This is a genomic window from Streptomyces yangpuensis, assembly GCF_001005295.1.
Classification (GTDB): domain Bacteria; phylum Actinomycetota; class Actinomycetes; order Streptomycetales; family Streptomycetaceae; genus Streptomyces; species Streptomyces yangpuensis.
Genome location: NZ_LBMK01000008.1, coordinates 56,068 through 113,189 on the forward strand (window position 1 = coordinate 56,068; position 57,122 = coordinate 113,189).

The 57,122-nt window shown below is 74.9% G+C and carries 46 protein-coding genes and 3 pseudogenes (1 of these 49 running past the window's edge); 30 read left to right on the plus strand and 19 right to left on the minus strand.

Going from position 1 to position 57,122, the window contains the following annotated elements; all coding sequences use genetic code 11:
* A protein-coding gene (locus AAT21_RS29440) for an MFS transporter (RefSeq protein WP_052758042.1) crosses the window boundary here: on the plus strand, positions 1–53 show its 3' portion. The gene continues 727 nt to the left of window position 1, outside the view; 53 of the gene's 780 nt are visible here — the last part of the coding sequence; the start codon falls outside the window, past its left edge; the stop codon is at positions 51–53.
* Here AAT21_RS29440 and AAT21_RS29445 read toward each other — a convergent pair.
* Positions 16–1,392 (minus strand): helix-turn-helix domain-containing protein, encoded by a 1,377-nt coding sequence (locus tag AAT21_RS29445; protein WP_046780017.1) that lies wholly within the window; start codon positions 1,390–1,392, stop codon positions 16–18. The two genes, AAT21_RS29440 and AAT21_RS29445, sit on opposite strands and share 38 nt — an antisense overlap.
* Positions 1,393–1,633: 241 nt before the next feature.
* Here AAT21_RS29445 and AAT21_RS29450 point away from each other — a divergent pair, with 241 nt between their 5' ends.
* Both AAT21_RS29450 and AAT21_RS29455 read left to right on the plus strand, forming a co-directional pair.
* Positions 1,634–2,935, plus strand: coding sequence for a M64 family metallopeptidase (locus AAT21_RS29450; RefSeq protein WP_046780212.1), 1,302 nt, complete (start codon positions 1,634–1,636; stop codon positions 2,933–2,935).
* A gap of 31 nt (positions 2,936–2,966) precedes the next feature.
* A complete protein-coding gene (locus tag AAT21_RS29455; protein WP_046780018.1) occupies positions 2,967–3,506 on the plus strand; it encodes a hypothetical protein in 540 nt (179 codons plus the stop codon).
* 298 nt (positions 3,507–3,804) lie between these two features.
* Here AAT21_RS29455 and AAT21_RS29460 read toward each other — a convergent pair whose 3' ends face one another.
* Positions 3,805–4,485, minus strand: a complete 681-nt coding sequence (locus tag AAT21_RS29460) for an NAD(P)H oxidoreductase (RefSeq protein ID WP_046780019.1) — start codon at positions 4,483–4,485, stop codon at positions 3,805–3,807.
* Positions 4,486–4,595: 110 nt separating this feature from the next.
* Between AAT21_RS29460 and AAT21_RS29465 the strand changes: the two genes are divergently transcribed.
* Entirely contained in the window at positions 4,596–5,525 is a 930-nt protein-coding gene (locus tag AAT21_RS29465; RefSeq protein ID WP_046780020.1) for an AraC family transcriptional regulator, read from the plus strand.
* A 350-nt stretch (positions 5,526–5,875) separates the two neighbouring features.
* Here AAT21_RS29465 and AAT21_RS29470 read toward each other — a convergent pair whose 3' ends face one another.
* Complete coding sequence (locus tag AAT21_RS29470) at positions 5,876–8,374, minus strand: DUF6185 family protein (RefSeq protein WP_046780021.1); 2,499 nt, start codon at positions 8,372–8,374, stop codon at positions 5,876–5,878.
* Between the two features lie 319 nt (positions 8,375–8,693).
* On the opposite strand from AAT21_RS29470, the gene AAT21_RS34760 reads away from it, so the two are divergent.
* Both AAT21_RS34760 and AAT21_RS29480 read left to right on the plus strand, forming a co-directional pair.
* Entirely contained in the window at positions 8,694–9,365 is a 672-nt protein-coding gene (locus tag AAT21_RS34760) for a hypothetical protein (protein WP_052758043.1), read from the plus strand.
* Positions 9,366–9,374: 9 nt separating this feature from the next.
* Entirely contained in the window at positions 9,375–9,809 is a 435-nt protein-coding gene (locus tag AAT21_RS29480) for an SMI1/KNR4 family protein (protein ID WP_046780022.1), read from the plus strand.
* Between the two features lie 93 nt (positions 9,810–9,902).
* Here the strand turns inward: AAT21_RS29480 and AAT21_RS29485 are convergent, their stop codons facing one another.
* The gene (locus tag AAT21_RS29485; protein ID WP_046780023.1) at positions 9,903–10,091 is read right to left on the minus strand and encodes a DUF6381 family protein; all 189 of its coding nucleotides are present in this window, start codon (positions 10,089–10,091) and stop codon (positions 9,903–9,905) included.
* A 233-nt stretch (positions 10,092–10,324) separates the two neighbouring features.
* On the opposite strand from AAT21_RS29485, the gene AAT21_RS29490 reads away from it, so the two are divergent.
* The 3 genes from AAT21_RS29490 (at position 10,325) to AAT21_RS29500 (ending at position 14,202) form a co-directional block, all read left to right on the plus strand.
* On the plus strand, positions 10,325–10,933 hold the full coding sequence (locus tag AAT21_RS29490; RefSeq protein WP_235439284.1) for a (2Fe-2S)-binding protein: 609 nt from the start codon (positions 10,325–10,327) through the stop codon (positions 10,931–10,933).
* A complete protein-coding gene (locus AAT21_RS29495) occupies positions 10,930–11,985 on the plus strand; it encodes an FAD binding domain-containing protein (protein WP_046780024.1) in 1,056 nt (351 codons plus the stop codon). The genes AAT21_RS29490 and AAT21_RS29495 overlap by 4 nt, the downstream gene beginning before the upstream one ends.
* 129 nt (positions 11,986–12,114) lie before the next feature.
* The gene (locus tag AAT21_RS29500; RefSeq protein WP_046780025.1) at positions 12,115–14,202 is read left to right on the plus strand and encodes a xanthine dehydrogenase family protein molybdopterin-binding subunit; all 2,088 of its coding nucleotides are present in this window, start codon (positions 12,115–12,117) and stop codon (positions 14,200–14,202) included.
* 123 nt (positions 14,203–14,325) lie between these two features.
* Here AAT21_RS29500 and AAT21_RS29505 read toward each other — a convergent pair whose 3' ends face one another.
* Positions 14,326–15,099, minus strand: a complete 774-nt coding sequence (locus tag AAT21_RS29505) for a VOC family protein (RefSeq protein ID WP_046780215.1) — start codon at positions 15,097–15,099, stop codon at positions 14,326–14,328.
* Positions 15,100–15,520: 421 nt separating this feature from the next.
* Here AAT21_RS29505 and AAT21_RS29510 point away from each other — a divergent pair, with 421 nt between their 5' ends.
* Together AAT21_RS29510 and AAT21_RS29515 are read left to right on the plus strand one after the other, a co-directional pair.
* Positions 15,521–16,507 carry an isopenicillin N synthase family dioxygenase gene (locus AAT21_RS29510; protein ID WP_046780026.1) on the plus strand — a complete coding sequence of 329 codons (987 nt, stop codon included), beginning with the start codon at positions 15,521–15,523 and terminating at the stop codon, positions 16,505–16,507.
* 89 nt (positions 16,508–16,596) lie between these two features.
* Entirely contained in the window at positions 16,597–17,757 is a 1,161-nt protein-coding gene (locus AAT21_RS29515; protein ID WP_046780216.1) for an alpha/beta hydrolase family protein, read from the plus strand.
* 52 nt (positions 17,758–17,809) lie between these two features.
* Here the strand turns inward: AAT21_RS29515 and AAT21_RS37145 are convergent.
* Positions 17,810–17,997: pseudogene (locus AAT21_RS37145) on the minus strand (sulfite oxidase); the annotation flags it as partial.
* 296 nt (positions 17,998–18,293) lie between these two features.
* Between AAT21_RS37145 and AAT21_RS29525 the strand changes: the two are divergent.
* Complete coding sequence (locus AAT21_RS29525) at positions 18,294–18,827, plus strand: GNAT family N-acetyltransferase (protein ID WP_046780028.1); 534 nt, start codon at positions 18,294–18,296, stop codon at positions 18,825–18,827.
* Between the two features lie 131 nt (positions 18,828–18,958).
* Positions 18,959–19,269: pseudogene (locus AAT21_RS39430) on the plus strand (hypothetical protein); the annotation flags it as partial.
* A gap of 6 nt (positions 19,270–19,275) precedes the next feature.
* Here AAT21_RS39430 and AAT21_RS29530 read toward each other — a convergent pair.
* From AAT21_RS29530 to AAT21_RS29540, 3 genes are read right to left on the minus strand one after another with little or no spacing between them, the layout of a single operon-like run.
* Positions 19,276–19,932: a hypothetical protein gene (locus AAT21_RS29530; protein WP_046780029.1), complete on the minus strand. Its 657-nt coding sequence runs from the start codon at positions 19,930–19,932 to the stop codon at positions 19,276–19,278.
* 34 nt (positions 19,933–19,966) lie between these two features.
* Positions 19,967–20,284: a hypothetical protein gene (locus AAT21_RS29535; protein WP_046780030.1), complete on the minus strand. Its 318-nt coding sequence runs from the start codon at positions 20,282–20,284 to the stop codon at positions 19,967–19,969.
* Positions 20,281–21,021, minus strand: a complete 741-nt coding sequence (locus AAT21_RS29540; protein WP_046780031.1) for an HNH endonuclease family protein — start codon at positions 21,019–21,021, stop codon at positions 20,281–20,283. The genes AAT21_RS29535 and AAT21_RS29540 overlap by 4 nt, the downstream gene beginning before the upstream one ends.
* A 202-nt stretch (positions 21,022–21,223) precedes the next feature.
* Here AAT21_RS29540 and AAT21_RS29545 point away from each other — a divergent pair, with 202 nt between their 5' ends.
* The 5 genes from AAT21_RS29545 to AAT21_RS29565 all read left to right on the plus strand — a co-directional run bounded on the left by AAT21_RS29545 (position 21,224) and on the right by AAT21_RS29565 (position 34,473).
* Positions 21,224–22,096, plus strand: a complete 873-nt coding sequence (locus tag AAT21_RS29545) for a DUF4132 domain-containing protein (RefSeq protein WP_046780032.1) — start codon at positions 21,224–21,226, stop codon at positions 22,094–22,096.
* Positions 22,093–27,009: a hypothetical protein gene (locus AAT21_RS29550; protein WP_046780033.1), complete on the plus strand. Its 4,917-nt coding sequence runs from the start codon at positions 22,093–22,095 to the stop codon at positions 27,007–27,009. The genes AAT21_RS29545 and AAT21_RS29550 overlap by 4 nt, the downstream gene beginning before the upstream one ends.
* Positions 27,010–27,113: 104 nt before the next feature.
* Positions 27,114–28,271 carry an ATP-binding protein gene (locus AAT21_RS29555; protein WP_046780034.1) on the plus strand — a complete coding sequence of 386 codons (1,158 nt, stop codon included), beginning with the start codon at positions 27,114–27,116 and terminating at the stop codon, positions 28,269–28,271.
* Positions 28,268–32,596 (plus strand): DUF5682 family protein, encoded by a 4,329-nt coding sequence (locus AAT21_RS39435; RefSeq protein WP_235439268.1) that lies wholly within the window; start codon positions 28,268–28,270, stop codon positions 32,594–32,596. Before AAT21_RS29555 ends, AAT21_RS39435 begins: the two co-directional genes overlap by 4 nt.
* The gene (locus AAT21_RS29565) at positions 32,593–34,473 is read left to right on the plus strand and encodes an SWIM zinc finger family protein (protein WP_046780036.1); all 1,881 of its coding nucleotides are present in this window, start codon (positions 32,593–32,595) and stop codon (positions 34,471–34,473) included. Before AAT21_RS39435 ends, AAT21_RS29565 begins: the two co-directional genes overlap by 4 nt.
* Here AAT21_RS29565 and AAT21_RS29570 read toward each other — a convergent pair.
* The gene (locus AAT21_RS29570; RefSeq protein ID WP_046780037.1) at positions 34,460–34,939 is read right to left on the minus strand and encodes an HAD domain-containing protein; all 480 of its coding nucleotides are present in this window, start codon (positions 34,937–34,939) and stop codon (positions 34,460–34,462) included. The genes AAT21_RS29565 and AAT21_RS29570 overlap by 14 nt on opposite strands.
* 445 nt (positions 34,940–35,384) lie before the next feature.
* On the opposite strand from AAT21_RS29570, the gene AAT21_RS34770 reads away from it, so the two are divergent.
* On the plus strand, positions 35,385–36,398 hold the full coding sequence (locus AAT21_RS34770) for a hypothetical protein (protein WP_052758044.1): 1,014 nt from the start codon (positions 35,385–35,387) through the stop codon (positions 36,396–36,398).
* Between the two features lie 103 nt (positions 36,399–36,501).
* On the opposite strand, the gene AAT21_RS29580 is transcribed toward AAT21_RS34770, so the two are convergent.
* From AAT21_RS29580 to AAT21_RS29590, 3 genes are read right to left on the minus strand one after another with little or no spacing between them, the layout of a single operon-like run.
* Entirely contained in the window at positions 36,502–37,527 is a 1,026-nt protein-coding gene (locus tag AAT21_RS29580) for an NAD(P)/FAD-dependent oxidoreductase (RefSeq protein ID WP_046780038.1), read from the minus strand.
* Positions 37,524–38,120 carry an isoprenylcysteine carboxyl methyltransferase family protein gene (locus tag AAT21_RS29585; protein WP_046780039.1) on the minus strand — a complete coding sequence of 199 codons (597 nt, stop codon included), beginning with the start codon at positions 38,118–38,120 and terminating at the stop codon, positions 37,524–37,526. Before AAT21_RS29585 ends, AAT21_RS29580 begins: the two co-directional genes overlap by 4 nt.
* Positions 38,121–38,124: 4 nt before the next feature.
* Positions 38,125–39,183 carry a type III polyketide synthase gene (locus AAT21_RS29590; RefSeq protein WP_046780040.1) on the minus strand — a complete coding sequence of 353 codons (1,059 nt, stop codon included), beginning with the start codon at positions 39,181–39,183 and terminating at the stop codon, positions 38,125–38,127.
* A gap of 76 nt (positions 39,184–39,259) precedes the next feature.
* On the opposite strand from AAT21_RS29590, the gene AAT21_RS29595 reads away from it, so the two are divergent.
* Positions 39,260–40,192, plus strand: coding sequence for a UbiA family prenyltransferase (locus tag AAT21_RS29595; RefSeq protein WP_235439269.1), 933 nt, complete (start codon positions 39,260–39,262; stop codon positions 40,190–40,192).
* Positions 40,193–40,818: 626 nt separating this feature from the next.
* Here AAT21_RS29595 and AAT21_RS29600 read toward each other — a convergent pair.
* Positions 40,819–41,853 carry a PHP domain-containing protein gene (locus tag AAT21_RS29600; protein WP_046780041.1) on the minus strand — a complete coding sequence of 345 codons (1,035 nt, stop codon included), beginning with the start codon at positions 41,851–41,853 and terminating at the stop codon, positions 40,819–40,821.
* A 52-nt stretch (positions 41,854–41,905) separates the two neighbouring features.
* Entirely contained in the window at positions 41,906–42,394 is a 489-nt protein-coding gene (locus AAT21_RS29605) for a MarR family winged helix-turn-helix transcriptional regulator (protein ID WP_046780042.1), read from the minus strand.
* 128 nt (positions 42,395–42,522) lie between these two features.
* On the opposite strand from AAT21_RS29605, the gene AAT21_RS29610 reads away from it, so the two are divergent.
* The 5 genes from AAT21_RS29610 (at position 42,523) to AAT21_RS29630 (ending at position 48,483) form a co-directional block, all read left to right on the plus strand.
* Entirely contained in the window at positions 42,523–42,933 is a 411-nt protein-coding gene (locus tag AAT21_RS29610) for an organic hydroperoxide resistance protein (RefSeq protein ID WP_046780043.1), read from the plus strand.
* A gap of 123 nt (positions 42,934–43,056) precedes the next feature.
* Entirely contained in the window at positions 43,057–44,697 is a 1,641-nt protein-coding gene (locus AAT21_RS29615) for an FAD-dependent monooxygenase (RefSeq protein WP_046780044.1), read from the plus strand.
* Positions 44,698–44,867: 170 nt separating this feature from the next.
* Positions 44,868–46,151, plus strand: a complete 1,284-nt coding sequence (locus AAT21_RS29620; protein ID WP_046780045.1) for a VWA domain-containing protein — start codon at positions 44,868–44,870, stop codon at positions 46,149–46,151.
* Entirely contained in the window at positions 46,151–46,960 is an 810-nt protein-coding gene (locus AAT21_RS29625) for a hypothetical protein (protein WP_046780046.1), read from the plus strand. The genes AAT21_RS29620 and AAT21_RS29625 overlap by 1 nt, the downstream gene beginning before the upstream one ends.
* Before the next feature lie 332 nt (positions 46,961–47,292).
* Complete coding sequence (locus AAT21_RS29630; RefSeq protein ID WP_046780047.1) at positions 47,293–48,483, plus strand: S8 family peptidase; 1,191 nt, start codon at positions 47,293–47,295, stop codon at positions 48,481–48,483.
* Positions 48,484–48,579: 96 nt separating this feature from the next.
* Here the strand turns inward: AAT21_RS29630 and AAT21_RS39440 are convergent, their stop codons facing one another.
* On the minus strand, positions 48,580–51,150 hold the full coding sequence (locus AAT21_RS39440) for a D-alanyl-D-alanine carboxypeptidase family protein (RefSeq protein WP_235439270.1): 2,571 nt from the start codon (positions 51,148–51,150) through the stop codon (positions 48,580–48,582).
* Positions 51,151–51,373: 223 nt separating this feature from the next.
* Here AAT21_RS39440 and AAT21_RS29640 point away from each other — a divergent pair, with 223 nt between their 5' ends.
* On the plus strand, positions 51,374–52,039 hold the full coding sequence (locus AAT21_RS29640; RefSeq protein ID WP_046780048.1) for a lysophospholipid acyltransferase family protein: 666 nt from the start codon (positions 51,374–51,376) through the stop codon (positions 52,037–52,039).
* A 28-nt stretch (positions 52,040–52,067) separates the two neighbouring features.
* On the opposite strand, the gene AAT21_RS29645 is transcribed toward AAT21_RS29640, so the two are convergent.
* Positions 52,068–52,499, minus strand: coding sequence for a GNAT family N-acetyltransferase (locus AAT21_RS29645; RefSeq protein WP_046780049.1), 432 nt, complete (start codon positions 52,497–52,499; stop codon positions 52,068–52,070).
* A gap of 195 nt (positions 52,500–52,694) precedes the next feature.
* On the opposite strand from AAT21_RS29645, the gene AAT21_RS29650 reads away from it, so the two are divergent.
* From AAT21_RS29650 to AAT21_RS29665, 4 genes are all read left to right on the plus strand, one after another.
* Positions 52,695–53,111, plus strand: a complete 417-nt coding sequence (locus AAT21_RS29650; RefSeq protein WP_046780050.1) for a YciI family protein — start codon at positions 52,695–52,697, stop codon at positions 53,109–53,111.
* A complete protein-coding gene (locus AAT21_RS29655; protein ID WP_046780051.1) occupies positions 53,111–54,418 on the plus strand; it encodes an RNA polymerase sigma factor in 1,308 nt (435 codons plus the stop codon). Before AAT21_RS29650 ends, AAT21_RS29655 begins: the two co-directional genes overlap by 1 nt.
* Before the next feature lie 78 nt (positions 54,419–54,496).
* Complete coding sequence (locus AAT21_RS29660; protein ID WP_046780052.1) at positions 54,497–54,676, plus strand: hypothetical protein; 180 nt, start codon at positions 54,497–54,499, stop codon at positions 54,674–54,676.
* Positions 54,677–54,735: 59 nt separating this feature from the next.
* Positions 54,736–55,266: an SMI1/KNR4 family protein gene (locus tag AAT21_RS29665; RefSeq protein ID WP_046780053.1), complete on the plus strand. Its 531-nt coding sequence runs from the start codon at positions 54,736–54,738 to the stop codon at positions 55,264–55,266.
* 33 nt (positions 55,267–55,299) lie between these two features.
* On the opposite strand, the pseudogene AAT21_RS29670 reads toward AAT21_RS29665, so the two are convergent.
* Both AAT21_RS29670 and AAT21_RS29675 read right to left on the minus strand, forming a co-directional pair.
* Positions 55,300–55,575 (minus strand): annotated as a pseudogene (locus AAT21_RS29670) (alpha/beta hydrolase); the annotation flags it as partial.
* Positions 55,576–55,628: 53 nt separating this feature from the next.
* On the minus strand, positions 55,629–57,116 hold the full coding sequence (locus tag AAT21_RS29675; protein WP_052758046.1) for an AMP-binding protein: 1,488 nt from the start codon (positions 57,114–57,116) through the stop codon (positions 55,629–55,631).
* Positions 57,117–57,122 lie beyond the last annotated feature (6 nt).

A 57,122-nucleotide genomic window follows, 5' to 3' on the forward strand; every position in this document is an offset into this window, starting at 1 on the left:
CCACGACCTGGACGCTCATTCCTCGCGATCTGCGGCCCACCGAGAACCACTGACGCGGGCGGGCCGGAAGGCGGCCGCGGGCGCCGGTCCCAGCGTGGTGGTGCCCGGCGCCGCCCGGTGCCCCAGCCCCGTGCGGTACGCGTCCATGGCCGCCTCCACCCGGCCCGTACGCCGCAACAGATCGCCCAGCAGCCGGCACAGGTCGGCGAGGTCGCCCCGCGCCCCGCTGCGCTCCAGCAGGGCCAGCGCCTGGACGTAGTGCTCCTCGGCGGAGTCCGTCTCACCGCGCTCCTCGGCCATCAGGCCGAGGAGCCGGTGCGCGCCGCCCGCATGCACCGCGCCGTGGCTGGTGCCCAGCTCCAGCAGCGCCGCGAGCAGCCCCGCGGCCTCCTCCTGCCGGCCCAGCCGGCGCAGCACGTCCGCCAGCTCGACCTCCACCTGGGCCGTGTAGAGACCGGCCCGCCGGGCCGACAGCATGTCCCGGGCCGTACGCAGCTCCCGTTCGGCCGAGCCGAGTTCACCGTTCTGCGCCAGTACGTAGCCGCGCATCCAGTGGCAGTGCGCCAGGTCCGTGCTCAGCTGCAAGTGGGCGTAGATGGCCTGCGCCTTGGCCAGGGAGGCGTCGGCGTCGGCCATCCGCCCCTCGGCGAGGAAGGTCCGGGCCACCTGCCGGTGCATCCCCGCCACCAGTGCCGGATCGCTGACCTGCGGCGCCAGGGCGAGCGCGAGCTCGGCCGAATGGGCGGCGCGCGCGTGGGCGCCCATGTCCATGTACGGGCCGATCACCGCGGCGTGCAGCAGGACCAGCGCGTCGGGGTCGGCCAGCCCGCTCGCCCCCAGCTCGTCGATGGCGGACTCCAGCAGGTAACAGGCGTAGCGCAGCTCACCCGCGAGCAGGTGCGCCACCGCCCGGCCGCGCACGGGCCGGGCCCGCCGCGTCAGCGGCTCGTCGGCGAGCAGCCGCTCCGCCTCCTCGAAGTGGCCGATCGCGTCCGGTAGTTCACCGGCCTCCAGCGCGCACTCGCCGAGCCCGAGGCGGGCCTGTGCCTGCTCGGGGACGAGCCCGAGCTCCTCCGCCTCGGCGAGCAGCCGGCGGTAGTGCGAGGCGGCTTCCTCGGCGGCGCCTGTGGCAAGCGTGCGCTGCGCGTCGGTGAGGGCGAGCCGCAGCTCGGTGGCCAGATGGGCGGGGCGGCCGGTGGCCAGCTCCTCGTACGACGTGCCCAGGCGGGCGGCGAGGAAGCGCAGCGCGGTCTCGGAGGGGCGCACCTTGCCCGACTCCAGGGTGGAGACATAGGCCGAGGTGTAGGAGGGGTGTGCCAACTGCTTCTGGGTCAGTCCGCGTTCGACCCGCATGCGCTGGACCCGGCGGCCGATCTCGCCCGGTTCGTCCATTGAATCCCCCTGGTTGCTCGAACTCCCCAGTATTCAACCGGAGTACGCCATTGCGCACCTCTCGCGCGCCCCCTAGTTTAAGCAGCCGATTCAATGCGTTTATCGAACCACTTAACTTCCTTTCCCGGGGGAGGACTTCATGGATCCGGTCAGAGGCACGGCCAGACGTTCGGCGCTGCGGCCCACGCGGCGTCACAGGCGGCGTCAGGGGGCACGTCCGGCGTTGCGCGCGGCGCTCGCGATGGTCTGCGCGACCGCTGCGCTGGTCGCCGCGGGTCCGGCCGACGCGGCGGACACCCCCGCCACGACCCGGGTGGAGGTCGAGATCCCCGGGCCCGAACACGGTGTCGAGGCCGGATCCGGGCACGCCCTGGTGCCGACGGCCGGCAGTCCGGCGAAGCACGCGGGCCGGCTCACCGAGGCCGAGCGGTCGGCCGACGGCGAGGTCACCAAGATGATCGACAACGGCTCCACCGCGGACCGCCTCGACGTCGTCGTCATCGGCGACGGCTACACCGCGGCCGAACTGCCCCGGTTCCGCGCGGACGCCGAACAGAAGTGGGCCGAGGTAGCGGCCGTCGAGCCGTACACCACCTACCGCGGCCTCTTCAACGTGTGGACGGTCGACGCGGTCTCCCGCGAATCGGGCGTCTCCGGCGACCCGGACCCGGCGACCGTGCGGGACACCGCCCTCGGCTCGTACTTCTGGTGCGGGGACATCGAGCGGCTGCTCTGCATCGACCAGCCCAAGGTCGACGCCTACGTGGCGAAGGCGCCGGAGGCCGACCTGGTCATCGTCCTGGCCAACAGCGCCAAGTACGGGGGAGCGGGATACAACGAGCCCAGCGCCACCCTCGGCTACGAGGGGATATCGACCGCCTCGGCCGGCCACCCGAAGTCCGGGCAGGTCGCCATCCACGAGACCGGCCACTCGCTGGGCAAACTCGCCGACGAGTACTTCTACCCGGGCGTGCCGGACTACGAGAAGTACACCGGGCCCGAACCCGCCGAGTCCAACAGCTCCGGCCTGACCGCTGAGCGGATGGCCGCGCAGCGGGCCAAGTGGTACCGCTGGCTCGGCGAGGAGTCGCCCGACGGTGGCACGGTCGGGGCGTACGAGGGCGGCAACTACTACGTGACGGGGCTGTACCGGCCCACCGACAACTCCCTCATGCGCGTCCTGGGCAAGCCTTTCAACCTGCCCGGCGTGGAATCGATGATCGCGGGCTTCTACCAGCACGCGCGGATCGCCACCGCGCTCACTCCGGCGGACCGGACCCTGCGGATGCGCGACACCGCGAAGGTGGCCGTCCCCCGGCTGTCCGGGGCGGACGGCCGGCAGCTCGTGGTCCGCTGGTACCTGGACGGCCGTGAGCTCAGGCGCTTCGAGGGGCGCACCGAGGTGTCGGTGGCGGAGCTGTGGCTGTTCGACCTGCGCACGCACCGCCTGTCGGTGACGGCCGAGGACCGCACCCCGTCGGTCCGCGACCCGAAGACCGCCCGCACCCTCCGTTCCACGGTGGAATGGAAGGTACGGCTCTGAGCCGTCGCGGGACTCCCCCTACCCTGGGCGGGTGAACGTGTTCCACGGCCGTGACGGCCGGCACCTGGAGATGACCAACGGCGGCACGGCTGTGTTCGTGGACGTCCTGGTGCTCGCGGTGTCGGCGCTGGCCCGGGACGCGTGGGACTTCCGCTTCGCCGCCCTGCTGACGCTCCAGGACCAGAACGTGATGGGGCGTGGGGTGGTCGGCTTCGGCCTCGCGGACCTCGACTGGGGGGACACCCCGCAGGAGCGGGCCGCGGTCAGGGACTTCCTGCTGCGCGTCCTGGACCTGGCGCTGTCCCGCCACCGGTGGGAGGAGCTGCCGTACGAACCGGCCCGGGCCGAGGGGTACTTGCGCACGTACCGGGCGATGGTGGAGGAGTTCGACCCCGCGACCGCCGCGGAGACGAAGGCCCGCGGACGCGGTCTGCCAGGGCCGCACGAGGCCGCGACGGCCTCGTGCGTACCTCACCGGGTGCTGGACGCCCTGCCGTTCTGGGAGGGGTGCGTCTTCTGCACGGCGGGGGTCGGCGCGATGCCCGGGACCAGCGGGGGTCCCGCCCGGTGAAGGCGAGGAGTTTCTCCGCGCGGCCCGCGCCCTCCGCAGGGACCAGCGCCGGCGCGTACTTGCCGAAGGAGTCACGGACGAAGTCGACGAGCCGCGCCGCGATGTCCTCCAGCCGCTCGGCCGTCTCCTCGGTCAATGGCAGATCCTGACCGGTGGCCCGGGCGATGTCCCAGGCGTGGATCGCGGCGTCGAGCGCCGCGGCGGCGGCGCCGGTGCCGGCCGGCACCGGCCCCCGTCGGGGTGGGCGCTCTCCTCGTCCCTCCGCGACGCAGGGCCGGTTCGCGGGATCCGGAGGCCGTCAGACCGCGACGAGTCCGTCCGCGAGGAATTCCGCCACGAACTTCCGTGCCCGACGGTCGAAATCGGCGTACTGCGCCTCCCGCTCGGCGCCGGCGACTGCTTCGCCGACCAGGAGACTGCCCTCGGCGTCGATGCGCTGCGGTCGCTCCTCCGCGTCCAGGAGCAGGCCCACGGTGGAGCGGGAGAACCCGCAGTAGTAGGCGATGCCATCGCTCAGGGTGGCCTCCAGGACGGACCGCATCGACTCCGCGACGGGGTCGTCGGCGGTGGCTCCGGCCAGGGCCAGCCACAGCATGCGCTTGCCCGCCAGGCGGGGCTTGCTGCGGCCGTAGGCGAACCCGTAGTTCCATACCCGGTCGATCCATCCCTTGAGGACGGCGGGCACGCTCTGCCAGTACACCGGGAAGACCGCGACGACGACATCGGCGTCGAGGATCCGCCGCATGTGGGCGTGCGTCTCACCGGAGTACGGCTTCTCCCGGTCGCCCCAGTCCGGCTGGTCCTCCACGTTCATCCGCGGGTCGAACCCCTCGGCGTGCAGGTCGAGCAGGTCGATGCGGTATCCCGCGGCCTCCAACTGGGCGGCCGCGCGACGGGCGGTGTGGGCGGTGAGGGAATCGCTGCGGTGGTGCGCGACGACCACGAGGGCTGTCCTGGTGTCACTGCTGTGCTGCGGCACGGTGTCTCCCGAGGGCTCGATCGGTGCGGTGAGTCCAGTACAACCGCGGCACCGTGGATGATCCATGGGAGAAAGTCTCCAGAACATAGGAGATCGTCTACGATCGGGCTGTGGATCCTCTGAGTTCACTGCTGAGCGGCATCCGGGCCGAGGGCTCGGTCGTCAGCCACGCCGTCCTGGCGGCGCCCTGGAGCATCACCTTCGCCGACGCCGCTCCGCTCACCATGGTCAGCGTGCTGCGCGGGGGCGGCACGCTGCTGCTGTCCGACGGCACCGAGCGGGCGATCGGCGCGGGCGACACGGCCGTCGTCCGGGGCCCCGCACGGTTCCGCCTCGCGGACGAGCCGGCCACCGTCCACCGCCCGCATACCGCGTACGAGATCAACTGCTTCACCGCGGACGCCGCGTGCACCGGCCAGGAACTCGACGGCATCCACTGGGGCACCGGCCCGGAGGGAGCGACCGCGCTGATCGTGGGCGCCTACCGCGCCTCGGGGCACCGCCACGAACGGCTCCTGCGCGCCCTGCCGCCGGTCCTGGTCATCGCCGAGGACGCCGAGGTCTGCGCCTGGCTGGAGAACGCCGCCGCCGATGCCGCCCGGCTCTCCGCCGGTTCGCAGGCGCTGATGGACCGGCTCCTCGACTGGGCTCTGGTCTGCACACTGCGCACCTGGTTCGACCGGGCGGGCGCGGACGCGCCCAGCTGGTACCGCGGCCTCGCCGACCCGGTCCTCGCCCCCGCCCTGCACGCCTTCCACGGGCGGCCCGCCGAGAGCTGGACGGTCGCGTCGCTGGCCGCCCAGGCCGGTGTCTCCCGGGCACTGTTCGCCCGGCGCTTCACCGAGCTGATGGGCCGTCCGCCCCTCACCTACCTCACCGAGTGCCGCATGGACGATGCAGCGGCGCTCCTGGCCGACACCGACCTCAGCATCGCCCGGATCGCCAAGGCCGTCGGCTACTCCGACGCCTTCGGCTTCAGCGCCGCCTTCAAACGCCACAAGGGCCTCAGCCCCAGCACGTTCCGCACCACGGCGGCGTGAGTCAGGGGACCGCGGCCGCAAAGGCGCGGACCACCCCCCTCCGGACGGCAGCCCGACACCGGGACCTCGCGCCGGAGCCCGGGCGTCGACGGACCGGTGCAAGGAGGCTGGTGAGCTCGGTGATCGCCGGCCGTGGGGGACATCCGTACGGTCACTGCGCTGAGAATGAACATGCTCGGCCGGCACGCCGGGTGTACCGATGTTCCCCGAGGTCGTCATCCCGGCTACGGAGCGGAGATTTCAGCGGCTGATGGAAGTTCCGGCTGCCGGTGCCCACCCCGGCCCACGCCGCTGACGATGCCGATGGCGGGCGGGTGGTGATCGAGGGCGCGTGCCGAAGGGGGACGAAGCTACCGCCCGGGCGACGTCGGCCCCATTTCCGCGAGGGTGTTCCAGAGCGTGGCGAGGGCGAGTAGTTGTGCCAGGAAGAACGCCACGGAGGCGAAGCGCATGCGGTAGACGTAGCTCACGAGGCTGGCATTGGTCGGCCAGTAGCGGCGCTCGCCCTGAAAGGTCTGCAGGTCCATCACGAGACCCGTACACGTCATCACCGAACCGAACGCAGCGATCTGGCCGATCGTGAGCGGTACGTACCCCCCGAGGGCCTGGGTGATGAGGAGGTCGACTGCCGCCGGGATCGCGAACGCGAGCGTGACGAAGATCGCCTTCATCGGTCCGTGCCGACCCGGCAGATCACGCCACAGCGCCCCGAGGAAGAACCCCCCGACAACCCAGGCGACCTGCCAGGAGAGGATCTCGACCGCGATCCAGAGGAACCCCGCCATATCCTGCGTGGTCACCACCCAGGTGTCGTCTCGTACCGTGGCGGTCCAGTACAGCGCGCCGGTCACGGGCAGCCCGACGAGGCAGGCGTTGACGGCACCCCTGCGGGCGTTGCCCCACCACGTGGACATGGGGCCACAGGCAAAGGGGAGATCGGCCGGCCTGATGCCTCCGGGCAATAACTGGTCCAGCCGGTCGATCTCGGCCTCGATCGACTCCCGCTCCGCGGGACCCTCCGCCGAGTTGGCAGCATTCACATGGTGCAGACGTTCCTGCAGTTCTCGGAACCGGCGTGCCAAGCGCAGTACATCGGCCCTGTCCGTCCGGGAGATCACATCTCCCAGCGGCGCTTCGTCGGCAAAGGGCTTCTCCAGCACGGAGGTGGAAAGACCCATGGCCAGCACGCCCCAGGCTGCGCACAGGGTGAGCAGCAGGGAGAGAGCATCGGCGGAGAGGCCGTAGTAGAGCGTGAGAGGTGCGAAGGTGACCGCGAAGAGGACCACGAGGAGAAACCTCTCCGCCGCGTGCGGTGTGTACGCCCCTTTCTCGTGCTGTTCGACTCGACAGGCCCGCAACACTCCGAGCACGGCCAGCGGCGCGAAGACGGAAACGAGGGTCAGCAACGGATCCGTGACGGTCTCCGGAAAGGCCAGCCACCAGAAGTCGAGCTCTGTCGCCCAAGAGAGCGCGTACTCAGGCCGACGAGGGTCGGCGAGCCAGCTGATCCGCTCCCAGTAGCGTTCGAAGGCGAGATGGCTCCACAGGACGGTCGTCAGGGCTGCCGCAACGGCGGCACAAGCCATGACCCATGGGGGGAGCCGCGCCTCTCCGATCAGCAGAACCCGCTGTCCCGCCGCGATCACACCGAGCAGGCAGACGGCCATCAGTGCGGCGGAGGCCATGACCACGGTCCAGCCCGGAGGGGACATTTGACGGTCGGCCGTGGGCAGCAACGTGAGGTCGTAGACCTCTGAAAGCCAATACCACCCGGTCAGGCCCAGGACGAGTACGCACGCGGATACCCGAAGACGCATCGGCAGACCGCCGAGCAGACACAGTGCAAGTCCGAGGAACGCCAGGCTGAACACGGCCACCGTTGGCGAGTAGTAGTAGGAGTCCCAGCCCCCCAACCGGTGGAGGAGTCCGTAGAGGTCGTCACCCAGGTATACGAGCAGACCCAGGAACACCAGGAGGAGCGCCCACCACCGCAGGAACTTCAGCGCTTTCGACTGATCCGGTGTCGGTTTGCCGGTGAGACTGCGCCTCAGTCGTCGGCCTGCGACCAGGAGCAGCGCGCCCATGGCGACGTACCAGAACGCCCGCGAGGCGCCGTAGTACCCCCAGGTCTCCCATGCCCGCCAGGTTTCGTCCAACGACGTCGTGATGAAGTGCCAGTGCTGTACCGCGGGCGGGCGGAAGGTGACCGTGGGATGCTGTTCCGGCCGCGCGAGCCGCCAGCTCAGCTTCGTGCCGCCTTCGCCGAAGGCCGCTGGGGGGTCGGCCGTCAGGGCTCCCGGTCCGCCCAGGTTGACGTGCACCTGCTTCCAGCGCGCTTTCTGCAGGCCGGGGGGCGGCCGCAGCTCGATGCGCCAGTCCTCCTTCGTCACTTTCAGCATCCAGGGACCGACATCGAAGGCGGAAACGGACTGTACCCACTGGGTAGCCTCGTAGTGAAGCTTCACCCACTGGTCATCGGCCTTCACCGTAACGGGCTTGAACCGCCACTCAGGGACATGGTAGGGGCTCGGTTCCACCGGAGCCCTTTCCACGAGGCATGCCAGTGCTGTGCGGTAGTCCGGCGAGCGGGCGTCCAGGAGGAGCTCGGAGGCATGGCTCCACCCGGCGGGCACGCTGACGTCCATGGTGCTGATGAGCATGCTGTAGTCGTTGCCTCGGTGCCTGAACTCAGCCCGTACCGTGACCTCGGCCTTCTTGAGCTGGTCGACCCGGCAATCGGCCGGGACGGTCTCGGCAGCGCCGGCCTCCCCCATTGCAGGGGCTATGAGGCACAGAAGCAGCAATGGCACACGCAGAAAGCGCAGCGCAGCGGAGCCGGGACGGATCACCGACCCAGGGTCCTTCCTGTGCGACGCCTACCATGCTGCGTGACGCGTCGACGCGCAGGCAGGTTCACCCCAGCGGACGAGAGCGCCCGGAGGCGTTGCCCAGTGCGAGGCGGACCCGTGAGGGCGGAGGTTCCGGCGGCCGGACCTCTGATGCATGCACGGTTCCCCCGGGCAGGCGGCCGCAGCGAGCCGACACGCTGCGGCGCGCGGCCGAGGAAGCGTCCGAGGGCTTCGTCGCGGCGGCGGCCGCGCTGCTGTACTCAGGCCACCGTTGACCGGCGCCAGCCACCCCGCCCCGCGCACCGGGCAGGATGGGGCCGTGAGCTTCACCTTGCACGCCCGCAGAGTCCGCGACGAGCGCCTGAGCCCCGCCCGCCGCGGCGCGGCCCTGAGCAGCGCCGTCGTCCTGTACCGCCCGTTCGGATTCACCTGGACCCACGCCTACCTGAGCCTGTTCGGGGACACGCGCCGGGACCCGCGGGCCATGGTGACGGCGCTGGAGGTGCTGGAGCGCAGCAGGACCGCGCGCACGGCCGAGTGGGCGGAGTTCTCCCGACGCCGGACCACGGAGAAGCACGATGCGCACCGGCGTACGCCGTCGGCGGCCGACCGCGCTTGGGCTGCGGCCCTCCGATGGCCGGGGCCGGACCTGCACCACGCCCACCGGGTGATGGTGCTGCGGTGGTCGTGCCTGCCCACGCCCACGGCGCCGGAGCTGCGCCGTGAGGGGCTGGCCGGACTGGAACGGGCCGTCATGACACAGGTCGACGCCTACCTGGCGACGGACCCGCCGAACCCCGGGGCGGCGGCGGTCCTGGGCGCACTGCTGCCCCGGCTGCGCGAGGCCGCGGCCCGGACCCGGGGCGGACGGACGGGGAGCGGGCCGGCCGTGCGTGCCGACCGGTTGCGGATGATGGCCGAACTCGTCCACTGGGACCGCGGACCGGAACCGCGACCGGCGGACCCCGCCACGGGGTCTGCCCGGCCGTAAGCTGCCCGCATGTGGAGAGAGGCCGCCGGTGAGGCGGACGGAGAGGCCGGGTTCGGTGAGCCCGTCGGTGCGGACGCGGTGGCCGGCGCGGAGCGACGGCTCGGGGAACCGCTGCCCGCCGCACTGGTGAGTCTGCTCGGGGAATGCGACGGCATCGTCGGACACGACGGGACCGACACGGTCTGGCCCCTGGATCAGATCGTCGAGCAGAACCTCTGCTTCCGGTCGGATCCCGCCTTCGCCCGGCTGTACATGCCGTTCGACGCCCTGCTCTTCTTCGGCGACAACGGGGGCGGCGACCAGTTCGCCTTCGTCCGCACTCCCGAACGCGAGGACATTTTTGTGTGGGAGCACGAGGACGACAGCCGGCGATGGGTCGCCCGGGACCTGCGGGACTACCTCGGACGGTCCCTGGCCGGCGGCGGGGACGACTGGTACCGGTAACGCCCCGCGGTACCGCACGGCGGCCGGTGTCCGCCGCGACGGGGATCGCGGCCGACACCGGCCGGTGCGCGCCGAAACGCGGGAAGCCACGGGCTACATGGGGTCCATGCCCCGGTCGTCCATGCGGCCCTCCTGCTCGCTCTGCTCCTGGAGGCGGCGGGCCTTCTCCTTCAGCCGGCGGCGCTCCTCCGGGTCCGTGGACCGTTCGGCGGCCTCGTTCAGCTCCTTGGCCTTCGTGCGCATCTGCTGGGACCGGCCCCGGGACTCGCCTGAAACGCTCATGATCGCTCCTCGGATCTGTGGGGGAGAGCGGGCGGATTCAGCGAACCAGCACTGCCGTACACCCGCATCTCGAACCGTCACCGAAGGTGATCCGCCGCGAATGGCCTCCCGCGGATGCCGGACCCCGGGTCCTCGGAGAACCTGTGGTGGTGAGCCCGACCGAGCACGCCGAGCATGCCGAGCATGCCGAGCCCGCCGAGGACGCCGCACCCGCCACCGCCGGCACCGTCACGCTGCGCGTCAACGGCAGGGAACACACCCTGCGGACCGACCACCGCGTCACCCTTCTCGACCTCCTGCGGGAGCACCTGGGCCTGACCGGGCCGAAGAAGGGATGCGACCACGGCCAGTGCGGTGCCTGCACGGTGCTCCTCGACGGACGGCGGGCCAACAGCTGCCTGCTCCTCGCGGTCGCCCACAACGGCGCGGAGGTCGTCACCGTGGAGGGCCTCGCCGCCATCACCCCCGGCGGCGGCCCGCACCCGCTCCAGCGGGCCTTCCTGCGGCGCGACGCCTTCCAGTGCGGCTTCTGCACACCTGGCCAGCTGTGTTCCGCCGTCGGGGCGCTCGCCGAGGCCGCCGCGGGCCACCCCTCGGCCGTCACCCCGGAAGCGGCCCTCGCCGAGCCCGGACGCCCGGTGGAGCCGACCGCGCCGGAGCTCAGGGAACGGCTCAGCGGCAACCTGTGCCGGTGCGGCGCCTACCCGGCCATCGTCCGGGCCGTGGCCGACACGGTGACCGACGGCGCGGCCGACGGCGACGGCGACGGCGACAGCGACAGCGAGGCCGGGCCCGGGGCCGACGCCGCAGCCGCGCCCACGCCCGGAGGAGGCCCCGTATGAAGCCCTTCGGATATGTCCGGGCCGGCAGCCTGCGCGAGGCGGCCGCGGCCTACGCCGCCCACCCGGACCCCCGCTACCTCGGCGGCGGCACCAACCTCGTGGACCTTATGAAGCTCGGCGTCGAGACCCCCGCCACCCTCATCGACGTCTCCCGGCTGCCGCTGGACGCCGTCGAGGAGCGGCCCGGGGGCGGCCTGCGCATCGGAGCCACCGCCCGCAACAGCGACGTGGCCGCCCATCCCCTCGTACGGACCCACCACCCGCTCGTCTCCCGGGCCCTGCTCGCCGGTGCGTCCGGCCAGCTGCGCAACATCGCCACCATCGGCGGCAACCTGCTCCAGCGCACCCGCTGCCCGTACTTCCAGGACGTCTCCAAGGCGTGCAACAAACGGCTGCCGGGCACCGGGTGCGCCGCCCTGGAGGGCGTCCACCGCGAGCACGCCGTCCTCGGGCACTCCGCGCACTGCATCGCCACCCACCCCTCGGACCTGGCCGTGGCCCTCGCCGCACTCGACGCCGACATCGAGCTGTACGGCGGCGACGGCAGCGGCGGGACCGACGACGACGGCGACGGCGACGGCGACGGCACCCGGACCGTCGCCGCCACCGACTTCCACCGACTGCCCGGCGACCATCCCGAGCGGGACACCGTCATCCGCCCGGGGGAGCTCGTCACCGCCGTGCTCCTGCCCGCCCCGGCACCCGGCGCCGTCTCCCTCTACCGCAAGGTCCGCGACCGGGCCTCCTACGCCTTCGCGCTGGCCTCCGTCGCCGCGGTCCTCGACCTCGACCCGGCCACGGGCCGAGTCCGGCACGTCGCCCTCGCCCTCGGCGGTCTCGCCCACCGGCCCTGGCGGGCGACCACGGCCGAACGGGCACTGACCGGGGCCGTCCCCGACGCCGACACCGTCCGGCGGGCCGTCGACGCCGAACTCGACCGGGCCCGGCCCCTGCGCGACAACGCCCACAAGGTCGTCCTCGCCCGCAACCTCGCCCGTGACGCGCTCACCACACTCACCACGCTCGCCGCGACCGCCCGCCGGGCACCGTAGAGCGCCGCCGGGCACCGTAGAGCGCCGCCGGTCACCCCGCCGCCGGTCACCCCGCCGCCGGTCACCCCGCCCCCGGTGACCCCATCCGCGGTGACCCCATCCGCGGTCAGATCCCGACAGGAGCAGGCCATGCCCCCGCACACCGCCCTCGGCACCGCCACCGTCCGCGCGGAGGGCCCCGACAAGCTCAGCGGCGCCGCACGCTACGCCGCCGACCACACCCCGCCCGGCTGCGCCTACGCCGTCCCCGTCCCCGCCACCGTCCCGCACGGCCGCGTCACCGCCGTGGACACCGTCGCGGCCCTGCGCCTGCCCGGCGTCCTCGCTGTCCTCACCCCGCACGACGCACTCCGCCTGGGCCCCTCCGACGACGCCACGCTCCAGATCCTCCAGGACACCGCCGTCCCGCACCGCGGCTGGTGCGTTGCCCTCGCGATCGCCGACACCCCGGAGGCAGCACAAGCCGCCGCCCAAGCCGTACGCGTCGACTACGCCGCCGAGCCGCACGACGTACTCCTGCGCGAGGACCACCCCGACGCCCGCACCCCCGAGGAGGCGGGCGGCTTCCCCGCCCACCGCGAACGCGGCGACCCCGACGCGGCCCTCGCCGCCGCCCCCGTACGGATCGAACGCATCTACACCGTGCCGCCGCTGCACAACCACCCGATGGAGCCACACGCGGCCACGGCCCTCTGGGACGCCGCGACCGGCCGGCTGACCGTGTACGACTCCAGCCAGGGGGCCGGCACCGTCCGCACCGCGCTCGCCTCTCTCTTCGACCTGCCGGCGGAGCACGTCACCGTCGTCTCCGAACACGTCGGCGGCGGCTTCGGCTGCAAGGGCACCCCCCGCCCGCACGTGGTCCTGGCGGTCATGGCCGCCCGGCACACCGGACGCCCCGTCAAGCTCGTCCTGCCGCGCCGCCAGCTGGCGGCGACGGTCGGGCACCGCGCTCCCACCCTGCAGCGGATCGGCCTGGGCGCGCGCCGCGACGGCACCCTCACCGCCTACACGCACACGGTCACCACCCACACCTCCCGCGTGGGGGAGTTCGTCGAACCGGCCGCCGTCCCGGGCCGCGTCATGTACGCCGTCCCCGACAGCCGCACCACCCACCGCGTCGTCGCCCTCGACGTCCCCACCCCCTCCTGGATGCGGGCCCCCGGGGAGACACCCGGCATGTACGCCCTGGAGTCGGCCATGGACGAACTGGCCGACGAGCTCGGCATGGACCCGATCGAGCTGCGGATCCGCAACGAGCCCGCGGTAGAGCCGGACAGCGGGCGCCCGTTCAGCAGCCGCCACCTCGTCGAGTGCCTGCGCGAGGGGGCGGACCGGTTCGGCTGGGCCGCCCTGCGCACCCCGCGGCGGGACGGGCCGCTGCTGTGCGGGGTGGGGGTGGCCGCCGCCACCTACCCGGTGTGGGTCGCCGCCTCCTCGGCCAGGGCCCACGCCCGGCCCGACGGCAGCTACCTCGTCGAGATCGACGCCACCGACCTCGGGACCGGTGCCCGCACCGTCCTGACCCAGGTGGCCGCCGACGCCCTGGGCGTCCCGCTCGCGTCCGTGACGGCCGCCATCGGCAGCAGTGACCTGCCGGCCGCGCTGCTGGCCGGCGGCTCCGCCGGCACGGCCTCCTGGGGCTGGGCGGTCCACGACGCCTGCACCGCGCTGGCCGCCGCCCTGGCCCGGCACCGGGGGCCGCTGCCGCCCGAGGGGCTGTCGGCGTCCGCCGACACCACCGAGCAGGCGAAGCAGAAGCCGCCGTACGCGCGCCACGCCTTCGGCGCGCACTTCGCCGAGGTCCGGGTCGACACCGTCACCGGGGAGGTGCGCGTGCGCCGCATGCTCGGCGTGTACGCGGCCGGCCGCATCCTGAACCCTACGACCGCCCGCTCCCAGTTCGTCGGCGGCATGATCATGGGCCTGGGCATGGCCCTGACCGAGCACAGCACCGTCGACCCCGTCCACGGCGACTTCGTCGAGTGCGACCTCGCGTCATACCACGTGCCCGTGCACGCCGACGTGCCCGACATCGAGGCGCACTGGATCGACGAGGACGACCCCCACCTGAACCCGACGGGCGGCAAGGGCATCGGCGAGATCGGCATCGTCGGGGTGGCCGCCGCGATCGGCAACGCGGTCAGCCACGCCACGGGGCGCAGGCTGCGCGAACTGCCCCTCACGCCGGACCGGATCCTGGCCGCCCTCGGCTGACGGGCACCGCCCCGCGCCGGGGCACCGCCCCGGGCACCGCCCTGGGCCCCGCGCCGGGCCCGCGCCGGGCACCGCCCCGGGCACCGGCCCCGTCCCGTGCCCGGGCACCGCCCCCGTGTCCGGTCAGTACAGGCCCGGCCGGGCCAGGTCCTCCTCCGAGTCCGCCCCGAGCGCGGTGGTGAGGGTGAAGAGCGCCCCGTCGGGGTCGCGGAGCGTCACCCACCGCTCCGCGGCGTTCGAGGTGATGTCCGAGACCATGCGCCCGCCCAGCATGACGGCCGCCTCGATCGCGGGCCGGAGCCTGGGCACCCGGAAGTGGACGTGCCAGCGTGGCCGGGTGTGCGGGGAGTAGGCGGCGAGTTCGACGGGACCGCTGTTCAGGCGGGCCACCGGCTCGCCGTTCTGCCGCAGCACGACCTGGTCCTCCTCGTACGAGACCGTGCAGCAGCCCGGCCGGTCGGTGGCCCACTCCAGGACCGCGCCGTAGAACATCGCCGCGTCGAGGGCGTTGCGGGTACGCAGTTCCAGCCAGGCCGGCAGCGGGCCCTTGCCGGCCCGCCAGTCCGCGGCCACGTCGCCCTCCCAGATGCCGAAGACCGCCCCGTCGGGGTCGGCGACGAGCGCCGCGCGACCCCAGGACTCGAAGGAGACCGGCCCGACCGCGATGGTGCCCGTCCGCTCCCGGATGCGGTCCACCGCCACGTCGGCGTCGTCCACGGCGAAGTACGGGGTCCACGCCGCGGCGACCCCCAGATCCGCGGCCAGCGCGCCGATGCCCGCCACCGGTACCCGGTCGAGGAAGGCCACCGAGAACGCCTCGCCGAGGCGGGCCGGGCGGAACCGCCAGCCGGCCACGGCACGGTAGAACCGCTGGGCCGTCTCGAGGTCGCGCGTCATCAGGCTCACCCAGCACGGCGCCCCGAAGACCTCCCGTGTCGAAATCTCCACCGCACGCTCCGTCCCTGAGGCACCCGTCGTTCCATTCTGGTCCTTATCGTGACAATCCTCGTGATCCACACGAGCCGCACCCGCCGAGGCGCACACAAAGTGGGCCGAGAATCACGTTCCGTGTCGATCTCGTCCCGTCGTGGACGGCCAAGGGCTGTCCCGTCATCCCCGGCGGGCGCACGGCGACAGCTACGGCACCTCACCGCGTTGTCGGAACGCCCGAATACGACCGGTATGAGGACGCTCCTCCGCCTTGTGATGCACCGCATCTGACGCCGCGCGCTGATCCACCGGGGATGACGGGACAGCCCTTAGCCTCGGTCCCGGACATCCCGGACACCACCGCGCAGCGTCGGAAGGCAGGTCTCCCATGGCCGGATCCCAGGTTCCCGTGATCGATCTCGAGCCGTGGCGCTCCGGTGGACCGCGCGAACGGGCCCGTACGGCGGCCCGCGTCGACGAGGCCCTGCGCGCGGCCGGATTCCTGCTCGTGACCGGCCACGGCGTGGATCCCGCGCTGCCGGCCCGGATCCGGGAGACGGCCCGCGACTTCTTCCGGCTGCCGGCCGCCCTGAAGGAGCCGTACGCGGTCACCGTCGGCGGCCGGGGCTGGCTGGGCCCGGGGGCGGAGGCCAACAGCTACGCCGAGGGCGCGGCCTCGCCGCCCGACCTCAAGGAGTCCTGGTCCTTCGCGGCCGACGAGCCGACCGGGGACCCGTCCGTGGACGCCGAGTGGTTCAGGCCCAACACCTGGCCGGCCGAGGTGCCGGAGCTGCGGCCGCCGGTGACGGAGTACCTGGCCCGGATGCGGGCCCTCTCCGACGAACTGCTGGAACTCCTCGCCTCCGCCCTCGGACTCGACGACGACCACTTCACGCGCCACACCGGACATCCCACCTGGGGGTTCAACCTCAACTGGTACCCGGGCACCGAGACCGTCGGCACACCCCTGCCGGGCCAGTTCCGCATCGGCGCCCACACCGACTTCGGCACGGTCACCGTCCTCGACCGCCAGCTCGGCTCGGGCGGCCTCCAGATCCACACCGACGCCGACGGCTGGCAGGACGCGCCCTACGACCCGGCTGCGCTCACCGTCAACATCGGCGACCTGATGGCCCGCTGGACCGGCGACCGCTGGCGGGCCGGCCGCCACCGGGTGCTGCCCCCGCCCGCCGACACCCCCGCCGAGGAACTGATCTCGCTCGTCTACTTCTACGAGTGCGACGCGCACACCCGGGTGGAATCCCTCCCCGCCCCCATCGGCCGTCTGGTGCACGACCCCGTCGACTCCCACACGTACCTGCGGGAGAAGCTCCGGGCCATCACCGTCCCCGCGGGTATTCATACTTCGGAGTGATGCAGGGCGCCGAGCCCTCCCCGGGGGGTACGGCCGGATCCACCGGCAAGGTGACGCCCCGCCGGGCCGCGGTGCATAGCGTCGTCTCCATGAACCGACGCCGAACCGCCGCAGCCGCCGCCTTACTCGCCCTGCTCATGCCGCTCCCGCTCGCCGCCGCCGGCACCGCCGTCGCGGCGGACGCCCCGACCGCGTCCGAACGCAGCCGCACAGCGGTCGAACTCCCGCGCCCCACCGGCCGGTTCGCGGTCGGCCGCGAGGACCTGCACCTGGTGGACCGCAGCCGCACCGACCCCTGGGCCGGCTCCGGACCGCGCGAACTGATGGTCACCATGCGCTACCCGGCGCGGCGCGACACCGGCAGTACGGCCCGCTACCTCACCGGCGAGGAGGCCCGGCTCCTGCTCGTCGACAAGGGACTGGACCAGGCCATTGCCGTCGAGACCCTGACCGGTACCGCGAGCGCCGCCCGGACCGGCGCCCGCCCCGTCGCCGGCCGGTACCCGCTGATCGTGCTCTCGCCCGGCTTCACCGTCCACCGTGCCACCCTCACCGCGCTCGCCGAAGACCTGGCCTCCCGCGGCTACGTCGTCGCCGCGGTCGACCACGCGTACGAGAGCGTCGGGACCGCCTTCCCCGGTGGCCGCGTCCTCACCTGCCTGGCCTGCGACAAGGCCAAGGAGACCGGCATGCAGGCGGTCAGCGGCAACCGCGCCCGCGACGTGTCCTTCCTCCTGGACCGCCTCACCGGGCCCCGCCCCGTCTGGCGCCACGCCGGCCTCATCGACCGCGGCCGCATCGCGATGGCGGGCCACTCCATCGGCGGCGCCTCGGCGATCGCCGCGATGGCCACCGACCCGAGGATCCGCGCCGGGGTGAACATGGACGGCGGCAACGCCACGCCCGTACCCGCCACCGGACTCGGCGGCCGCCCCTTCCTGCTCCTCGGCGCCCAGGGCCGGGGCCCCGGCGGCAACGCGAGCTGGGACCGCGACTGGCCGAGCCTCGACGGCTGGAAGCGCTGGATCACCTTCGACGGCTCGGGTCACTTCACCTTCAGCGACTTCCCGTCGATCGGCCGGCAACTCGGCCTCGACGACCCCGAGGCCCCGCTGCCCGGCGACCGCTCCGTCGAACTGACCCGCCGCTACGTCGGCGCCTTCCTCGACCGGCACCTGCGCGGCGAGTCCCGGCCCGTGCTGGACGGTCCGTCCGCCGACGCACCGGAGGCCCGCTTCCACACCCCGTAGGCGAAGCCGTTCGCCCGGGCCGCCCCGGCCGGCCGCCGTTCGCACCGGCCTTTCACACCACCGTGACCGGGTGCCGCACCACCGCGTCGAAGAGGTAGCCCTGCGTGTGGGGGGCCGCCGTGTCCGGCTGGGTGTGTCCCGCACCGTCGCTCGCCCGGGCCCCAGCAGCGCGGTCGCACCCGTCGTCCGCGGGGTCCACGGCACCGACCGGCGCACCCAGCCGCCCCGCGCCCGTGGCCACCCCCAGGGATCCGGCCGCGGCCCCCACCGCGAACAGCTTCATCAGGTCGCGGCGGTCCACCCCGGCGGAGCGGGCGCGGCCGCGGGCCCACTGCCGCAGGCGCGTGCGGTCGAGGTGGTTCTCGTCCGGCAGATCGAGCGGCATGGCAGGGGCACTCCTCGGTCGGGGTTCCCCACGGACCGCAGGGGTCCGGGGCGAACCGCGGGAAGCTTCCCCGGCGGACGGCCACGCACCCGCAACACCGCCGCAACGGCCGATTACCGCTGGTCCGGCGAATTTCGGCAGGATGTGGGGCATGACCGAGATCCGTACCCCCCGACTCCTCCTCCGCCTCTGGACCGACGACGACCTCGTCCCCCTCTCGGAGATCAACGCCGACCCGGAGGTGATGCGCTGGATCGGCGACGGCTCCACCCTCGGCCTCGACGAGACGGCCGAGGAGATCGAGCGCTGGGAGGAGGAGTGGGACGAGGAGGGCTTCGGGCTCTTCGCCGTCGAACTCCTCGGCTCCGGAGAACTCATCGGGGCCGTCGGCCTCTCGGTCCTCGAGGACCTGCCGGACGCCCGGGCCGACGTCCAGATCAGCTGGCGCCTCGGCCGCCAGTACTGGGGCCAGGGCTACGCCTCCGAAGCCGCCCACGCCACCTTGGAGTTCGCCCTCCAGGACCGCGGCCTGGACCGCGTCGTCGCCGTCAACCGGCTCGGTGACACCGCCTCCGAGAACGTGATCCGCAAGCTGGACATGGCGCGCGAACGCGAGACCACCGACCCCCGGTACGGCCATGCCGTACACGTCCACGGCATCGACCTCACGGAGTACGAGGCCTGACCGGACCACGGCCGTCCCGCATCGGCCGATCGGACGACCCGCAGGTCGTCCGGACCGCCCGCCCGCCCGGACCGCCCGCCCGGTCCGTCCACCGGGCGGACCGGCCACGGGCCGCGGCCCGGCGGGCACAAACCGCCGACACCCACCAGCACGGGGTCGCGCTCACGGCCGACGGCCGGCTCCTGGTGGTCGGGACCGGGGCCGTACGGCCGGGAGACGGGAGGGGCCCGTCGCTGACCGTTCGCGCCCCGGACGGCACCGAGCGGGTCCACCTCCTGGAGGGCCCGCACGAGGGCGTCGTCGTCTCCCGCGACGGCCGGACCGCGTACGTCACGGGCGGCTACACCCGCGACGGCCACTGGAACGGCATCACGGCCGTCGACCTGGATCCGCCCGCCGCCTGCCCGCGGGTGTCCGGCCGCTGGGCATCGCCGTGCTCTGAGCGTTCTCAGGCGTTCCGGCCGCGACGCCGGAACCAGCGCCGCGGAGCGGGCGGTTCGGCGGGCGCCGCAGCCTCCGGTACGAAGGGCGGCAGGGACGTGAAACCGTCGTGCAGCACCACGGTGGGCGTGATCCGCGCGAGTGCCGCACGCACCTGCGTCAGCGGATGGTCGGGGAACTGCGCGTCCCACTCCTCGCCGTCGGCGACGTGGTGGGGGAGTCCGCCCGTGACGTCCGGGCCGTAGGGATGCGGAGTGAAGTACCGGTCCGGTCCGACCCGGTCGAGGACGACGGCCTCGCGCAGGCGGGTCATCGCGCCCTCGCCCGCCTGGACCTTCACCACCGTGCTGCAGCCGGCCCTCGGTACGGTCCAGGAGCCGATGAAGACCTGCCCGTGCCCGTCCGGGCGGCGGACCTTCACCAGCTGCCGGACGGCCGGCAGGGAACCCACCTCGCCGCACCCGGCCTCGATCAGGCCCGCGCCCGCCGCGGCGACGGACCGGGCCAGCGCGTGCCGCAGCTCCTCGGGCCGGTCGAGCGGCGCCGGCAGGTCCGGTACGAGGTCGAAGAAGTGGACCGACAGGACGAGACCCCGCTCGTCGGTCCACACACCCGGTTCCCGCTCGGTGAAGCCGGTGAGGTCCATGCCGGTGATCGCAGTCATGGCCGACATCATCGCGCTTGCGTCGGGTGCGGCCTCAGGCGGGTCCGGGCCCCGGTCCCGGCCCCTGTCCGGGTTCCGGTCCGGGGGCGGGGGCCTCGGCCGCGCCGCCGGCCCGGATCGCGGCGAGGGCCGCCGCGTGCAGGGCTGCCGGGGCGCCGTGGTGGGGCCGGGGGCTGCCGGTGAGCGTGTACCACTCGTCGGCGTCCTTGTACTGGACGTCGAAGCGGACCAGCCCGCCTGCGGTCGCGGTGGTGCGCAGGGTGAGCGGGCCGGTGATGACGCCGACCTCGTCGGTCATGGCGCCGCCCGGACCGGCGAGCACCTCGTCCTGCCACTGGTCCGCGCCGGTCATGAGACGCAGGTGTCCAGCATCGTCGTGAGCATCTTCTTCTCCGGTTCGGTGACGGTCAGCTCGTACGCGGATTTGACGGTGGTCCAGGCCCGCCCGTACTGGCACCAGCTCGAACGGTCCGGCGGCTGCCACAGGTCGGGGCTCTGGTCGCCCTTCGACCGGTTGGAGGACGCGGTGACCGCCAGCAGCTGGGGGTGGGTCAGGTCGTTGGCGAAGGCCTTGCGCCGGGCGGCGTCCCAGCCGGCCGCGCCGGAGCGCCAGCCTTCGGCGAGCGGCACGATGTGGTCGATGTCCATCTTCGCCGCGTCGGTGACGACCACCCCGTCGTACAGGCTCTTCCAGGTACCGGACACGGCCCGGCACTCGCCGTCCTGGGTCACGTCGGTGCCGTCCCGCCGCAGGACCGTCTCGCGGGTGTCGCACTTGCTGCCCTGCTCCGCCCAGTGCGTGAACCTCGCCCGGCTGTAGCCGGCCATCGTGCCCACCGGAGCCACCTTCAGCGCGGCCAACTGCGTGCGGGCCACCGCCGTGGTGACCAGGCCGGGCAGCACGTCCCCGGCGGCGGGCGCCCCGGCCGGCGGTGCCGCCTGCGAGAGCGAGGGCTGCGGTTTCGCGTCCCCGCCGCCCGGCGGGCGCGGCCCTCCCTGTCCCTCCGGACCGGAGCACCCGGCCCCGGCCCCGGCCGCCAGCAGCAGCGCCGCCAGCAGCACACCCCGTACGCGTATCTGACGTCCCATAACCCCACCCGAGCCGGTACCGCTCCGCCACTGTCCGGGAAAGACTACCCAGAATCGGACATTCAGCCTACGGAGGCCCCTCCGGCGGGCGTTGTCAGTGGCTCTCGCTAGTCTCCCGGCATACCGCAGCTCAGGGGGGTTCGCTCCCCCCTGTCAGGGCTGCGCGGAAACACGTACGGGACAGGCGGAGGGGCACAGTCTGATGGCATGGCTGGCGGCGGGCGAGGGGTACGAGATCGCCCTGGTGGAGGGGCGGGTGGCGGCGAGGTCCGTCACCGGCCGGGCAGCGGGACGGCAGTTGAAGACGCTGCCCAAGGCACTGAAGGACCATCCCGAGGTGGACCGGCTGCGCCGGCTCGCCGAATGGCTCGACCGGCACGCGGCTGCCTGCGTCGCCCAGGTCGACGGCTGGATGGTGTCCTCGCTGCCCGTGCCGACCGAACTGCTCGCCCGGGTCTGGCCCGACGAGGCCTGGCAGAACGCCCTGCGCGACCTGGCCGTCGTCGGCGACGACCCCGACGAGGTCGGCTTCCTGCGGGACGCCACCGCCGACGGCGAGCTGAAGGTGGTCAACCTCGACGGCGAGACCGTACGGCTCTCCCCGCGCACGGTGACCCTGCCCCACCCCGTCCTGCTGCCCGACCTGGACGACGTACGGGAGTTCGCGGCCGAGCTGGGCATCGTGCAGCAGGTCGAGCAGATCCACCGCGCCACCTGGATCAAGCCCGACGAGGTCTCCGCCACCGCCACCGAGGTCCGCGACTACGCGGGCGGGGTCTTCCCCACCCGCTTCAGCCTCGCCGCCCGCGCGACCGCTCTCGGCTACCGGGTCTCCGGCGGCTACGCCACCTGCAAGGTCCGCGACGCGGGAACCGGCTCCGGCACCGAGGCCGCGGTGTGGATCGGCGAGCCCTACTACGACGCCGAGACCACCACCGGCGCCCTGAGCTGGCACGACGAGGACGGCCGGGCGGTACGGCTGGCGAAGGTCGGCCCGGTGGCCTGGTCCGAAGGAATGCGAATGGCCGCGGCACTCTACGCCGGGCGCAAGATCGAGGAGGGCGGGGACGCATGAGCAAGAACCTGAGAGACACCGGGACCACCGAGACCGAACTGCTGCTGCAGGCCGGCGCCGTCCTCCCGAACGGCACCACCGGCGCCGGAGCCGACGCCGTCGACCTGACCGCCCGCAGCTACCGGCACCCGGGCCTGGACGAGGAACGCGTCGTCGTCCGGCTCGCCGCCGCCGAACTCGGCGCGGCCGAGGACCTCGCCGCCGGCTTCCTGGGCCTCGTACGCGACGAGGGCGAGCCGCCCGTCGTCGGCCTGAGCCGACGCCAGGCACTCGGCTTCCCCGAATGGGTCCTGGTGCACCACCCCGAGGACGGCCACCACGCCCTCGCCGTCGTCCCCGAACTCGACCGGATCGCCCGCCAGGCCAAGACCAAGCCCAAGGCCGCGCTCGACGCCTGCCTCGAACTGGCCGACCGCCTCGCCGCCTCCGTGCCGCACTTCCTGCCCCTATTCCACGAGCAGGCCGCACGCATCTTCCTCGCCGTCGAGAACACCACCTACGCCGCCCAGCTGTTCGGCCGCGCCCGCACCGCCGAGGCCCAGCACGGCCTCCCCGTCGACGAGGACCGCCTCGACTCCGTCTTCCTCGAATTCGCACTGGCCGGCGCCCTGCCGGTCAAGGTCCTCGCCGGCTACGGCAAGGCACTGGCCGTCCGCGTCAGCCCCGCCGAGGCCTACGAGCGCTTCCGCCGGCTGTGCGTACGGCGCACCGCGGGCGGCCTGCCGCCCTCCGCGCAGGCCGCCGTCGAACTGCGCCGCCTCGCCCGCGCCGCGGGCCTGACCGGCACCGAACCCGAGCAGGACTACCTCGCCGAACTGCTGCCCCTGCCCGCCACCCTGCGTGCCGCGCTCGGCTGGTGGAAGGCCCACCGCGGCGCGCTCGTCGCGCTCGCCCGCCGCGTGCCCGCCGTACGCGGCACGCTCCTCGGACTGACCCCGCCCGGCGGCGACGGCGACCTCACCGACCTGTGGCTGGAGGTCCTGGAGGAGTCCGGCGCCACCGCCGGACTGGCCGACGGGAGCCTGCCCGAGGAAGAGCGCTGCGCCGACGGCACCGCCGGGTGGCTCGAACGCTTCCACAGCGCCCGCCACTCCGGCTGGGGCCGGCGCCCCACCCTGCCCGTCCTCCTCGACGTCGTCGAGCGCTGCGCCCCGCAACTGCGCACCGAACTCGCCCGGCCCGAGCGGGAGACCGGGCTGAAGGTGGGCGTCCAGGACGCCGACCTCCTCGACCTGCTGCTCACCCTCGACGTCCCGGTCGTCACGCCCGAGGAACACGAGACGCGCCACCGCCACGACACGCTGAACCTGTCCGACTGGTCCGGCCGCGCCGAGCGCCGTGACCTGGCCGCGGTCGCCGCGGACCCCCGCTTCAAGCCCGCCTTCCGCCGGGCGCTGAACGGCATCGGCAACGGCGGGGCCGACATCGTCCGCAACGTCGCCGCCTCGCCCGGCGCCCGCCCGCTGCTGACCGAGTGGATGGCCGAGGTCGCCCGCGCCTCCGTCGCAGCCGGCCTGCCCGGCGTCCCCGACGCCATCGAGCGGCTGACCTGGCTGCCCGTCGAAGCCCTCGCGCTCGCCCCCGAGGACGTCGCCGCCGCGGCCGCCGCCGACCTCGGGGAGACCCTCGCCCGCACCCTGCGCGGCGGCCTCTTCGAGGAACTGGCCTGGCCCGCCTGGGAGAAGGCAGTCGCCGAACTGACCCCCGGCAAGGACCGGAACGGCCTCACCGTCGTCGAGGCCTGGCCGTACCTGATCGTCGCCAACACCGCAGAGGTCCGCGTCATCGACGCCGACTCGACCGTCCTCACGCACGACCTGCGCGTGCCGGCCGGCTCCCACCGCCGCATGGGATTCCACTACGTCGACGGAGAACTGCTCGTCTTCTGGTCCGACTGGAGCGCGGGCCGCGTCGAGGGCTACTGGCACTCCTCGCCCGGCACCGTCCTCACCCTGGACACCGACCGCAACTACTGGTCCCTGCGCAGCGACAACATCTCCCTCCAGCTCCCCGGCGGCGGCCGCACCACCGGCGGCGGCGTCCTGCACAGCGGCGACACCCGGCTGCCCGACGAGCGGCCGCTGCTGTCCGACGGCACCTCCTACTGGGTGTGGCGCCAGCGCGACCAGGACAACGACAGCGGCTGGCTGGAGTACGACCCGGCGAGCGGGGCCCACGGACGTTCCTCCATGCCCGCGTTCTTCACCGACGCCCTCAAGGAGTACGGCGGGAAGCCCTCCTCCGGGTACGCGAGCCGGCTGCTGCCCACGCCCACCGTCGCAGGCTCCGTTCTCGGCGCACCCGTCGACGGCCTCCTCGGCTGGCACGCGGTACGCCTCCCCGACAACGGCTGGGTCGCCACCGACACCGGCGGACGCACCGTCACCGTCCCCGAGGGCGGGGACAAGCCGGTGGCGGCCCTCGCCTTCCCGGGCGACGACCGCCCGCGCGCCCTCTCGCACAGCTGGCGCGAACTGACCCTCACCGACCCCGACGGCGTCGTCACCACGCAGACCCGCAACGACCGCCACGACACCCCCTTCAGCACCGGCAGCGTCGACCTCCCGCCGCTCTCCCACTGGTACGCACTGCGCCCCCGCGACCCGCAGGGCTCGGCCGCGCTGCGCACGGCCGACCGCGAGACCGTCGGGGCGCTCCTGAAGGCCGCCGCAGCCGTGGCCAGGGCCGCAGACCTGCCGGGCGTCGTGAGCGCGGCTTTTCCCCAGGTCACCGACCCGCAGCTGATCGGCGGTATCGTCGAGGTCCTGCGGTTCGCCCTCGTCCAGCAGAAGGCACTGGACAGGATCTCGGCCCGCCTCGACGCCGACACCGCACCCGTCGAGCAGCGCGAGCTCGGCCCCACCGACCAGCTGCTGGGCGCCGCCCTGAGCGGCCTCGTCGACTACAACCACTACCGCCACAGCGGCGACAGCGACGGGACGCACCGCACCCTCAGCCTGCTCGGCGCCGCCCGCACCGCGACCGACGCCGCCGGCGTCCCCGGGCTGCTCCACTTCGACACCCCCGCCCTGCCGTACTACACCTTCATCTGGACCCCGCTGCTCGACCAGCCCGCGGCCGCCGCCTACCGGGCCGTCGCCGCGACCACCGGCGACGTCCAGCGGGCGGCCCTCCTCACCGTGCTCGGCGAGGTGGACACCCTGGGGATGGCCTCGGCGCAGGGCTCGGCCGGCAGCTGGCGCCAGGTCGTGGTCCACCTCGCACACGCCCACCTGACCGGCCCCGAAGGCCTCGACCGCAACCGCTACCACCGCAGCCTGCTGCCGCTGGGCGGCGGAGCCGTCCTCGCCGTGACCGACCAGGGCGACTCCCTGCCCGACGGCCAGGAGTTCAGTGGCCTCCTGCACGACCCCACCGGCCGGTTCACCGTCCCCGGCCCCTACACGGTGCGCCGCACCACACCCCTCGGCGACCCCGACCGCGACCCGGGCTGGCTGACCGCCTTCCTGGGCGCTGCCGCCGAGCGCGGCCCGGCGCCCTTCCGCCCGGAGGCCGCGGAGGAGTTCTCCCGGCTCACCGGGGTCTCCGGCGCCCTCGCCCGCCTGCTGATCGCGGGACTCCCGCACCTCGACAGCTACGAGCGCAACTTCCTGCCCGCGCAGGTGCGGACCGCCCTCGGCGTCAAGGCCACCGACGCCGCCTACGCCCGCGACGAGCTCAAGAGCCTCACCTCGGAGGTCCGGCGCGCCGTGGTCGCGGCCCTGCTGCCCGCCGACCCGGCACGCCTGTGGAGCGAGGGACCGGACGTGGCGGCCGCCGCGGAGGTGTGGAACCGGCGCGTCGGCCGGCGTACGCCCGTACCCGACTGGCTGGCCACGGAGGCCGCGCGCGCCGTCCGCGGCGGATGGCCCGCGCACCGGGTGCTGGCCGCACTGCTCGACCCGGCCGCCTCCAGCGAGCTCTCGGTCGACGTGCCGTGGACGGTCAAGGGCGACCACGTGGAGCCCGCCGCACCCGCCACCGGCCCCTTCACCGCACAGGTCCTGACCTCGACCCTGGCCATGAGCGCCTGGCTCGCCCACCGGCTGCCGGCCGGCGACCCCGTACGAGCGGCCCTGCCGCCCGCGCTCACCGCCGTACGGCAGCGGCTCGCCGCGCCCGAACTGCTCCTGGAGATCGCCCACTACACCAGCCTCCCGAACTTCCGGAAGGTGGCCGGCACCCCCACCGAGACCGGCGAGGGCTACGAGCGCTACGGCGCGGTCGTCATGGCCACGCACGACGAGCAGCCCAGGCCCGCGGTGCGCACGGCGCTCCTGGACTCCACCGGCTCCGACCCCTACCTGCCGGCGCTGCGCGGCGACGACCAGCAGCCCCTCGTGGCCGAGAAGGCCCTGCGGACCGCCCACGACCCGCGGTTCGCCGCGCTGCTCGCCGACCCGGGCGCCCCCGCGGCCGGCGAGACCGACGCGGCCGGCATGTGGTGGCCGCAGGACCCGAGCCGTTCGGTCCCCGACCTGGTGGAGGAGGTCCGCGCCGAGCACGGGCTGGGCGCCGACGCGGCCGCCCTGTACCTGGCCCTGCTGGCCATGCCCGACCCCACCGACCGCAACACCGCCCGGTGGACGGGCTGGAAGCCGGCCCGGCTCAAGGCCGCCCGCGCCGAACTGGCCGCCACCGACCTGGTGGTGTCGGCCGACCGCAGCCGGGCGGGGCGCTCGCTCTTCCTGCCCGGCGGGTGGGCCGACATGCCCTCCCCGGCGCTGCCGGTCGAGCAGTGGAAGCTGCCGATGTACGGCCTCACCCCCGGCAGCCGGCCGCTGCTCGGCGTCCTGGCACCGGCCGAACCGGCCGCCGACCTCTACCGCCGGGCCTGGCAGCGGGTCCGCGAGGGCGACGTCCCGCGCTTCCAGGAGCTCAAGGTGAAGCGCACCCGCGCCCGCCGCCGCTGACCCGGCCGACCGGCACCCCGACGCGGGGGCGGCGCGGCCCACCTGACACGGTGGGCCGCGCCGCCCCCGCCCACCACCACTTCGTACACGCACAGAGGAACCAGATGACCGCCACCGCACCATCCGCACCCGCCGCCCGGCAGGTGCTGCCCGCCGAGGAACGGTACGCCGACGAACTCGCCTTCCTCGCCGCCCACGACACCGGCCCCCGGCCGCCCGGCTGGGCGCTGACCCCGCAGGCCGTCGTCACCTTCGTCTGCGGCAGCGACGGAACCGAACTGGCCCTGCCCAAGCGCCGCGCCGGCCTTCCGGCGAAGCTGGCCATCGCCCCCAAGTTCGTCGGCGAACGCGCCCTGGTCGAGCGCTGCGTCGTCACCCTCGCCGGCGAGCGCGGCCTGCTCCTGACGGGCGAGCCGGGCACCGCCAAGTCGATGCTCTCCGAACTCCTCGCCGCCGCCGTCTGCGGCACCAGCTCCCTCACCGTGCAGGGCACCGCCGGCACCACCGAGGACGCCTTCCGCTACGGCTGGAACTACGCGCTCCTGCTCGCGCAGGGCCCCACCCCGCAGGCCCTGGTCGACTCCCCGGTGCTCTCCGCCATGCGCACCGGCCGGGTGGTCCGCGTGGAGGAGATCACCCGCTGCCTGCCCGAAGTGCAGGACGCGCTGGTGTCGATCCTCTCGGACCGGCGGGTCAGCGTGCCCGAACTGACCGCCACCGAGGACGCGGTGGTCTCCGCGGCCCCCGGCTTCACCGTCATCGCCACCGCGAACCTGCGCGACCGGGGCGTCTCCGAGATGTCCGCCGCCCTCAAGCGGCGCTTCAACTTCGAGACCGTCGCCCCGATCGCCGACGCGGACGCGGAGGCCACGCTGATCCGCCGGCAGGCCGTCGCCGCCGTCCAGCGGGCCGGCGCCGCCTTCGGCGTGGACGACGCCGTGCTCGACGCGCTCGTCACCGTCTTCCGCGACCTGCGCTCGGGCCGCTCCGCCGAGGGCTGGGACGTCGAACGCCCCGGCACGGTCATGTCCACCGCCGAAGCGGTGCAGGTGGCGGCCTCGCTGGGCGTCGCCGCCGCGTACCTGCCGGACGGGGACGTGCTGGACCTGCTGCCGGGGCACCTGCTGGGCGTCGTACGCAAGGACGACCCGGCCGACCACGGGAGGCTGCTGGGGTACTGGGACGGCCCGGTCCGGCGCCGCGCCGAGGACGGTTCGGCGATGTGGCGCCGCCTCTGGGACCTGCGCGGGAGCCTGCGTTGACGCACACCGACCCGCGGGCCGCGGTCGACGCGCTCGCCGCGGCCCGCGAGCCCTACCTGATCGGGGTACGGCACCACAGCCCCGCCCTGGCCGCGGTGGTGCCGGCCCTGCTGGACGCCTCCGGCGCGGACGTGGTCTGCGTCGAGCTCCCGGCGGACTTCCAGCCGTGGCTGGAGCACCTGGCCGACCCGGAGACCGTCGCCCCGGTCGCCCTCGCGGGCACCGGCGAGGACGGCCGCCTGGCGTTCTACCCGTTCGCGGACTTCTCCCCGGAGCTGGCGGCCATCCGCTGGGCCCGCCGGTCGGGCGCGGCCGTCCTGTGCTGCGACCTCCCGCTGTCCGACCCCGGCTGGACCCCCCGGCTCCCCGTCCCGCACCCGTCCCCGCCGACGGACCGGCCGACGGCCCTCCCCGGTGCCTCGCCCCGGCCGACGGACGCCACCTCGAGCTCCGCCACCGGAAGGGCGTCGGCTGAGGCCGCGGGAAGCACCTCGGCTCGGGCCGCGGCCGGAGTGCCGTACGCCGCCACGGACTCCGACCCGGCGCGGGGCAGCGGCCCCGCCGGGGTTGCGCTCACGGCTGTGGACCCCGGCACCGGCAGTGCCTCGGCGCGGTCCGACACCGCCGTGCAGCACGCCGCGGCCTCCCGCACGGTTCCGGCTCCGACCACGGGTACCGACACTGCGCCGGAGGCGGCCGACGGCCCGCAGCGCGCGGGCAGCTTCGCCGAGGGGCTCACCGCCGCCGGTACGGGCCGGGACGGTGACGACCTGTGGGACCGCGCCGTCGAGGTCCTCGCACCCGGCTGCTCGCCGGAGGCCGTACGCCGTGCCGCGCTCGGCGTCGGCTGGGCACTGCGCGAGGACGGGCCCGTCCCGGACCGGGACCTCGCCCGCGAGTCGCACATGCGTGCCGTCATCGCCGGCGCCGCCACCGGCGGCCACCGCGTGGCCGCCGTCATCGGCTCCTTCCACGCCCCCGCCCTCCTCACGCCGCCGCGCGACGCCGACGGTTCGGTCCTGCCGGGGCCCGTCGTCACGGCCCTCCCCGATCGGGGCGCCGCCGCGGATGCCGTTCCCGTCCAGGCGCCGGCCGGTGACGGGGCCCGCGGCGAGAGGCCGGGCGGCGACCGCGTCCCCGTGCAGAGCGCGGACGAGCGCCCGGGACCGGCCCGGGGCCCGGCCGGTCCGGGCGCACCCGGTGCCGGCAAGGCGAGCGACGCCGGGGCGGAAACCGCCGACGGCTCCGCCGCGGGTCGCCTCCGGGGCAAGGCCGCCGACTCCGGGCCGGCCCCGGCCGCGGAGCAGGGGCGGCTTCCCCGCACCACCGACACCGCGGCCGGACAGGGCTCGGCCGCAGACGCCGCAGGCTGTGCCGTACCCGGTCCCGCGGTCCCGGCCGGGCCGAAGGCCGACGCGGTGGCAGCCGTGCCGGGCCCGGCCGAGGCCGCCGCTGCCGGGCCGGCCCCGGCGACGCCGCCGGCCCGGCGCACCGGCAAGGGCGCCGGCCCCGGGACGGTCCCGCCCGGGGACAGGGCCGTCACCTCCTTCGTGCCGTACTCCTTCGACCTGCTCGACTCCCGCTCCGGCTACCCCGCCGGCATCCGCGACCCGCTCTGGCAGCAGGCCGTCCTCGAAGCCGGCGGCGACCCCGAGCGGCTCCGGGAGGCCGCCTCCGTCGCCGTCACCGGGCTCTGCCGGGAACTGCGCCGGGCCGGACACACCGCCGGCACCGGCGAGGCCGCCGAGACCCTCCGCCTCGCCTGCGACCTCGCCGCCCTGCGCGAACTGCCCGCGCCCGGCCGCGGCGAGCTCCTGGAAGCCGTCACCACCGTCCTCGGCCAGGGCGAACCCCTCGGCCGGGGCCGGGCCCTGGCCCAGGCCCTCGAAGCGGTGCTCGTCGGCACCGCCCGCGGCCGGATCACCCCGCACGCCCCGCGCTCCGGCCTCGGCCCCTCCGTCGAGGCCGAACTCGCCGAGCTCCGCCTGCCGTGCCCGGAGGACCCCGCGCCGCGCGAGGTCCGCCTCGACCCGCTCCGCTCCGCCCTCGACGGCCGCCGCGAGGTCCTCCTCCAGCGCCTCCTGGTCTGCGGGGCCTCCTACGGCGAGCCCCTCACCGTCGCCGCCACCGGCGACGGCACCGCCCTCGGCACCAAGTGGCGGCTGTCCTGGACGCCTTCCGTCCCGGCCCGGCTCGACCTCACGGGCGTACGCGGCGTCACCGCCGCCCAGGCGGCGGCCGGTACGCTCAGCGAGACCGCCCGGCGGGCCGCCGCCGAGGGCGGCCCCACCCCGGCGCAGATCCTCGCCGGGCTGGCCGCCGCCGCGCGCTGCGACCTGCCCGAACTGGTCGACGTACGCCTCCATGAGGCGGCCACCGACCTGCCGCGGACCGCGACCCTGCCCGAACTCCTCGACGCCCTCGACCTCCTGGAGGCCCTGCACCGCGGTCACCTCCCCGGTACCTCCGCCGCGTCCCGCGCCGCCTGCGCCGCGCTCACCGGCGAGCTCCTCGAAGCCGCCGTACGCTCCCTGCCCGGCCTCGCCGGCAGCGACGACCCGGCCGGCGCCGCCGCCCTCGTGGCCCTCGCCGACCGCGCCGCCGCCCACCACCTGGGCCTGCGCACGGACGACGCGCTCGCCGCCCTGGCCGCCTCCGCGTCCCCGCTGATGCAGGGCGCGGCCCTGGCCGTCCGGGTCCTCCTCGACCTCGACCCGGCCGAGGCGCTCGGCGACCGCGCCGCCGGATGGATTGACGGCGCCGGCACCCCCGACAGCCGACGCGCCCTGACCCGCCGGCTCGCCGGACTCCTCACCGCCGCCGGCCCCCTGCTGCAGTCGTCCCCGGCCGCCCTCACCCCGCTCCTCGACCGCGTCGAGCACCTCGCCGACCAGGACTTCCTCGACCGTCTCCCCGCCCTGCGCGGCGGTTTCGACGCCCTCGCCCCGGCCGCCCGCGACCGGCTGCTGGACACCGTTACCGAACGCCTCGGCGACCGCATCGACCTCGCCCTCGACGCCCCGCCCGCCCTGCTCGCCCTCTGGGCCGCCGCCGACGCCGCCGGGCTCGCCGCGCTCAAGGCCCTCCCGCTGCCCCGGCAGCCGGAACCGGCCGCGGAACCGGCGGCGGAACCGGCGGCGGAACCGGCCGCGGCGGCCCCCGACGCACCGCCCGCGCGGACGGCCGAGTCCGAGGAGCGCCGGCTCGCCCCGGCCGACCGCTGGCGGCTGCTGCTCGGCCGCGAACGCGACCGGCTCCCGGCCGGTGCCCGCCGCTACGCCCACGCCCTCGACGAGCTGTACGGCACGGGGCAGGGCGAAGGGGCCGGCGACCTCGGCACCGGTCAGGGACCGGGCCGCGGCGGCGGCCGGGAGGCCTCCTTCCCGACCGCCCGCGAATGGTCGCAGGAGCTCGAGGCGCTGTTCGGCGCCGACGTACGGGAAGAGGTGCTGGCCGGTGCGGCCGAAGCCGGCCGTACCGACGTGCTCGCCCAGCTCGACCCGGAGGCCGTGCGGCCCTCCGTGGAACTGCTCAGCTCCGTACTGTCCCTCGCCGGCGGACTGCCCGAGGCACAACTCGCCCGGCTGCGCCCCCTGGTGCGGCGGCTGGTCGACGAACTCGCCAAGGAGCTCGCCACCCGGCTGCGCCCGGCGCTGTCCGGACTCAGCACCCCGCGTCCCACCCGGCGCCCGGGCGGCCGGCTCGACCTCGCCCGGACCCTGCGGGCCAACCTCGCGCACACCCGCCGGCGGCCCGACGGCACGGTGGTCGTGGTACCGGAGCGGCCTGTCTTCAGCACCCGGGCGAGCCGCGAGGCCGACTGGCGGCTCGTCCTGGTCGTCGACGTGTCCGGCTCGATGGAGGCCTCCGTCATCTGGTCGGCCCTGACCGCGGCAGTCCTGGGCGGTGTCCCCACCCTGTCCACGCACTTCCTCGCGTTCTCCACCCAGGTCGTGGACCTCACCGACCGCGTCGACGACCCGCTCTCGCTGCTGCTGGAGGTGCGCGTGGGCGGCGGTACGCACATCGCCGCCGGTCTCGCCCACGCCCGCTCCCTGATCACCGTCCCCAGCCGCACCCTCGTCGTCGTGGTCAGCGACTTCGAGGAGGGCGGCCCGGTCGCCGGACTGCTCGGCGAGGTCCGTGCACTGGCCGCCTCCGGCGCCCATCTGCTGGGCTGCGCAGCGCTCGACGACACGGGGAACCCCCGGTACTCGGTCCCGGTCGCGCGGCAACTCGTCGCGGCCGGCATGCCCGTGGCCGCCCTCAGTCCACTCGCCCTCGCCCGCTGGGTGGGCGACCGCCTCCGTGGGGAGTCCTGTTGAGCACCGAACTGCCGCCCGTCGCACCCGAGGTGCTCGCCGAGGCGGTCGAGAACCTCACCGCACGGCTGCGCAAGAAGCTGGACGACGCCACCGCCGGCTGCGCGGACGGCGCCGTCCACGAGGCCGACGGAAGCGTCACCTTCCGGTTCGGCGAGGACGCCGTCGTCACCCTGCGGCCCGGCCCCGCGGGGACGGTCACCGAGGCCGGACAGGCCACCTGCACCTGCCTGCTGGCACCCCGCTGCCTGCACCGGGCCGCGGCCCTGGGCGCGGCCCCGCTCGCGGACGCGGCCCCGCCGGAGCCGGAGCCGGCCCCGGAGCCGAGCGCGGCCGTGCCGACGCAAGCCGGAGCCGAGGCCCAGGCAGGAGCCGGACCCGGAACCGCCGTATCCGGCGACCCCGCCGACCCCGCAAAGCCCGTTCCGGCGCTCAACCCTGCCCAGCTCGGCGCCGCGGCCGCGCTCTGGCACGCTGCGGCCGAGGCCCTCGCGGCCGGTGTCACCGCCGGGGGAGCCGTCGTGCAGGCCGAACTGCTGCGTGCCGCGCACACCGCCCGCCTGGCCGGACTGCCCCGCGGGGAAGCGGCCGCCCTGCGGGTCGTACGCGGGCTGCGCGCCGCCCGTGAACGCCGCACCGCACACCGACTGGGCGACCTCACCGGATCCTTCCGCGAACTCCTGCACACCGCCGGAGTGCTGGCCTCCGGCGCCGCCGACCCGGCCCTGACCGGCACCTCCCGGCGTGCCTACACGGCCGGCGGCAGCCTCCAGGTGCACGGCCTGTGCCGTGAGCCCGTGCTCTCCGCCACCGGCTACGGCGGGGTCGTCACCCATCTGCTGGCCCCCGACGGCTCGCGCTACTCGATCTCGGACGTCCGGCCGGGAGGCCTGGCCCGCGCCCGCGGGGCCGGACGGGCCTCCGTCGCCCTCGGCGGCGCCACCCTCGACCACGCCGGGCTCGCCCGGGGCGGCCTGCGCATCGTCGGCGCGACGGTCTCCGCGGAGGGCCGGCTCGGCGCCGGACGCGGGGTCAAGGCGACCCCGCTGCCCGGAGCCGCGTGGGCCGACGGGCCCGCGGCCCCGCTGTTCGCGCGGCCCGCGGCCGAGGCCGTCGCCGCGCTGCTGGCGGGCACCGCCGACGCGGCCGACGCCGAAACCGCCCTGATCGGCTGCGACGTCGTGGTCGTCGGCGCGGCCGGCGATCACCTCCTCGTCCACGAGGCACGCCCGGACGCACCTCTGCTGCGGCTGCTGCCCGCGCACCCGCACCCGGAGCTGCCGCACACCGAGAACCTGCGGCGCATCGCCTCGTACCCCGGACTGCACCTGCGCGTCCTGGGCCGTCCCGATCTCGACCGCGCCGCCACGCTGCGCCCGGTGGCCGTCGGCCCGGTGGCGGGCGAGCCGTACACGCTGCGGCTGCCCGAAGAGTGGCTGGGCCGGGCCGACCTCGGCTACGACCGGCTCCAGGGCTCGCACTTCCCGCCGCCCGACGCCGCTCCCGAGCCCGCCGCCGGGGCCGGGCCCGGACCGGTGGCCGAGGCCCCCGACCCGCTCGCCGACTCCCCGCTGTGGCGGGTGCGCCGCCTCCTGGAGACCGGTGTCGCAGGCGGCCGCCGCGCGGTCGCCGAAGCGGCCCGCGGTACGGCGCCGCAGACCGCGTACGGCCCACTGCGCAGGGCCGGGCTCACCGCGGCGGCCGACCTGGCCGCCGCCCTGGCGGCCGAGGCCGACCGCCGCCCGCGGGACGCCTTCGGCCGGCTCGCCGACCCGTCGCCCGACGGCTACGCCTGGGCCTGGCTGGCCGCGGCCACCCACCTGGCGGCGGCGGAGCGTTCCCTGGTCGCCGCCTCGTGGACGGCGGCTACACCGAGCTGAGCCACTCCCGCAGCGCGGTGAAGTCCCCGACGGTCAGGCCCCGGCCCGGGTCGACGCGGTGCAACAGGGCCGGGCCCGGGTGGCGTTCGGCCACCCAGGCCCGGTCGGCGCCGGTGATCTCGTCGTCGATCCACACGAAGGGCCGTCCCGCCGCGTGGCCGAGAAGGGCCGGGGTCTTCCAGTGGACGCCGCCCCGTCCGTCCCCGCCGGATGGCTCCGGCCAGTCCACCACGGGCAGTTCCGGCAGCCCCAGCCGAGGCGCGACGCACTCGTTGGCCTCCGCCATCCAGGTCGTCGCCCACCACAGCTCGCACGGCAGCCCTGCCAGCAGCGGCCCGAGCGCGGGGTCCACGCGGGCGAGCAGGGGGTGGGGACCGTCACCGGGCGGGTACGGGCCCGCTCCGAAGGGGATGAGCGGGCCGTCGACATCGAGGTAGAGGAGCGGAAGGGCCGTGGAGCTGGTCATGACCTCACGGTAGCCCTGCCCGGAGGGAGGCAGGGGCAGGTGTACTGACGTCACAGCGGTGGCGGACGACGTGGGCGCGACAGAAGCCGCCAAAGCCGGGGACCGGTCGGGGGAGCGGCGAAAGGAATGCCCTCGAAGGTCGTACGCCCCGTGCGTCCGCCGCGCACCGGCCCGCGGTCGGTGCCCAAGACCAGTGCCGGCGGACCCGCCGCCCCCAACGAGCAGCAGCACGACGGGCAGCAGGGCGCACCGGCGTGGCACCCCTCGCATGTCGGGCACGGCCCTCGACTCTCCCCACGGGCCCGGGCGGGGACCCCCGTTTGCGCGCCCCGAATGGCGCAGTGGGCGGAAGTGGCACTCAATGTAACAAAGCGTGCGCTTCCCATGACGCACGATGACCGGCGTGCGATTGCGTAGACCCGCGCGTCGGCGAACGGAGCTTTCCATGAATGACCCCATCACTCTCGCGGCGACGCAACACGAAGGCCGCCACGGGACCCCCGACGACACCGCCCCCGACGCCCCCGCGGCGCCCGCGGCCCCCCACGCCCCGGACGTCCCCGCCATGCCGGACGATCCCGCCGTTCCGGACGACGGTGAGGCGCCGAACACCCTGCGCATGCGGACCCTCCTGGAGACGGCCGCCACCTGCCGTCCGGTGGAGGAGGTCACCGCGCTGGTGAGCCTCCTCAAGGAGGACGGACGGCTGCCCGACGCCGGTCAGGAGGCGCTGCGCGCGGCCGCCGTGACCCGGCCCGTGCAGGACGTACAGCGGATGGTGACCCTGCTGGGCGAGGCCCCCCACGAGGTCGGCGAGGCGGACATCACGCTGCGCGCCGCCGCCGTCGGACGGTCCATCGAGGACGTCGCCCTGCTGGTGAACATCCTCGGCAAGGACGCGCCCGGTGAGCCGGAGCAGCAGCGCCGCCCCCGGCCCGCCCCTGCGGCCGCACCGGCCGCGCGGCCGCACCCGCAGCCGCCCCGGGAGCGGTACGAGCCCCCGCACCGGGAGCCGTACGACACGCCCCGCCGGCCGGAGCCCCGGCGGTCCGCTCCCGTCGCGGAGCCGGACCGCACCGCGGCGCTGCGGCACGTGCTCCGCTGGCCCGTGGCGATATCCCTGCTGGTCAGCGGAGGCCTGCACCTGCCGCAGGACCTGACGGCGCCGCCGTCCGGGAACGCCCTCGGCCTGCTGCCCCTCCTGGTCACCGTGGTGTGCCTGGGCGTCGGGGCGCTGGTGGCGCTGCGCGACACCACGGCGGTGTGGCGGGCCGGTGCGGCCGCGGCCCTCGGCGTGGTCGCCCTGCACGTCGTCGCCGGCTCACTGGCCTTCGACCCGCTGGCCGGCACCGTGGGTGACGCCCCGGCCTGGGCGGGTGCCGCCGTGATGCTGAGCGCGGCGGCGGGCGCGGTCCTCGCCGGACTGGCACTGCGGAACCGCCAGGAGAGTTCGGCCTGACCCACGGCCTGACCCACGGCCTGACCCACGGCCACGGCCGCTACCGGCGGAGCGGCACCCCGCGCACCGCGCGCGGGGTGCCGCTCTCGTTCGCGCGTGTCCCTCAGGCGAGCAGGTTGACCGCCCCGGTGAACACGCGGGGCAGCCGGGCGGCCAGCGGGACGATCCGGGGCGCGAGGCGCGGCCGCCGCCGTGCCCACAGCAGCGACTCGGTGAGGGCGCGGTAGCTGCGCGACAGGTCCCGCCAGGCCTGCTCGTAGGCCTGCGGCCGGCCCGCCCGTACGCAGCGCACCAGTTCGCCCGCGGCGGTCACGGCCAGGGTGAGCCCCTCACCGGTCAGGGCGTCCACGTATCCCGCGGCGTCCCCGACGAACAGCACCCGCCCCGCGACGCGTACGCGTGCCCCCTGGCGCAGCGGTCCGGCGCCGCGCACGGGGGTGTCGGCGCGCCCGGCCAGCCGGTCCGCCAGGTGCGGGAAGTGGGCGAGCTGTTCGTCGAACGGCGCCTGGTCGGTGGTGAGGACCGCCACGCCGATCCGGTCGGGCGCCAGTGGGGTGACGTAGGCCTCGCACCGTGCCGACCAGTGCACCTCGACCAGGTCGCTCCACGGTGCGACGGCGTAGTGGCGGCGCAGCCCGTAGCGGGCCGGCCGGCGCGGGGCGGCGGGCGCCGACAGGCCGAGTCCGCGCCGTACGGGGGAGTGCAGGCCGTCCGCTGCGACGAGGTAGCGGGCGGTGACACCGGCCGCGGTGACGTGGTCGACGCCCTGGCGCACCTGGTCGGCGCGCTGCGGCAGGACCCGTACGCCGAGCTGCGCGGCCCGTTCGGCGAGTGCGGCCTGGAGGTCCGTGCGACGGGCGCCGAGGCCCGGCCCGGACCGGAAGAGCCCCTCGGCCCGCAGGCCGCTCCCGCCGTCGACGTAGCGGATCCCGCGGAACGGCTGCCCGGCGACGGACACGCCCAGCTCGTCGAGGCGGCGTACCGCCCCGGGCATCAGCCCCTCCCCGCAGGCCTTGTCGATGGGGGTGGGCCGGGGCTCCAGTACCACGGTCTCCAGACCGGCGAGGGCTCCGTGGATCGCGGTCGCCAGGCCGGCCGGACCGCCGCCCGCGATCAGCAGGTCGATCATGACGGCGCGCCCGCCGACGGGACGGAGGCGGGTGCCCGCAGCCGTCCGGCGTCCGTCAGGGCGGCGTCCTCGCAGCCGATCCGCACACGCAGCAGCACCAGGTTGAGCACGGTGAAGCCGAGGGCGGTCATCCAGGCGGAGTGCACCAGCGGCAGTGCGGCCCCTTCCGCGACCACCGCCACGTAGTTGGGGTGGCGCAGCACCCGGTACGGGCCCCGCTCGACCAGAGGGAGTCCGGGAACGACCAGCACCCGGGTGTTCCAGCGCGGCCCGAGGGCGGCGATGCACCACCAGCGCAGGCCCTGGGCGGCGACGACGACGGCGAGAGCCGTCCAGCCGAGCAGCGGGACGAACGGCCGTCCGGCCAGCCAGGGTTCGACCAGGCAGCCCAGGAGCAGCGCGGTGTGCAGGGCGACCATGGCCGGGTAGTGGCCGCGTCCGTACTCACGGCCGCCGCGCGCCAGGCTCCAGGCGGTGTGGCGCCGCGCGGTGACCAGCTCGGCGAACCGTTCGGCGACGACGAGGCAGATGAGCAGCAGGTACGGGGTGAGGGAGGGGGTGGACGTCAGGGAGGTCAGGGAGGGCAGGGTCATGGGTTCACCAGCGCAGGAGGACGAGTTCGGAGGCGAAGCCGGGGCCGAAGCCGAGCATCAGCCCGACGGACCCGGGGGGCGGTCCGGCGCCGCGGACGCCCTCCAGGATGTGGAGGACCGAGGCGGAGGAGAGGTTGCCCACGGCGGCCAGCGAACGCCGGCTCGCGGCGAACGCCGACTCCGGCAGCGCCAGCGCGTCCGAGAGCGCGTCGAGGATCTTCGGGCCGCCGGGATGGCAGATCCAGGCGTCGACGTCCGCGGGCTTGAGGTCGTGGGCGGCCAGGAAGCTCTCCACCTCCTCGGCCACGTGCAGCCGGGCCAGGTCGGGGAGTTCACGGCCGAGCACCATGCGCATGCCCCAGTGGCCGATGTCCCAGCCCAGGAGGTGTTCGGTGCCCGGGTAGAGGCGGCTGCGCGCGGCGACGACCTCGGGCCCGGGGGCCGTCGCGTACAGGGGATGGCCGCGGCCCACCGCCACCAGGGCGCCGGCGCCGTCGCCGAAGAGGGCGCCGGCCACCAGGTTCGCCATCGAGGAGTCGGTGGACTGGAGGGTGAGCGAGCAGAGTTCGGTGGACAGCAGGACGCCCGCGTGGCCGGGCCGGCCCATGAGCATCTGGTGGAGATGGCCGACGCCGGCGGCCCCGGCGGCGCACCCGAGACCGAAGAGCGGCACCCGCCGTACGTCGGGACGCAGTCCGGCGCGGGCGGCGAGGCGGGCCTCCAACGAGGGCGTCGCGAGCCCGGTCACGGTGGTCGACATGATCAGATCGAGCTCGGGGGCGGTCAGGCCGGCGTCGGCGAGCGCGAGGTCGAGGACCCGGGCTCCGAGGTCGAGAGCCGTTTCCACGAAGAGGGCGTTGGTCGTGCCGAAGTCGTTCGCGGGCCCGTAGCGCTCCAGCGGGAGTGCGAGATGGCGGCTCTCCACGCGCACCGAGGCGTGGACCCGGCGCAGCAGGGCGGCGTCGGCGCCGGGCGGGAGGAAGCGGGCGAGCGCCTCCGTGATCTCGGCCTGCGGATGGCGATGGGGCGGGAACACGCTGCGCACTGCCAGTACACGTGTCATTGAGTCACCATAGGAAACAACTGACACTTCGTTATGAATCACCTGATTCGGGCGCGGCGCCGCATAGCGTGTCGCCGTGCCCGAGCGAACCACGCAGATCGCCGACAGCGCCGACAGCGCCGACAGCGCCGCGAGCGCCGCGAGCGCCGCGAGCGCCGGGGGCGCCGATCGTGCCGGGAGCGGCGCTCTCGCCCGAGCCGGACGTGCCCTCGCCGGCCTCTCGGCTGCGTGTCATCCGCTGCCCGCCGCGGCCGTGACGCTCTTCAGCGCGGTTCTCGCGGTCGCGGCGGGGCACGGTCCGCCCGGGGTGGCACTCGTCGCGGGCGCGGTAGCCGCCGGACAGCTGTCGGTGGGCTGGTGCAACGACCGCACCGACCTGCGGCGCGACCTGGCCACGGGCCGACGGGACAAGCCCCTGGTCGCCGGCACGGTCTCGCCCGCCGCCGTGGCGTGGGCGGCCGCCCTCGCGCTCCTGCTGTGCGTGCCGCTGTCGCTGGCGGTGGGCGCGTTCGCCGGCGCCGTGCACCTGGTGGGTGTGACGGCCGCCTGGGGGTACAACCTCCGGCTGAAGCGCACGGTCGTCTCCTGGGCCCCGTACGCCCTGGCCTTCGGCCTGCTGCCGGCCTTCGTCACCCTCGGGCTGCCCGGCGCGCCCTGGCCGCCGCCCTGGCTGATGGCGGCCGCGGCCCTGCTCGGGGCCGGCGCCCACTTCGCCAATGTCCTGCCCGACATCGACGACGACCTGGCCACCGGGGTGGCCGGGCTGCCGCAGCGGCTCGGCGCCCGGCGGTCGGCGGCGCTGGCCGGGCTGCTCGTCCTGGGCTCGGCCGCGGCCCTCGTCGCGGGCCCGCCGGGTCGGGTGACCGCGTACGGCTGGGCGCTGCTGTGCGCGACGGCCACGGCGCTGCTCCTCGCGTCCCGCAGACCGGCGGGAAGGCTCCCGTTCCGGACGGTGATGGCGGTGGCCGGAGCCGACGTGATCCTCCTGGTCGCCGAACTCCGCCCCTGAGCCCGCGCCACCGGCGCGCGGCGCGCAGCTCCGAACGACCCGTTCCCGGCTCGCCCCGTTCCCGGCCCGGCCGCCCGTCCCCGGCCTACGTCCCCGGGTCCGGCGCCCCCGTAAGCGGCCGCCCCACCGGGGGTGAATCCCGCCCGGCGGGGCGGCGCTCGGCCAGGCCGCAGTACCGCCGGGGGGATCCCACCCGCCGCGGGCAGCCGCCGCCGAGGCGGGATCGGCCCCGGCTTCGGCGCCCGCGCCGAGCGGGCGCCCGTTGGGCTGGGGTGAACCGCGCCCGCCGCGCGCCCCCGCCGAGGCGGGATTTTCGCGGGCCGCCTGGCTCACGGCCTCGCACGAGCCCTGGTCGGCGGCGTACTGCGCCCCTGCGGGGCAGAGGCCGTACGGCGACGTTCCCTCGGCCGCGACCCAGGCCCTCTCCGGCGAAGCGCAGGCCGGCCGCGCCCGCGAGCACCCCCTCGGCGCCGGCCCGCCTGCCCAGGGCGCGCAACGGCCAGGCGGAGGAAACCCGCTGTCCCCGGCAGCGCCGGACGTACGCCTCGCCGGTGAGGCGCACTCCACGTCGCTCGGGCGCAGCGGTGTCAGGGCGATCGACGTCCGGTCGGAAAGGCTCCGATCCCTCAGGGCGCGTGGCGGGTACGGGTCCAGGTCAGGAGGTCTTCGGCCGGCCAGGTGTTGATCACGCGCTCCGTCGGGACACCGCATTCCGCAGCCCGTTCGCAGCCGAGGATCTGCCAGTCCAGCTGGCCCGGGGCGTGCGCGTCCGTGTCGATCGCGAAGAAGGTCCCGGCCGCCACGGCCAGGCGCAGCAGCCGCCTCGGCGGGTCCAGCCGTTCGGGGCGGCTGTTGATCTCCACGGCGGTGCCGGCTTCCGCGCAGGCCGCGAACACCTCCTCGGCGTCGAACCGCGACTCCGGCCGGCCGCGGCCGGTGACCAGCCGCCCCGTGCAGTGGCCCAGGACGTCCATCAGCGGATTGCGTGCGGCCGCCAGCATCCGCCGCGTCATCGCGGGCGCGTCCATCCGCAGTTTCGAGTGCACCGATCCGACGACGAGATCGAGCCGTTCCAGCAGCTCCGGCTCCTGGTCGAGCGACCCGTCGTCCAGGATGTCGCACTCGATGCCGGTGAGGAGCCGGAACGGCGCCCAGCCGGCGTTGAGCGAGGCCACCACGTCCAACTGCTCGCGCAGCCGGTCCGGGGAGAGGCCCCGGGCGACCGTCAGCCGCGGCGAGTGGTCGGTCAGCACGGCCCACTCGTGGCCCAGGCCCGCCGCCGCCCGCCCCATCGCCTCGATCGGGCTGCCGCCGTCCGACCAGTCCGAGTGCAGGTGGCAGTCCCCGCGCAGGGCCGCCCGCAGCGCGGCCGCGGCGGGCGAGGCCGGGGGACCCTCCGGGAGTGCGGCCGCCTCGTCCTCCAGGGCCTGCAGGTAGGCCGGTATACCGCCGGCGAGAGCCTCCCGTACGACCCCCGCCGTCTTGGGGCCGAGGCCCTTGACGGCCTCCAGGGTGCCGGCGGCGGCCCGCTCGGCCACCTCCGCCCCGCCCAGGCGCACGACGACCGCGGACGCGGTCCGGAAGGCCCGCACCCGGTAGGTGGGCGCCTGCGCGCGCTCCAGCAGGAACGCGATCCGGTCCAGCGCCGCAACCGGGTCCATCGGCCACCTCCCGCCGCTAGGGGGTGGCCCCAGTGTCCGTCGCGGACGGCGGCTACGCCTCCCGCGCCTCCTCCAGAGGCAGGGCCGCGTCCAGCGCGGCGGTGAGCCGGCTCAGGCGGGCCTGCAGTTCGACGACCTCGGCCAGCTCGAAACCGGTTGCCGCCACGATCCGCCGCGGTACCTCCGCCGCACGGGCGCGCAGCGCGGAGCCCTCCTCGGTCAGGCCGGCGCGCACCGACCGCTCGTCCTCGGCGCTGCGCTCGCGGCGGACCAGGCCGGCCGCCTCCAGCCGCTTGAGCAGCGGGGACAGGGTGCCCGAATCCAGCCGCAGGTGCTGCCCGATCTCCTTGACGGGCATCTCGCCGTGCTCCCAGAGCACCAGCATCACCAGGTACTGCGGGTACGTGAGCCCCAGGTCCTTGAGGACCACGCGGTAGAGGCCGCCGAAGGCGCGGCTCGCCGCGTTCAGCGCGAAGCAGATCTGGCCGTCGAGGCGCAGGAAGTCCTGGTCGGAGGGGGTCGCGGTGGGCTGCTCGGTCATGGTGGCCAGTGTACCCGGCCAGGACCTGAAGGGCATTGAATTGTGCACAACTGAATTGCGTGCTCTACTGGTGGAGCGCGGTCGACCACCGGCCGCCGCCACGGTTCACTTCTGCGAGAGGAACTCTCATGGACGCGCTCTACACCGCTGTCGCCACCGCCAACGGCCGCGAGGGCCGCACCGTCAGCTCCGACGGTCAGCTCGACCTCGCCCTGGCCATGCCTCCGGCGCTGGGCGGCAACGGGCAGGGCACCAACCCCGAGCAGCTCTTCGCCGCCGGCTACGCCGCCTGCTTCGCCAGCGCGCTCGGCCTCGTCGGCCGCCAGGCCAAGGCGGACACCAGCGACGTCTCGGTCACCGCGGAGGTCTCCATCGGCAAGGACGGCGCCGGCTTCGGCCTCGGCGTCACCCTCCGCGTCGAGCTCCCGGAATCCCTGGCCGGCGAGACGGGCGCCCTCCTGGTGAAGCAGGCCCACGAGGTCTGCCCGTACTCCCGCGCCACCCGCGGCAACATCGAGGTCGACCTCGTCGTCGAGTAACGAACACCGGGTGGAGATGCCGGACGCCCGGCGGGCGGCCACCATGGAGTCGGACCGAGACCGAGATTTCGGGACCGGGACCGGGACCGACTCCGACGGGGGGCCGCACGCCGGGAGCTGCCAGTGGCGCACAGCAACACGACGGACGTACTGGTCGTCGGCGCCGGCCCCATCGGGCTGACCGCCGCCGCGGAACTGCGCCGACGCGGCGTGTCCTGCCGGATCGTCGAACGGCTCCCCGCCCGCCTGCCCTTCGCGAAGGCCGTCGGCATCCAGCCGCGGACCCTGGAGATCTGGGACCGCATGGGAATGGTCCGCGCCGCCCTGGACGCGGCCGTCCCCCTGCGCGGCCAGCTCACCTACGTCAACGGCGCCGAGCGGCCCCGCATCGACCTCGTCCTGCCGCCCGAAGTGCCCTACCGCTTCGCGGCGCTGCCCCAGTACGAGACCGAACGCATCCTCGACGAGCACCTGGGCCGCTGGGGCACCACCGTCGAACGCGGCACCGAACTGGTGTCGTTCAGCCAGGACGCCCACGGCGTCACCAGCCGCCTGCACACCCCCTCCGGTGCCGAGGAGGAACTGCGCACCCGGTACCTGGTGGGCTGCGACGGCGCCCACAGCATCGTCCGCAAGGGCCTCGGGCTCTCCTTCGAGGGCGGAGCCTTCCCCGAGGAGTACATGCTCGCCGACGTCGAGGTCGACTGGGACCTGCCGTACGGCTACACCCTGCGCGCCATGCACCTGGACGGCGCGGGCGCCGTCGACGACGTACTGGTGTGCATCCCGCTGCCGGGCCGCGGCCGCTACCGGATGTCCATGAAGGTGCCGCCCGAACTGTCCACCGCGGTGCAGGCCGGGGCCGCCGCGGACCGTGTGACCCACGGCCTCCAGGGCGGCCGGGCCCCGCAACTGGCCGACATCCAGACCGTCCTGGACCGGCTCTCGCCGACGCCCACGACCGCCTCCGACATCCGCTGGTCATCGGTGTTCCGCATCAGCCACCGGATCGTGGACAGCTACGGCCACGGCCGGGTCTTCATCGCGGGCGACGCCGCGCACATCCACCCGCCGACCGGCGCGCAGGGCATGAACACCGGCATCCAGGACGCCTGGAACCTGGCGTGGAAGCTCGCCCTGGCCGTCGAGGGCGCCGCCCACCCCGGCCTGCTCCCCAGCTACGACGCCGAACGCCGGCCCGTCGGCGAGGAGGTCGTCGGCCGCACGGTCCGCCACGCCTCCGCCCAGGGTGTGCAGTCCGATCCCGAGGACGCCGACACCCTGATCCTGCGCGAGGCCCAGCTGCTCGTCGGCTACCGCGGCAGCCCCGTCGTCGACCCGCCCGGCCAGGGCCCCGGACCCCGCCCAGGCGACCGGGCCCCGGACTGCACGGGCCTCACCTCGCCGATCGCCGCAGTCCCGCTGCGCCTCGCCGACCTCCTGCGCGAGCGCGAACACGTCCTGCTGCTGTACGGGACCGGCCTCGACGAACTCGCCCGGACGGCACGGGAGTCCTCCGGCGGCCGGGTCGGGATGTGCGTCGTCCTGCCCGCCGGTACCCCGCCCGACACCCCGGCGGGCCCGGCCGCACTGCCGACCTACCACGACACCGCCGGCGAGTTCGCCCGGATGTACGCCGCCGAAACGCCGACCGCGTTCCTCGTCCGCCCCGACGGATACCTCGGCGCCCGCCTCTCCCCGCCGACCCCGCAGCAACTGGCCGGACACCTCGCGACCGTCTTCGCACCGGACGCCGGACCCTGACGGAACGGCGCAGCGCCCCCGGCCGGCGCCGCACCCCGATGCCCCGGCCCGGAGCCCGGATGCCCGGCCGGTACCGGGCCCCGGGCACTCCGTCCCGCACATCCGGATATCCACCGGTCCGCAGGGAGCGTGTTTTTGGATTGCCGGACGATCCTCAATACGATCCGGCGATGATCACAAGAAAACGGCTTGCGGCCCGGGCCTGCGGCCTGTTCGCCGCACTGGCCGTCGGCCTCTTCCCGGCGAGCGCCACGGCCGCCGACGAACCGACGGCGAAGGAACCTCCCAAGGTCGACCTGGTCCTGGACGTCAGCGGCTCCATGCGGGCCAACGACATCGACGGCGGGTCCCGCATGGCCGCCGCGAAGCAGGCTTTCAACGAGGTGATCGACGCCGTCCCCGCCGAAGTCCAGCTCGGCATACGGACCCTGGGCGCCGACTACGCGGGTGACGACCGCACCCTCGGCTGCAAGGACACCAAGCAGCTCTACAAGGTCGGCCCCCTCGACCGGACCGAGGCCAAGACCGCCGTCGCGACGCTCGCCCCGACCGGCTGGACGCCGATCGGGCCGGCCCTGCTCGGCGCCGCCCAGGACCTCGAAGGAGGCAACGCCACCAAGCGGATCGTCCTCATCACGGACGGCGAGGACACCTGCGCCCCGCTCGACCCGTGCGAAGTGGCCCGCGACATCGCCGCCAAGGGCATCCACCTGGTCATCGACACCCTCGGCCTGGTCCCGGACGCCAAGACCCGGGCCCAGCTGACCTGCATCGCCGAGGCCACCGGCGGTACGTACACCTCCGTTCAGCACAAGGCCGAACTCTCCGGCAGGGTCCGCCAACTCGTCGACCGGGCCGCCGACCCGGTCGTCAACCCGGTGGCGACCGAGGGCGCGAAGCAGTGCGCGGGAGCCCCGCAGCTGAAGGCCGGCCTCTACAGCGACCGTGAGACCTTCGGCGAGCACCGCTGGTACCGGGTGGACGTCCTCCCGGGCCAGGAGCTGCGCGCCTCGGTGAGCATCGGCGCCGACCGGGCCGTCAACAACGACTACGGCGTCCTGCTGCGCGCCACGACCGTCCACGGGCGGGAGATCGTACGTGGCTCGGAGGCCGGCGACGGGCGTACCGACGTCCTCTCCACCGGCCTGCGCTACCCCAAGGCCGAGGTGGACGACTCCGACTCCGACTCGGACGCGAAGCCCGCGGCGGAGACCGTCTGCCTCCAGGTCAGCAACTCCTTCTCGGCGCCCGCGTCCGTCAAGACGACCCCGGGCATGCCCGTCGAGCTGACCATCGACCTGGTGGACGGTCCGGGCGGCCTCTCCGACGCCGCGGCCTTCGGCCTCGGGCGCGGCTGGTGGACGCTGGCCGTGCTCGTGCTGGCCGGACTGCTGGCCGGCCTGGTGTGGGGCTGGATCTCGCGCTGGCGCATCTCCGTCTGGAGGACCAACTGATGCGTACCGTACGCACACTGACCGCGGGCCTGCTCGCGGCGGCCGCCGCCCTCGCGGTGGCCGGTACGGCCGCCGGCACGGCCGCCGCGGACACCCCGTCGCCGAGCGCCACCCCCGGCAAGGACGGGGCCGCGGCTGAGGCCGCCGCCCCGACCGAGGCGGGTACGAGCTTCCGCACCGCCGCCCCGTTCCGGCCCGGCCAGAAGGCCACGGCGGGCGCCTCCAGCGGCGACTACCTCTACTGGGTGCTTCCGGTGGACGCGCAGCAGCGCGTCACGGTCAAGGCCACCGTCACCCTGCCCGAGTCCGCCGCCCGGCACGGCGCCTCGACGTGGCAGCTCGACGTGTACGACGGCCTCCGCCGCCGACAGGCCTGCACCTACGGTACCCAGAGCCGGGCGGCGGCCAGGGAGGCCGCCTCCGTCGAACTGTCCTGCACCCTGCGCACGGTCCGCGCCGGTGCGGAGCCGTGGGCCAACGACCCGCTGCCGGGCAGCTACTACGTCCGTCTGACGGTCGTGGACCTGCCGGAGGAGGACCTGGGTCTGCCGGTGCGCGCGGCCGTCGAGGCCGACGTACACGAGGAGGGAGGCGCCTTCGCCGTGGACGGGGCCCTGGCCAAGCCGCTGGTCGCCGGGACGGTGACCGGCTCCTTGCGCGAGCCGGAGGACGGCTGGTCCGGCGGCTGGTGGTCGGACCGCTGGCTCTGGACCGCGGCCGGCGGGGTGCTCGGCGCCCTCGCGGGTATCTTCGGGTACTCCCTGACGCGCGGCACGGGCCGCCCCTCCCGGGTGCCGCCCGGCGCCTGACCCGGCGTCTGACCCGGCGCCCCGGCCCGGCGCCCCGGCTCCCCGGCCCGGCGCCTGGCCCGGGCATCCCGGCCCGTCGGCCGCCCACCCCGCCCGGCGGGTGGTCGCGGCGGGGCGGTTGCTGAGGCGGTCACGGCCCCGGCGCCGCTGCCCGCCCTGCCCTGCCCGCCCCGCGCCGCGTGCGCCGGGTCCGGCGGGCGGGGACTGGGCCATGCGGGGACGGGGACCTCAAGGCCTCCCGGGCCCCGTCCGAAGGAGAGGGAGGCCGCGACCGAGCACCGGCACGGACGCGGCCGTCTCCTGACGACCGCCCACCTCCCGGGAGTACCTCCATGCGACTGCTCGCACGTCTGACCGCCGCGGCCCTGATCGTGACGGCCCCCGCACTGGCCGGCGCCGCGGCCGCGGACGTCCCCGACCCCGTACGGGCACCGCTCCTCACACCCGCCGCGGCCATTCCCGGCAAGTACATCGTCAGCCTCGACGAGGGCGTGGAGGCCACCGGGTTCGCGGAACGGCTGGGGCTGGAGCCCACCTTCGTGTACGGCTCCGCCATGAACGGCTTCGCGGTGCCCCTCACCCCGCAGCAGCTCGAAGAGGTCCGTACGAGCCCGGGCGTCCGCTCGGTGGAGGCGGACGCGGAGGTCTCGGCCCCGCCGACACCGGCCGGTCCCGCGGCCCTCTCCGCCGCCGGGCTGCCCGCCCCGACCTGGGGCCTGGACCGGATCGACCAGCGGACCCTGCCGCTCGACGGCGACTTCACCACCGCGGGCGACGGCGCCGGGGTGACCGCCTACATCCTCGACACCGGGATCGACTTCGCCCACCCCGAGTTCGAGGGCCGGGCCGAGCCCGGCTTCGACGCCGTCGAGGACGGCGGTGACGGCCAGGACTGCGAGGGCCACGGCACGCACGTCGCGGGCACCGTCGGCGGCCGGACGTACGGGGTCGCACGCGCCGTGCGCCTGGTGAGCGTCCGCGTACTGGACTGCGACGGCCGCGGCGAGTACTCGGCGGTCGTCGCCGGACTGGACTGGGTGGCGCAGCACGCCAGGCAGCCGGCCGTCCTGAACGTCTCCCTGGGCGGGAGCCGCTCCGAGGCCGTGAACAGGGCCGCGACCGCCGTCGCCGAGGCCGGCACCCTGCCGGTCGTCGCGGCGGGCAACTCCTCGGCCGACGCCTGCACGGTCTCCCCGGCCTCGGCGGACCAGGTGATGACGGTGGCCGCGAGCAACGTGCGCGACGAGCAGTCCGGGTTCTCCAACCGGGGCGAGTGCGTCGAGATCTCCGCCCCCGGCGAGCAGATCGACTCGGCGTTGCTCGGCGGTGACACCGTCACCCTGGACGGTACGTCGATGGCCGCTCCGCACGTCACCGGAACGGCCGCCCTCTACAAGGCGGCCCACCCGGCGGCCACCCCTGAGGAGGTCGCCGACCGGCTCGTGGAGACGTCCACCGAGGACCTCCTGACCGGTGCCGGTGCCGGCACCCCCAACCGGCTGCTGTTCACGGACGGCCTCTGAGTCCGCTGAGGACCCGCTGCCGTCCGTACCCGCCCGCCGCCCGGTTCAGGAACCGGGCGGCGGGCACAGCACAGCACGGGCACGGCACGGGACGGCTCAGCCGAGGCGCGTGAGCCTCGTACCGAACGAGGGCTCGGCCAGGGCTCCCTTGACGGCCACCGGTACGCTCCTGGCTCCCTCGCCCTCACCCGCCGTCAGCACACCGACCTCCGCGCCGTCCTTCGCGGTGTGCGGCAGCGGCGACGCACCCGGCTTCAGGGACAGCTTGAACTGCTGGCCGGGCACGCTGATGACGTTCAGGTCCTTGACGGCCACGAGCGGGGTGCGCCCGCCCAGCCCGTCGTCCACGTACCCGACGATGTCGCCCTTGCGGACGAGCGGGGTGGACGCGAGGGCCGTCCGCACCGATTCGATGATCTTCTTGCTGTTCGCCTTCACCAGCTCCAGGCTTTTGAGGGCGTTCTCGTCCGGGGCGGGCGCGCGCTGCTCCATCAGCGAGCCGATGATCAACTGGTCCTTGTTGTCGATCGTCTTGTAGGCAGCCCACACGAAGGTTCCGCCGGCGGGTGTGCTGGAGCCGGTCTTGATACCGCGGATGCTCAGGTTCGAATCCGTCAGCAGGTGGTTGTTGTTGACGAGCTTCTCACCCAGCCCCTTGACGGGTGCCTCGGGCAGGGCGACGATCGCGCGGAACGCATCGTCCTTCATCACCGCCTCGGCGAGCCTCAGCTGGTCGGAAGCGGTGCTGACGGTGCCCGCGTCCAGACCGCTCGGGTCGGTGTACGTGGTGTCCTTCATCCCGAGTTCCCGGGCGGCGGCGTTCATCTTCTCGACGAACGCGGCTTCGGAGTCGGTGCCTGTGTCCCAGCGCGCCAGCAGACGGGCGACGTTGTTGCCCGAGGGGATCATGAGCATCTTCAGCATGTCGTGCTGGCTGAACTTCGAGCCGGCTGTGAGGCCCGTGATCCGGGACTCGTGCTCCGAAGTCCCGTCCGCCACGGTCTTCGCATCGACCGTGATGCTCGGACCGGGCTCGGCCTTGCGCAGCGGGTGGTTCTTGAGGATCACGTAGGCCGTCATGATCTTGGCGACGCTGGCCGTCGGAACGGGCTTCTGCTCCCCGAAGGTCGCGACGTCGCCGGAGCCGACGACGCGAACGGCGCCCTGACCCTTGGCGGGCCACGGTATGGCGACCTGCCCGTCGACGGTGTGCTCGGTCTCGGCGGAGACCAGCCGGGGGTCGGGCAGGGGCCGCAGCATCTGGCCGCCGATGCAGGCACCGACGAGCAGCAGCAGGATCGGCGTCCACACCTTGACGCGCCGCAGCACGGTCCGGCGCGGGGTCTCCACCGGGGCAGGGGTGTTGGTGAGCTCGGCCAGCAGATCCAGCGGGGGCAGGGGCTGCGGTACGGGGGCCTGCGGCCGCGCCTGGGGCTGGGGGCGGGCCGTGGCGGGCGGCGCGGCGTCGGGGTCCTTGAGCGCGACGAACCGGCTCGTCCGCTCCGGATCCGGATCCGGATCCGAGTTCTCGTTCCGGGCCGCGGCCCAGGACGGCACCTTCCGAGCGGCGTCCTCCGGCGGGGACGTGGGCTTCGGCTCGGCGGTCTTCTTGGAAACGGGCGTTGCGGTACCGGAGACCCGCCCCGAGCCGCCCTCAGCCTCGGGCTTGGGCTTCGGCGTGGCGGTCGTCTCGGGCTTGGGCACACGCAGGACCTGGGTCCGCGAGTTCCCGGCCTCGGGCCCGGCTTCGGCCCCGGGCTTCGGCGTGGCGGTCGCCTTGGGCTCGGGCACGCGCAGGACCTGAGTCCGCGAATCCTTCGCCTCGTCCTCGTCCTCGGCCTTGTTCTTGGCCTGGGCCTCCGGCTCGGCGGGGGCCTTGGCGCCGGGCGTTGCGGCGCCGGGCACACGCAGGATCTGGGTGCGCGAATCCGTCGCTTCGGCCTCCGCCCTGGGCTCGGGCTCCTGCTTGGCGGCGGCGCCGGCCTCAGGGGCGGGCTCGGCGGTCTTCTTGGGTTCCGGAGCTGCGGTGCCGGGCACGCGCAGGACCTGGGTCCGCGAGTTCTCGGCCTCGGGCTCGGCTTCGGCCCCGGGCTTCGGCGTGGCGGTCGCCTTGGGCTCGGGCACGCGCAGCACCTGGGTGCGCGAGTCCTTCGCGTCGGCCTCGGGTTCGGGCTCCGGCTCCGACGTGGCGGATTCCTTGGGTTCGGGCGCCCTGGCCCCGGGCGTTGTGGTGCCCGGTGCGCGCAGGACCCTGCTGCGCGGATCCTCCGCGTCGGTCTCGTGCTCGGCCTTGGGGTCGCTGTCCGGCGTGTCGGTGTCGGTGTCGGGGGCGGTGGGAGGCTCCGACTCGGTCTGCGCTGCCCGTGCTTCGGATTCGGGCGCGGCGTCCGCCCCCTCGACCTCACCCTCCGGCCGGCTTCCCGCCTCGGCCCCCGGCTCGGCCTCTTCCTCGGTCTCGGCGGCGGGTCGCGCGTCCTCCTGCTTCTTCGTCTCGGTCGGCCCCGGCTCCGAAGAGCCCGGAGAGCCCGTCGAGTCCTCCGCCTCTGTGCCGGTCTCCGTGTCTGCCGCCGCGGGCGACGCCGCCTTCTCGGGTTCCTCCCCCGTGACGGTGGTTCCCTCGCTCTTCGGGTCGTCCGAGGAACCGCCCGTCACCGTTACCGCCTTCATCCAAGCCCCGCCTTGCCGCTCACACTGTGCAGATACCGTGCGGCGAGGCCCTGAGAGGGCCCCGCCACACTGCTAGATGCGTGTCGCGCACCACACGTTCCCCCGGACCGATCTTGTGACCGTTCGGTCATATTCGGTGAGTACGGCTACTCATGACCGCCCCGGCCGCCCCGCCGACGATGGACCGCAACACCACCGCCCGCACCACCGAACGGGGCCGTCCATGCTCAGCCGAATCGCCGCCGCCCTGGTCCCCGCCTTCGGGCGGCTGACCGTCACCGCCGACCCCGGCGCCCGGCCCGCCACCGGTTCCATCCTCGTGGCCAACCACACCTCCCTCGCCGACCCCGCCGTCGTGGTCGCGGCCCTGCGCCGGCACGGGATCGAGCCGGTCATCCTGGCCACCGCCGGACTGTGGCGTGTACCGCTGCTCGGGCCGGCCCTGCGGCGCGAGGGGCACATCGCCGTGCACCGCGGGACCGCCCGCGCCGCGGACTCCCTGGACGCCGCCGCCGTCGCCCTCGCCTCGGGCCGCAGCGTGCTGCTGTACGGCGAGGGCGGGCTGCCGACGCGCCGCGACGCGGGGGAGGCCGCTCCGGGCCCCTTCCGCAGCGGCCTGGCCCGGCTCGCCGCCGCGACCGGAGCCCCCGTCGTGCCGGTGGGCCAGGCCGGCTCCCGCCGCCTGTGCTCGGGCAGCGGCGCCAAGCAGCTCGCCGGGGTCTTCACGGCGCCGTTGCGGCGCCCCTGCCTCCACGTGCACATCGGTTCGCCGCTGCACCTCCCCGACCGGGTGCCGGAGGCGACCGACCGCGCCCGTGAGGCCGTCACCGCGGCCTGGCGCACCGCCGCGTCCGCCGTCGGGGAGGGCGCCTGCGCGGCGGCGGCATGACGGCTCGCCCGGTGACGGCGTACTCCCCTCAGAGGAGCGGCTTCTCGAAGCTGAAGGCGGTCACGGCCATCCGCTCACGGAAGTAGAAGCGGTGCGCGTCGGTCCGCTGGGTGCCGGAGTCCAGGGTGAGGGCGGTGCACCGGGCGGCCCGGGCGTGCTGCTCCAGGTGCGCGAGCAGCGCGTGGCCCACCCCGGTGGAACGGGACGCGGCCGAGGTGACCAGATCGTCGACGTAGAGCTTGCGGACCATGGAGGTGGTGGCGACGACGCGCCAGCCCGCCGCGCCCACGCACACCCCGTCCGTGTCGTAGGCCGCCGTGAAGCGCAGCCCCTGGCCCTGCCCCTCCGCGAGGACCGAGAGGAAGAGCTCCTCGGTGAGGTGGGGACGCAGTTCGAGCAGCACGGGAAGCAGGTCGGCGGTGAGCCGGGCGTCGCCGGACTCCAGGTCGATGATCTTCATGCGGGCAGCGTAACCCGGCACACCGGGCGCACCGGGGCGGGCGACGCGGCAGCACGGCGGCGACGACCCGGCACCGCGGCGGAGCGGCGATCTCGCGCGGTTCCGGCCGACGTGTCGAAATGGGAGGGACGGCTCCGACGTCCCGTGCGAGAGGCTCCCGATCCAGGAGCCCGCGACCAGAAGGAGTGGCACTCCATGAAGTACATGCTGATGGTTCTCGGGAGTCAGGCGGACTACGACGCCATGGGCGGCCGGGCGAGCAGCGGCAACCCCGCGTGGTCGGAGGCGGAGCTGAAGGCGATGTTCGACTACATGGGCGCCCTGAACGACGACCTCGCCGAGTCGGGCGAATGGGTGGACGGACAGGGACTCACCGAACCCCGCCAGGCCCGGCTGGTCACCTCGGGTCCCGACGGCGCACCCGTGATCTCCGACGGGCCGTACGGCGAGGCCAAGGAGGTGCTGGCCGGCTACTGGATCGTCGACGTCCCCGATTTCGCCAGGGCCGCCGAGATCGCCGCCCGGGCCCACGCCTGCCCGGTACCCGAAGGGGCACCCAACTACCCGGTCGTCGTCCAGCCCGTCGACTCCGCCTCGGGCGCCGAAATGTGATGACGCGTTCCACCGCGCCCGGCTCTCCCGGCCCTCCCATCTCCGAGCCCGCTGATGAGGACCTGCTGCGCCGACTGGTGCCGCAGGTCCTCGGCGCGCTCGTCCGGCGGTACGGACACTTCGACGCCGCGGAGGACGCGGTCCAGGAGGCCCTGCTCGCCGCGGCCCGGCAGTGGCCGGAGGAGGGCCGCCCCCGCAATCCGCGCGGCTGGCTGATCCGCGTGGCCTCCCGCAGGCTCACCGACCAGCTGCGCAGCGAGGACGCGCGCAGGCGCCGCGAGGAGACGGCCGCGGCGCTGACCCCGCGCGACGAGTTCGTGGCGCCGCCGCCGGGGGAGGGCCGCGCCCCCGCCGAGGACGACACCCTCGCCCTGCTCTTCCTCTGCTGCAGCGCCGACCTGCCCGCCGCCGGCCGGATCGCCCTCACCCTGCGGGCCGTGGGCGGCCTCACCACGGCGGAGATCGCCCGCGCCCTCCTCGTCCCCGAGGCCACCATGGCGCAGCGCATCAGCCGCGCGAAACGGCGCATCAAGACCTCCCCGTCGCCCTTCCGCACCGCCGAACAGGAACAGGAACAGAAAGGGAAGCGGGAACGGGAAGGCGCGGCGCGGCTGGCGGACGTGCTCCACGTGCTCTACCTCATCTTCAACGAGGGGTACACGGCCAGCTCCGGCCGGGAACTGCAACGGGCCGACCTCGCCACCGAGGCGATCCGCCTCACCCGCGCCGTCCACGCCCTGCTGCCGGACGACGGCGAGGTGGCCGGCCTGCTCGCCCTGATGCTGCTCACCGACGCCCGGCGCGCCGCCCGTACCGGGCCGGACGGCAGCCTGATCCCGCTCGCGGAGCAGGACCGTACCCTCTGGGACCGCGCCGCCGTCACCGAAGGGGTCGCCCTGGTCAGCGACGCCCTCACCCGCACCTCGCTCGGCCCGTACCAGCTGCGTGCCGCGATCGCCGCCGTCCACGACGAGGCGGCGAGTGACGAGGACACCGACTGGGCGGAGATCCTCGCTCTCTACGAGGTGCTCGTCCGCCTGGTGCCCGGCCCGGTGGAACGCCTCGGCCACGCGGTCGCCGTGGCCATGGTGCACGGACCGCGCCGGGCCCTGGAGCTGCTCGCCGCGCTGGACGACGACGACCACCTCGCCGGTCACCACCGCCTCGAAGCCGTACGGGCCCACCTGCTGGAGCGGGCGGGCGACCGGGCGGCGGCCCGCGCCGCCTACACGAAGGCCGCCGGCCTCACCCTCAGCGCCCCCGAACGCCGCTACCTCCGGTCCCGGGCCGCCCGGATCCCCGAATGAGTCCGCCATGGCGGGCACCGGCGTCCGTATGCCGGACACCGTCCACCGTTGTCGGACCCCGGCCCTACTCTTGATCACGTGAGCCCGACCCCTGACGACTTCGCCCCCGAACGCTCCCTCGCCGAGATCAACGCCGACATCCGCTGTCTCTTCGCGCGCGCCGAAGGCCGCCTCACCGACTCAGAGCGCGTCCGCCACGCCGCACTGCTCCAGGAATGGGCCACGGCCGTACGGGCCTCGGTGGTCCCGGCCGCCTAGGCGGCCCCCGCGCATACCCCCGGGCGTCGCCCGTTCGGGTGTCCTGCGATCATCGCGGCGTGACGAGAACACCTGATCCGCGGCCCGACGAAGCCACCCTCGAGGACCTGAGGTCCGCGTTCCCGGCCGAGCGGCGCGAACCGGCCCTCGGATACCCGGCCGTCGAGGCGTGGGAGACGGAGAACGGGGTGACGCTGCCGGAGCCCTACCGGTCGTTCGTCGCCGAGATCAGCAACGGGTCCGGCCCGGGTCCGCTCGACGGGGGGCTGCAACCCCTGGGGCACGTGCCCGCGTGCTGGGCGGCCGGTGCGTCGCCGCGGCGACCGGACGTGGTGTTCCCGCTGGAGGCGGAGTGGATCTGGGAGGACGACGAGTCCGTCGAGGAAGATGAGGACGCCCGGATCGAGGCGGTGTTCTCCGACGGGTCGGTGGTGCTCTCGGCACAGGACACCCGGTCGTTCTGGCTCCTGGTGACCACGGGACCGCAGCGCGGCCGGGTGTGGCTGGTCGCGGACGTGGGCGCCAGCCCCGCTCCCGACGGCGAGCCCGCGGGATTCGCGGAGTGGGTACGGGCCAGGCAGGCCGGCTGACGGTCCGTCGGCGCGGCGGGCACGGCCGCCCGCTCAGCCGGCGCCGGGCGCCGGCCGGGCGAGGAGCCGCCGGAGCCACCGGGTGCGGGCCTCACGGGCGTCCCGGCTGAGGGCCGCGTCCGGTGCGAAGGTGCCCAAACCGTGGAACGCCCCGGGCCACACATGCAGTTCGGCCCGGCCGCCCGCCTGCCGGATCGCGTCGGCGTAGGCCACGTCCTCGTCCTCGTCCCTGAACGTCTCCGCCGGCCCGACGCCGATACAGGCCGGGGGCAGCCCCGACAGATCGGCGGCCCGCGCGGGCGCCGCACACCGCCCCCCACCCCCGGAACCGGCCCGGTTTCCCACGAGATCCATCTCCCCGGTCAACCACCCGCCGCGCGGGCTCGCAGCCGGCGTTTGTCCGGTTTTCCGCGGGGGGTGAGGGGGATGGCTCGTACCCAGAAGACGGTCGTGGGCCGGTGGGCGCGGGCCAGGGAGCGTTCCACCAGGGCGCAGGCCTCGTCGGCCGCCGCGGGACCCGGGGCGCAGCCCGCCGTCGGGACCAGGAAGGCGCACACCTCCTCGCCGGTGGTGTCGCTGTGCCGGCCCACCACCGCCGCCTGTGCCACGGCGGGATGCCGGGCCAGTGCCGCCTCGACCGGCACGCAGTACACGTTGTCCCCGTCGACCATCACCACGTCCACGGCCCGGTCGTCGAGGTACAGGTAGCCGTCCGCGTCGAAGTGCCCGAGGTCCCCGGTGCGCAGCCAGCCGTCCCGCAGCACCTCGGCCGTCGTCCCGGGCCGGCCCCAGTAGCCGGACATCATCGCCGCCGACCGGGTCCACACCTCGCCCGTGCGTCCGGCCGGTACCGCCCCGCCCCGCTTGTCGCGGACCTCGGCCTCCACGCCCTCGACGGGCCGTCCGACCGACCCCAGCAGCTCCGGCCGCCCGCCCACCGCCTCATCGTGGTCGGCCGGGGTCAGCCGGCAGATCACCCCCGCCTCGTTCGTGCCGTAGCCCTGCCGCCACCGCCCGCCCCAGCGCGTCACCGCCTCCCGTAGCCGCTCCGGGTGGACCGGGGAGTCCCCGTACGAGACCACCTCCAGCCCCGGCACCCCATGGGCGGTCACCGGATCGTCCAGCAGCCGGTACACCATCGACGTCGTCAGGTACGTGGACACCGCCCCCAGCCGCCGGCAGGCCGCCGCGAACTCCCGTGTCCCGAAGGGATCGAGGATCTCCACCCGGCCGCCGGCCCGGAACTGCTCAAGGCAGCGGCCCCCGGACCGCTGCGCGAGCGAGGTCACCGACAGGTAGTCGGTCTTCGCCCAGCCCGCGGGCCGTGCCGAGTTCCGCGCGGCCATCGCACCGAAGGTCGAGGCCACCCCCTTGGGCCGCCCCGTCGTCCCGCCGGTGTACGTCACCCGCGCCACGTCCTCGTCCCGCGCCCCCACCGGCACCGGCACCGCCGCGCTCCGCCCAGCCCGCCGGACCGCCTCGTCCAGGTCCAGCCGGGGCGCGCCCGTAGCGGGCACCGGCACGTCGTGCAGCACCAGGTCCGGCCGGCAGTCCCGCAGGACGAAGTCCAGCCCGTACAGCGCTGGCCCGGCGACGACCTGCGTCAGCCGCGCACCCAGCAGATGCGCGGCGATCCGTACCAGCAGCACCTCCGGCCGGTTCGTGCCCGCCACACAGGCGAGCCCCGAGCCGCGCCCGATCCCCGACTCGGCCAGCACCGCGGCGAGCCGCCGGGCCGCGTCGAGCACGTCCCGGAACGACAGCACGACCGGGCCGGATCCGAGCGCGGGCCGTTCGGCGTTCCTCTCGAACGCCTCGACCAGCTCCGTGACATACCGCGCGGCCACCATGTGCGA

Excerpts from the sequence above, each read along its gene's own strand:
- AAT21_RS29445 (WP_046780017.1), bottom strand. The coding sequence starts at position 1,392 with ATGGACGAACCGGGCGAGATCGGCCGCCGGGTCCAGCGCATGCGGGTC.
- AAT21_RS29450 (WP_046780212.1), top strand. The coding sequence starts at position 1,634 with ATGGTCTGCGCGACCGCTGCGCTGGTCGCCGCGGGTCCGGCCGACGCG.
- AAT21_RS29480 (WP_046780022.1), top strand. The coding sequence starts at position 9,375 with ATGTGGAGAGAGGCCGCCGGTGAGGCGGACGGAGAGGCCGGGTTCGGT.
- AAT21_RS29485 (WP_046780023.1), bottom strand. The coding sequence starts at position 10,091 with ATGAGCGTTTCAGGCGAGTCCCGGGGCCGGTCCCAGCAGATGCGCACG.
- AAT21_RS29495 (WP_046780024.1), top strand. The coding sequence starts at position 10,930 with ATGAAGCCCTTCGGATATGTCCGGGCCGGCAGCCTGCGCGAGGCGGCC.
- AAT21_RS29500 (WP_046780025.1), top strand. The coding sequence starts at position 12,115 with ATGCCCCCGCACACCGCCCTCGGCACCGCCACCGTCCGCGCGGAGGGC.
- AAT21_RS29505 (WP_046780215.1), bottom strand. The coding sequence starts at position 15,099 with ATGACGCGCGACCTCGAGACGGCCCAGCGGTTCTACCGTGCCGTGGCC.
- AAT21_RS29510 (WP_046780026.1), top strand. The coding sequence starts at position 15,521 with ATGGCCGGATCCCAGGTTCCCGTGATCGATCTCGAGCCGTGGCGCTCC.
- AAT21_RS29515 (WP_046780216.1), top strand. The coding sequence starts at position 16,597 with ATGAACCGACGCCGAACCGCCGCAGCCGCCGCCTTACTCGCCCTGCTC.
- AAT21_RS29525 (WP_046780028.1), top strand. The coding sequence starts at position 18,294 with ATGACCGAGATCCGTACCCCCCGACTCCTCCTCCGCCTCTGGACCGAC.
- AAT21_RS29530 (WP_046780029.1), bottom strand. The coding sequence starts at position 19,932 with ATGACTGCGATCACCGGCATGGACCTCACCGGCTTCACCGAGCGGGAA.
- AAT21_RS29535 (WP_046780030.1), bottom strand. The coding sequence starts at position 20,284 with ATGACCGGCGCGGACCAGTGGCAGGACGAGGTGCTCGCCGGTCCGGGC.
- AAT21_RS29540 (WP_046780031.1), bottom strand. The coding sequence starts at position 21,021 with ATGGGACGTCAGATACGCGTACGGGGTGTGCTGCTGGCGGCGCTGCTG.
- AAT21_RS29545 (WP_046780032.1), top strand. The coding sequence starts at position 21,224 with ATGGCATGGCTGGCGGCGGGCGAGGGGTACGAGATCGCCCTGGTGGAG.
- AAT21_RS29550 (WP_046780033.1), top strand. The coding sequence starts at position 22,093 with ATGAGCAAGAACCTGAGAGACACCGGGACCACCGAGACCGAACTGCTG.
- AAT21_RS29555 (WP_046780034.1), top strand. The coding sequence starts at position 27,114 with ATGACCGCCACCGCACCATCCGCACCCGCCGCCCGGCAGGTGCTGCCC.
- AAT21_RS29570 (WP_046780037.1), bottom strand. The coding sequence starts at position 34,939 with ATGACCAGCTCCACGGCCCTTCCGCTCCTCTACCTCGATGTCGACGGC.
- AAT21_RS34770 (WP_052758044.1), top strand. The coding sequence starts at position 35,385 with ATGAATGACCCCATCACTCTCGCGGCGACGCAACACGAAGGCCGCCAC.
- AAT21_RS29580 (WP_046780038.1), bottom strand. The coding sequence starts at position 37,527 with ATGATCGACCTGCTGATCGCGGGCGGCGGTCCGGCCGGCCTGGCGACC.
- AAT21_RS29585 (WP_046780039.1), bottom strand. The coding sequence starts at position 38,120 with ATGACCCTGCCCTCCCTGACCTCCCTGACGTCCACCCCCTCCCTCACC.
- AAT21_RS29590 (WP_046780040.1), bottom strand. The coding sequence starts at position 39,183 with ATGACACGTGTACTGGCAGTGCGCAGCGTGTTCCCGCCCCATCGCCAT.
- AAT21_RS29600 (WP_046780041.1), bottom strand. The coding sequence starts at position 41,853 with ATGGACCCGGTTGCGGCGCTGGACCGGATCGCGTTCCTGCTGGAGCGC.
- AAT21_RS29605 (WP_046780042.1), bottom strand. The coding sequence starts at position 42,394 with ATGACCGAGCAGCCCACCGCGACCCCCTCCGACCAGGACTTCCTGCGC.
- AAT21_RS29610 (WP_046780043.1), top strand. The coding sequence starts at position 42,523 with ATGGACGCGCTCTACACCGCTGTCGCCACCGCCAACGGCCGCGAGGGC.
- AAT21_RS29620 (WP_046780045.1), top strand. The coding sequence starts at position 44,868 with ATGATCACAAGAAAACGGCTTGCGGCCCGGGCCTGCGGCCTGTTCGCC.
- AAT21_RS29625 (WP_046780046.1), top strand. The coding sequence starts at position 46,151 with ATGCGTACCGTACGCACACTGACCGCGGGCCTGCTCGCGGCGGCCGCC.
- AAT21_RS29630 (WP_046780047.1), top strand. The coding sequence starts at position 47,293 with ATGCGACTGCTCGCACGTCTGACCGCCGCGGCCCTGATCGTGACGGCC.
- AAT21_RS39440 (WP_235439270.1), bottom strand. The coding sequence starts at position 51,150 with ATGAAGGCGGTAACGGTGACGGGCGGTTCCTCGGACGACCCGAAGAGC.
- AAT21_RS29640 (WP_046780048.1), top strand. The coding sequence starts at position 51,374 with ATGCTCAGCCGAATCGCCGCCGCCCTGGTCCCCGCCTTCGGGCGGCTG.
- AAT21_RS29645 (WP_046780049.1), bottom strand. The coding sequence starts at position 52,499 with ATGAAGATCATCGACCTGGAGTCCGGCGACGCCCGGCTCACCGCCGAC.
- AAT21_RS29650 (WP_046780050.1), top strand. The coding sequence starts at position 52,695 with ATGAAGTACATGCTGATGGTTCTCGGGAGTCAGGCGGACTACGACGCC.
- AAT21_RS29655 (WP_046780051.1), top strand. The coding sequence starts at position 53,111 with ATGACGCGTTCCACCGCGCCCGGCTCTCCCGGCCCTCCCATCTCCGAG.
- AAT21_RS29675 (WP_052758046.1), bottom strand. The coding sequence starts at position 57,116 with ATGGTGGCCGCGCGGTATGTCACGGAGCTGGTCGAGGCGTTCGAGAGG.